This is a genomic window from Alcaligenes sp. DN25 (assembly GCF_023674485.1).
In the GTDB taxonomy this organism is placed as follows: domain Bacteria; phylum Pseudomonadota; class Gammaproteobacteria; order Burkholderiales; family Burkholderiaceae_B; genus Alcaligenes; species Alcaligenes phenolicus.
Map to the genome: position 1 here is coordinate 628,503 of NZ_CP098408.1, position 56,527 is coordinate 685,029.

A 56,527-nucleotide genomic window follows, 5' to 3' on the forward strand; every position below is an offset into this window, starting at 1 on the left:
AATGGGCGGTAGTGAGCATTTTCTTATGCTCATGCTGCAGATGCGTATTCAAACGGGTCAGCGCACTGCTTGTTTCACCTACATAGGCTCGGCGTTTGGTTCCGTCACTGAGGATATAAACCAAAGGCCAGTTACCGACCGCATAAGCGTTATTTCTTATGTCCGCCAAAGCCGCCGGTGAAAACGAATATTGGTTTATTTCTACAAGATGTGGCTGACTCATGGCTCTGGAGTAATGATCTCTATTTTTTGGTAGGTTTTGCTCAGTTATTGTCCGTTTGGCATGGCTTGTAAATCATAGCCTATTGGGTGGAAGAAGCCTTGGTATCTGTTTGTCTTGACTCAGGCAGGGGCATTTATTGCTGTGGTGGATGCTGGGGCAGTTGTTTCCCAAGCGTGCGCTGGATATGAGTCAGCCTATCAATGAGGTGTATTACCGCAATACGGCTTTGTAGGCGCGGATTTCCACGTTTGTAAGCTATCTGGGCGAGTGCCGGGAGGCGGGGTTGGGTGGGTCGAGTTAAATCGCCGTGGGTAAATTCCTGACTTTCTACATCACAATAATCATATGTTGCCAGGCTAAGGTGTCTGTAGCTTGTCTATCGGCGGTAAGCAGAAAACTAATCAGCAGTAAAAACAGGTGGTGCAGATGACGTGTGCCGGATGTTGATCAAGGGGGGGAACAGGCAGCAATGAATAATTCGAACGAACCTGTGCAGACACAGACACAGACACAGACACCCACATCAGTACCGGCAGAAGTGCAGAGGCAGGCGTCGGGTAGGCCAGGCAGCCCGCTGGAGGTCTTCTGGGCCTTCCTGAAACTCGGGCTGACTTCGTTTGGCGGCCCGATCGCGCACCTGGGTTATTTCCGTACCGAGTTCGTAGAGCGCCGTCGCTGGCTGGATGATCGCAGCTACTCCGATCTGCTTGCCCTGTGTCAGTTCTTGCCGGGCCCGGCCAGCAGCCAGGTCGGGATGGCGCTGGGGCTGGGGCGTGCCGGGTGGATGGGTTTGCTGGCAGCCTGGACCGGCTTTACCTTGCCATCGGCCATTGCATTGATTTTGTTTGCCTTGGGATTGGCGGGACAGCAGGGGATTGCAGAGTCAGCGTGGGTACATGGGCTCAAGGTTGTGGCGGTAGCAATTGTGGCCCAGGCGGTGTTTGGAATGGCTCGATCCTTATGCCCTGATCGATCCCGTGCCGCATTGGCGATAGTGGCTGCTTTGTTAAGTCTGGCCTTGCCCTCGGCCTTTGGGCAGGTTCTGGCCATTGCGGTGACAGGTTTGATCGCATGGTGGAAATTGGACTTTGCTCAAGCAGGGGTGGCTCAGGCTCATTCGTATCCGGTGTCTCGCAGGGTAGGGATGGCTGCCCTAGTGGCTTTTGTCGGGCTCTTGCTTGCTTTGCCTGTGTGGGCTGCGGCAACAGGCTCATCGATTGTTCAGTTACTGGAGGGGGTGTACCGATCCGGGGCACTGGTCTTTGGTGGGGGGCATGTTGTGTTGCCGCTCTTGCAGGCCTCTGTCGTACCGACAGGAATGGTCAGCAATGCGGACTTGATGGTGGGTTATGGGGCGGCGCAAGCAGTGCCGGGCCCCCTGTTTACCTTCGCGGCTTATATCGGGGCGATGGCTCAATGGCCTTTGCAAGGCTGGCTGGGGGGCATGGCGCTGTTGGCACTAATTTTTATCCCGGCGTTCTTGATTCTGATTGGCGTCCTGCCTTTTTGGGAAGGGCTGCGACATCGGGCTGGTGTGCGCACGGCGATGGCAGGGATTAATGCAGGGGTGGTCGGTATCCTGGGGGCCGCGCTGTATGACCCGGTATGGACCAGTGCCATTCATGACAAGGCGGATTTCGGCTTGGCCTTGCTCTTGTTTGGCTTGTTGACGGTGGGGCGTGTGCCGCCGGCGTTGGTTGTACTTTTGGCGGGGCTGGGCGCCTTTTTAATGTCGATTATTTAAGTATTTTGCTTGCCGTGCGTGATTGCCTGGCTTTAATTTTTCGGTCCGGGATGTGTGGGGGCTGATTCAAGAGGAAGCGGGTAGCTGTTTGGTGTTTTTCAAGGTGTGCGCGGGGCGCTGGCACCTTGGGAACGCCATATGCTGGGTATCAGTTGCTTGTCGCAGTTGCGGCAAGGCAAACCGACAGGAGAATGTCATGGATACCAATAAATCACGCGCGGACAAACACTTGATGGACTGGCTTCGAGACGCACATGCAATGGAAGAACAGGCTGAGACGATGCTCAACAGTATGCTCTCGCGGGTGGAGAACTACCCGGAGTTGCATCAGCGCATTCAGCAACATATCAAGGAAACTCAGACACAGCAGGGGCTGGTGCGCGAATGCATAGAGCGGCGCGGTGGGGATACGTCCTTGCTCAAAGACCTGGGCGGGAAAGTTATGGCAGCGTTTCAGGGCTTTTCCGGGATCTTTGCCTCTGATGAGGTGGTGAAAGGCACGATGTTCAGCTTTGCCTTCGAAAACCTGGAAATTGCGGCTTACAGCCAGCTCAAGGAGGCCGCTGATTTTGTGGGCGATACGGAGACGGCGATGGTGTGCCATCAAATCCTGGAGCAAGAGCGCGCGATGGCTCGTTGGCTGGAAGAGCACTCACCGGAGTTGATACGGATCTTTCTGGCTCGTGCCAATGAAGGTCACAGTCAGGCCAAACCTTAGTCCACATCCGTCCAAGGCTGTTGATTGACGGCCTTGCTTGGCAGGTTTTCAGCTTGGGGGCAGCCATGAAGGCTACTAGGCACACTGTTTGCTGGAGCCTGTCTGCGCAACCTGATCTTTGGAGAGTCAGCATGAGTCCCACACGCAAAGGCAACACCGAAGGCTCGAATCAAGCCAAAGCACCGGAGCCCAGCAGCGAATCCCAAGTGGATATTGCCGGGCGGGTGCAGGAAGACCTGAAAGAAGTAAATGAACGCGGCAAAGACAAGGAGCGAAGGCGGCCGGTAGACCATAAAGCCACGCAGTTTGATGGTTCTCCGAATCCGGAACCCGATAAGAGTCCGTATTTGTTCAAGCCACATGACGATACGCCCGCCATCTTGCCCAAGCGCCGCGGTCCGAAGAACCCGGACTAGGAAGGGGGCAAGCGCTTGATGCTACACGCTTGCCCTTTCTGCTCCTGGGCTTACCACTGCCCGAAAAATACCCCTGCTTTTTTATACGCATTGGTACCGCGCTCTACTTCTTCGTCCGTCACGGTCGTTCGGCGTTTCAGGCTTGTGAACCACTGCAGCAAGCGCTCCCGACATTCAACCCGTACGTCTTCGTGGTCTGGAGATTGGCCCAGGTCGTTGAACTGCTCAGGATCGGCATGCAGGTCATAGAGCTGCTCAGGCTCGTCCAGCCAATACACATAGCGCCAGCGGTCACTGCGCAGGGACCAGGCTCTGGCATTGGATGGTGATTTATCGCGTATCACGCGCGCCAGGCGATAGCTGTAATCCAGTTCGGAAAACACGCAGTCGCGCCAAGGTGGCTGGGTGCCATGTAGCAGGGGCAGCAAGTCTCGTCCCTCAAGTCTGTGGGAGGCCAGCGGCAGGCCCAGCCACGAGAGCATGGTAGGTAGCACATCCACGGCTTCGACCATTCTGTCATCGACTGTTCCCCGCGTAGCATTCGCCTCCGGTGACGGGTCGTAGACGATGAAAGGTACACGCTGCACGGTGTCATAGAACAGCTCTTTCTCGCCCAGCCAATGATCGCCCAGAAAATCCCCATGGTCGGCCGTGAAGATGATCAGGGTGTTGTCCATCAGGCCATTGCGGGACATGAAGTCGAACAAGCGGCCCAGGTGGTCGTCCAATTGGGTAATAAGGCCCTGGTAGGCGGGTCTGACCGTGTTGATGCAGGTTTCGCTGGCGAAACTGACGCATTCCTCTTGCTGGCGGTAGGCCTCTACGACCGGATGCGCATTGCTTAATTCGGCCTCATTGCGCACTACGGGCAGGCATTGCTCGGCGCTGTACATATCGTGGTAGGGCGCAGGAGCGATATAGGGCCAGTGTGGTTTGACGTAGCTCAGATGCAGCACCCAAGGCTCATCTCCCATGCGCTCCATGAAAGACAGGGCCTGATCCGTCATGTAGGCGGTTTCTGAATGCTTTTCCTCTACCAGGGACGGGTAGCAAGCATTGCGCATGTGCCAGCCACTGACTGGCTGCCCATCGGGCCCGTGCGCAGAGATGACAAAGTCTGTCCATGGGTCGTCGGATTCATAACCATGACGCCGCAGGTAAGCCGGGTAGCCGCTTTCTTCTCCCGGTTCGTGGTGGCCGTCGTAACGGTCTATCTCTTCAAACCCCCCTGTTTTAAGCAGGCGGGCCAGTTCGCTGCCACCATCCAGAGCCAGTCGTTCCAGCCCCTTGTGGTCGACCATGATGTGGGTCTTGCCCGCCAGCACCAGTTTATGCCCACCGGCGCGCAAGTATTCGCCCATGGTGACTTCGCCTACCGACAAGGGCACGCGGTTCCAGGTGGCTCCGTGCGTCGACGGGTAGCGACCCGTGTAGTAGCTCATGCGGGATGGGCCGCAGACGCCGGAATTGACGAAAGCGCGATCAAAGCGCACCCCTTTGGCGGCCAAAGCATCCAGATAGGGGGTACGAATATGAGGGTGGCCGTAGCAGGCCAGGTGATCAGCCCGCAGCTGATCGGCCATGATGAACAGGACGTTCTTGCGTTGTGTCATGTTGTCTGTGTTGCTGGTTTATTGCGTGACTTTGAAGCCGGAGGCCTGAATGACCGGAGCCCATTGCTGGCGGAATTGTTCAATGCGTACGCGGGTTTCTTCTGCATCGGCAGATACGGGAATCAATTCATTTTTCAGCAGTGTTTCTTGCAGCGCCGGGTCGCGGGTGACTTCTTTAATGGCCGTGCCCAGGAAGGCGACTTTGTCGGCAGGCATGGAAGCCGGGGCAAAGAAGGCGTTCCAGCCTGAGGCTTCCAGGTCCAAACCGGACTGTTTCAAGGTAGGTACATCTGGCAGGGTGGTTTCTCGTTCGCTGCCCGAGGTGGCCAGAATGCGGATGCGCTTGCCCTGGTGCTGAGACGTCAGTACATCCAGCGTATCGATAGCCAAGGGCAGTACGCCGCCGATCAAGTCTGTAATGACTGGGGCCGAACCGCGATAGCCGATGATCTCGCCCCTGGAGCCAATTTGCTGGGATAGCATCAGGCCGAAAAAGTGCGGCAGGCTGCCGGTGGCCGGGACGCCAATATTGAAGGCACCGGGATGTTCTTTGGCCCAGGCAATCAGTTGGTCCATGGTTTGAATGTCGCTGTCTGCCGACACCGCTACCCCAAAACCGTATTCAGTCACCATGGAAACGGCCTGAAAGTCGGTGTCGGGTTTGTAGGGGATGTCATTGAAAACCAGGGGAGCGACGACCATGACGGCGGGGTTGGCCAGGATCAGCACATTTTTGTCTGCCGCCGTACTTTTGACATACTGGGCGGCAATTCGGCCCCCGGCGCCGGTCTTGTTCTCGACCACAATGGGAATACCCAGTTTCTTGTGCAGACCGTCCGACACAATGCGTGCGGCCCGGTCAGACGCGCCTCCGGGCGCATAGGGCACAACGACAGTCAGGGTTTCAACGGGGCTTGCTGCGTGGGATAAACCAGTGAACAGCAGTCCTGACAGCAGACAGCTTGTTACCGTGGCGCGAAGGCGGTTCAGGGCCATGATTTGTCTCCTTTTTTTTGATTTCCATCAGTTTTTACCGCAGCTTACCAAGGGGGCTGATAGTTGTTCTAATCAAGTATCTTCAAGGTTAAAGGTCATCCCATGGTCAGCTCCCCCAAGCCTTCCCCTGCCTTGGCAAGCACTGCAGGCAGTGCGGCGCCCCTTACGCTGCCGGCCATGATGATGTTCCAGCTGTATCGAGCCTGGTCTGCCAGTAATCCGATTTTTATTCGCTTGTGCGAGGGGCGTTTCAATATCACTCGCCGTGAATGGCGCATTCTGGCGATTGCCAACATGCATCCTGCTTTGACAGGCACGGCTTTGGCCGAGGCGGCAGCATTGGATACCGCTCGTTGCTCACGAGCGGTCAGTACTTTGTGCGAGAAAGGTTTGCTAAAGCGGACGCGCGATACCAAAGACTCGCGTGTTGTGCATGTCTCGGTGACGGAATTGGGGATGCAGCGTTATGAGGAGGTTATGCCGGTTGTTGCGTCCTTGAACGAGGAGATCTTTCAGGATTTGAGTGCAGCAGAACTGTCGGCCCTGAGCAGCATGCTGGATCGGGTTACTAGCCGGGCGGCATTGATGCTGGAAAGTAACGTCGTGCAGGAGCGGGCCCGTCGGAATCGTTAAGATCAACCGTGCTGCCCGGGCACTGCTAGAGCAGTGTCAGGGCCAGAGTGGGAGGTCCATCCATGCACGCCATGCACATGCCGTCCTGCCTCGGGCACAAAAGCGAGGTTCAAGTGTTGTGATCCGCCGAGTTTGTGTACTCCTTCCACCCACCCCCCAAAGCCTTGTACAGGTCAATCAGATTGCTCAGTCGTGCCAGGCGCGTTCTGACCAGTGTTTGCTGGCTGCTATACAGGCTGCGATGTGCATCCAGAACGCTCAAGTAGTCGTCCATACCTTCCTGAAAGCGTTGCTCGGCCAGGGTTTGAGCCTCAAGGCTGGCCGTGACCGCCAGCTTCTCGGATTGGATCTGCTGGTCCAGCAGGCTTTTGCTTGCCAGCCCGTCCGCAACTTCCCGGAAAGCGACCTGAATGGTTTTTTCATACTGGGCGATTTCTATCCGTTTGCGCACATGGGCGACATCCAGATTTGCCAGCAGGGCACCGCCCTTGAAAATGGGCAGATTAATGCTGGGAAAAAAGCTCCAGGCCCGTGTACCCGAGTCGAACAGACCTTCCAGTGAAGCGCTGGCGGTTCCGATGGACCCAGTCAGGCTGATGGTAGGAAGAAAAGCAGCTCGTGCTGCGCCAATATGGGCGTTGGCGCCTCGAAGGGTTTGCTCGGCAGCCCGAATGTCGGGTCGGCGTACCAGCAGGTCGGAGGGCAGGCCGCCAGGTAGATCCGCCACAAGGATCTGATCGGGCAGCGTAACCGCCTCATCCAGCTGTCTGGATAGATCAGCGCTGAGTGCTTGTCCCAACAGCAGGACCAGAGCGTTGCGATCCAGGGCTGCCTGGCGGCTATAGGCGGCATAGCTGGATTCTGCCTGTCGCAGGGCGACTTCCGCGCGGCGCAGGTCCAGTTGGGTGGCATGGCCCAGTTCCTTTAACTGGCGACTTAATTCGTAGGAGCGCTGTTGCGTTGCCAGCGTGTCGCTGCTCAGGCGTAGTAGCTCCTGGTCGGCCCGCAACGTCAGATAGGTATTGGCCAGCTCGGTGATCAGGCTGGTTTGGGCCGCTACGCGAGTTTCATCCAGGGCCAGATAGTGGGCCAGTGCCTGTTCGTTCAGACTGCGGATGCGGCCCCATAGATCCAGCTCCCAGGCTGTGCTGACACCGCCCACCTCGTAGCGACGATTAAGCTGGCTGGTGCCAGTTGGATTTAGGTCGGCGGGAAGTCGCTCGGAGGCACCGTTGGCGGCCGCCCCCAGCTCTGGTAGCAGTTTGGCGCGTTGAATGCGATACAGCGCCTGTGCCGCTTCGACATTTAAGGCCGCTGTACGAAAGTCGCGGTTGTTTGCCAGTGAAATTTCTATCAGTTGCTGTAGTAGCGGGTCGCGGAAGAAGTCGCGCCAGCCTATTTCTGCAGCGATGACTGCAGCAGAGCTAGCCTCTTCGGTAGCAAGGGGGGAAGCGGGATACGTGGCCTCGATAGGGGCGGCCGGCCGCTCGTACTTGGGAGCCAGTGTACAGCCTGTCAGTATCAATGCCAGGGCAAGGGGGCTGAGGCGTCGAACGCGGGGTAGAGAGGGGAAAATCATGTTCATGCTTGTCCTTGGCTTCATGCGTGTTGCTGGTCGTTGCGGTCAGGGGCCCGGCGCTGTTGGCGGCGCAGTGCCAGTTTGCGCACCAGCACGTAGAACACAGGGGTCAGTAGCAGGCCGAACAGGGTGACGCCCAACATGCCGGCGAACACGGCCACCCCCATGGCGTGGCGCATTTCTGCACCTGCTCCACTGGCCAGCATCAGGGGAACCACGCCAGCGATAAAGGCCAGAGAGGTCATCAAGATGGGGCGCAGCCGTAGCCGGGCGGCCTCCAGGACGGCCGTCAATGGGTCAGCTCCCGCCTCTTCCTGCGTGCGGGCAAACTCCACAATCAGAATGGCGTTTTTGGCGGCCAGCCCGACCAGTACTACAAAACCAATCTGCGTGAAAATGTTGTTGTCGCCACCGGATAGCCAGACACCACCTATGGCCGAGAGCAGGGCCATGGGGGCGATCAGCAAGACGGCAAAGGGCAGGGACCAGCTGTTGTATTGGGCGGCCAGAATCAGGAAGGCCAGCAGGACGGCCAGAGGGAAGATGTACAGGGCGGAGTTGCCGGCCTGCTTTTCCTGATAGACCAGGTCTGTCCATTCGTAGACCATGCCTTCGGGCAGGGTTTCCCTAAGGATTTTTTCGATAGCGTCTGTGGCCTGTCCCGACGAGTAGCCAGGGGCAGGGCCGCCACTGATGTCGGCGGAAGGAAAGCCGTTGTAACGTATTACCCGGTCGGGGCCGGAGCCTTCGGTCAGGGTGACAAAGGCGTTCAAGGGAATCATGTCGCCTTTATTGCTGCGTACTTTCAGCAGACCGATGTCCTGAGCCTGGGCGCGAAATGGCGCGTCAGCCTGTGCCATGACGCGGTAAGTGCGCCCGAAGCGGTTGAAGTCGTTGACATACAGCGATCCCAGGTTGATCTGCAAGGTCTCGAATACGTCTGTCATGGAGACGCCCAGGGTCTTGGCTTTGACCCGATCAATCTCCACATCCAGTTGGGGCGCATTCGTTTGGAAACTGGCCAGCATATTGGCCAGCTCCGGGGCCTGCATGGCTTTGGCCATGATTTGCCCTTGTGCCTGCACCAGAGCTTCGAAGCCCAAACCATCTCTGTCTTCAATTTGCAGTTTGAAGCCGCCCATGGCGCCTAGTCCGGGGACAGGTGGCGGTGGGAAAATCCCTAAAAATCCGTCAGGGATCTGGCTGAACTTGCCCATCAGCTTGCCGGCGATGGCATTGGCAGAAAGCGAGGGGTCCTGACGTTCGTCAAAAGGCTTGAGCATGGCAAACATCAGAGCGGAATTGGGAACATTGACCGGCCCGTTGACGGACAGGCCTGGAAACGCGACCACACTTTCCACGCCCGGCTCGGCCAGGGCAATGTTCGACATCTGCTTGACCACCGTTTCGGTGCGGTCCAGTGAGGCTCCGCTAGGAAGCTGAGCGATGCCCACCAGAAAGTACTTGTCCTGAGCGGGCACAAAGCCGTTGGGTACTTGGTGAAAACCCAGCCAGGTCAGACCCACAAAGCCGACATACAACACCAGAACAATCGCACTGCCACGGACTGCACGGCGCACTGTCCCTACGTAAGAGCTGGCAGCGCGGTCAAAGAAACGGTTAAAGAGGCGGAAGAATCCGCCAAACAGGGTATCGATCAGCCGTGTCAGCCAATCTGGACGTGTCTTGCTGTGATGAGGTTTGAGCAGGATGGCGGCCAGCGCGGGCGATAGGGTCAAGGAGTTGATGGCCGACAAAATGGTGGAAATCACGATCGTCAGGGCGAACTGTCGATAAAACTCGCCTTGCAGTCCGGATAGAAATGCGGAGGGGATAAAGACCGCTGCCAAAACGGATGTGATGGCAATAATCGGGCCGGTTACTTCATCCATGGCTTTGAAGGCCGCTTGCTTGGGCGACTCGCCCAGCGCCATGTGCCGTTCCACGTTCTCTACCACCACAATGGCATCGTCAACCACGATGCCGATGGACAAGACCAGCCCGAACAGCGAGAGCGTGTTCAGGGAGAAACCAAATATATGCATCAAGGCGAAGGTGCCCACCAGGGACACTGGCACGGCGACCAGCGGGATGATGGAAGCACGCCAGGTTTGCAGAAACAGGACAACCACAATCACCACCAGCAAGACGGCTTCCAGCAAGGTGATGGCTACGGATTGCAAGGAGGCCCGAACGAAGACTGTCGGGTCATAGGCGATGCGGTATTCAATGTCTTGCGGAAAACCGCCTTGCAGTTCCTGCATCTTGGCGCGTACCGCATTGGAGACATCAATGGCATTGGCACCTGGGCTTTGAATAATTTGCAGGGCAGGGGCGGATTCGCCATTAAGCAAACTGCGTAGTGTGTAGCCATCGGCCCCCAAAGAGACTCGGGCTACATCGCGCAGACGGGTCACTTGTCCGTCTTCGCCCGTCTTGACCACAATCTCACCAAACTGTTCTTCCGTGGACAGACGCCCCAGAGTATTGACGGTGACTTGAAAGGCCGAGTCCGTATTGGGCTGTTGCCCCACAGAACCGGCAGCGACCTGCACGTTCTGTTCGCGCAAGGCCGCCACGATGTCGCTGGCTGTCAGCCCACGTGTTGCTACGCTGGACGGGTCCAGCCAGATGCGCATGGAGTATTCACCGGCTCCCCAAACCAGCACATCACCCACCCCAGGAAGGCGGGCCAGTTCGTCTCGTACCTGCCGGATGGCAAAGTTGGACAGATACAGCGAGTCGTAGCGTTTTTCCGGGGAGACCAGATGGACCACCATCAGCACATCTGGCGAGGTTTTCTGGGTGACAACGCCGATGCGCTGAACTTCCTCGGGCAGACGGGGCAGGGCGCGAGAAACCCGGTTCTGCACCTGGATCTGGGCCATGTCGGCATCTGTTCCCTGCTTGAAGGCGATGGTCAGGACCATCTGGCCGTCGGTCGCCATTTGGGAGTTCATGTACAGCATGTTCTCCACGCCATTGATAGCTTGTTCCAGCGGCGCGGCCACCGTGTCGGCAATGACCTCGGGATTGGCACCTGGATACTTGGCTGTTACCTGCACGGTAGGGGGCGTGACTGCCGGATATTCGCTTAGCGGCAGTTGCCAGAAGGCCATGGCACCGGCGATCAGCATCAGCAAGGACAGCACGATGGCAAAGATGGGCCGGGCGATGAAAAAGTGAGGGAACTTCATGGTTGGGCCTCCGCGGGGCGTACCGTCTCATTGCCCGCCTGCATGGGAACCATGCGAGGAGCGATGCTCATGCCGGGGCGTACCAAGCCTTTGATAATGACTTTTTCACCTGCTTGCAGACCGCTTTTAATGACACGTAAACCATCGACCATCGGTCCAGGTTCGACCACGCGGTATTGGGCTTGATTGTTCTGGTCTACAACCAGCACATATCTTTTCCCTTGATCAGTACCCAAGGCCTGATCGTCAATCAAGATAGCGGCTTGTTCTGCCCCCGTAGCCAGTCTGATGCGCGCAAACAGGCCGGGGGCCAGCATGCCGTCGGGATTGGGAATGACTGCGCGCGCCCGTACGGTCCCGGTGCTGCGATCAATCTGGTTTCCCACAAAGTCCAGTGTCCCCTGATACGGAAAGCCCTGATCTGTTGCCAGTCCAACGGAAACGGGTAGCCCGGAGGTTTTGTCATCCTTTTCGGGGCGGGTCTGGCGGATGGCTTTCAGGTAGGTGGCTTCGTCTATGTCGAAGTACGCATACAAAGGGTCTGTGGAGACGATGGTGGTCAACAGGCTGGCCTGATCAGTGGCGCCGCCATTGACCAGATTGCCTGCCGTGACCAGGACCCGGTCTACCCGACCCGAGATGGGCGAGCGGATATGGGTGTAGGACAGGTCCAGCTGCGCGGCGGCGACCGCTGCTTTGGCAACCTGGACCTGGGCTTGCTGGGCGTTGCGTATGGCCAGTGCATCATCGTATTGCTTGCGGGAAACGGCGCCGGTCTCGACCAGTTTCTGTACCCGGTTCAGATCGTCTTGCGCTTGTTTGGCCAGAACCTCGGACTGACGTAATTGCGCTGTGGCTGTATCCAGAGCCACTTGAAAGGGGCGCGGGTCTATATGAAATAAAGCCTCCCCTTTACGTACCAGACTGCCTTCCGGGACGCTGACCGCTTCGACCGCGCCGCTTACGCGCGAACGTAGTCCTACCGATTGAGGGGCGGCAAGAAATCCGGTGAAATCCGTAGAGGGAAGAATGCTGCGCTCCAGAACTTGAGCAACAGGCACGCTGGGGCCTGCGGGTGCACTGGTGGCTTCTGGTGGCGGTTCTGCTGCCTTGTCTTTATGATCGGAACCATCGCGGGCAGCGTAGGCGGTTCCGATGGCGGCGATGGCGCTTGCCGCTAAAGCAAATTTGAATGTTCGACGCATGGCTGTATCCCTTTCCTGCAGCAGGGCTTCGGCCCTTCCGAAGCGTCTGTGCAAAGTTGTTAGCCAAGGCTAGGCATTACAACGATTGGAAGGTCAAGGTTTGTCTGCACACCTTGTTGAAGGTGTTGACTCTCCAATCGTTGGAAGCTTTAGCTTGTTCACAAGGCATTGAGAAATAAGCCTTTTGTGTCGTTAAACAACAACTTTGTGTGGAGTCGCCATGTCAAATACAAGAATGAGACAGCCAGATCCCTATTGGTCAACCAGAACCGGGCGGGAACTGAGAGCAATGCGTGGCCCGTGGGGCTATACGTGAAGGGGGCAGCAATGAGCAGCAAAACAATTCTTATCCGTCAGACCGGTCAGCAGATCGCCGCTCAGGAGGGGCAAAACATTTTGCAGGCTGCCTTGCAAAGCGGCCTGGCCTATCCGCATGGCTGTCGTCTGGGACGTTGTGGGGGCTGTAAAACCCGGCTGGTTGATGGGCAAATTGACCGGCTGGAGCACTCCCGCTTTGCCCTGACCGAGGAGCAGCAGGCCCGCGGTCTGATTCTGGCCTGCAGGGCGATCCCCTTAAGTGATGTGACCGTAGACTGGATTGGCACGGATGATGTGCGGGGGCTTGCACCCTCGCGTAGCGTGACCGGCACGGTGTCCGAGTTGCGAGAACTGACGCACGATGTGCGCCTTGTGCGTATCCGTCTGGATGAGCCTGAGCCTCTGATGTTTTTTGCCGGTCAGTACGCGGATATCAAATTCGGACAGGCGCCCGTGCGCAGTTACTCCATGGCCAACCGCCCTGGTGCACCCGAGCTGGAGTTTCACATACGTCGTGTTCCCCGTGGGGTGACGTCTTCGTATGTGCACACCGTGCTTCAGCCGGGCGAGAAGCTCAGCCTGGAAGTACCTCGCGGCTCCTCCTATCTGCGCGAGGGACATGGCGGCCCTATCTTGTGCATTGCGGGAGGCACGGGCCTGGCCCCTATCAAATCGATTGTTGAAACGGCGTTGGCCTGTGGCATGAGCCAGCCCATTCATGTGTATTTTGGAGCGCGCGAACTGCGGGATTTATATGCTATTGATGACTTCCGGGCGCTGGAGCGCCAATACCCCAATCTGGCTTTTACTCCTGTCATCTCCGGGATACCGGCCACTCACTATCGCCGGGGGCTTGTCACCGATATCGTTGGCCACGATCAGCCTGATTTAAGCGGTTGGAAGGTTTATGTGGCGGGCTCGCCATCCATGGTGGATGCCACGATGGGCATGGTGCTCAAGCGCGGTTTGAAAGTGCAGGATTTGCATGTGGATGTATTTTTTACGCCATAGCGTTCTAGAGCCGGAGGCTTGGGCCACGCGGGCGCTTGACCTTCCTACCGTGGGAATCTTCACACTGTGTGTTGTCAGTGCTGGCAACACAGGCCTGGGCAGGCAGAAAAGACTGATGGGGCTTTGGACAAGGCCTGCCACCTTTTGCCATCACTGACACCCGACTTTCGAGTCCTTTCATTGAGCAAGGGGAGCAAGATGAATATTGGTGAAGCCTCCAAGGTATCCAAAGTGTCGGCCAAAATGATTCGTTATTACGAGCAGATTGGCCTTATCCCGGAAACCGAGCGCACTGCTGCGGGTTACCGGACGTATAGCCGAAAAGATGTGGAGCGCTTGCGCTTTATAAGACGTGCTCGCGATCTGGGATTTTCCATGGTAGCCATTGGTGATTTGCTGAGCCTGTGGCACGACCCGTCGCGTCAGAGTGCAGATGTAAAGCGGGTCGCGCAACAGCATCTGACTGAGCTGAGCAGCCGCATTAAAAACATGCAGGACATGGCCTTGGCGCTGGAAGCATCCATTGGTTGTTGTCCGGGTGATGAACAGCCTGACTGCTCGATTTTAAGTACGCTGGCGCAGGCAGAGGATCGTGATCCACAGCCCGATTTGCGAGCTGCTACGGTCTTGCGCCGTCCTGTTCGCCGAGGCATTCAGAGCGATGTACGCCTATAATCGGGCGCGTTCACTCAGGGGGCAAGTTTCATGCGGGACTTGGCCAGGCGAGTTCCCTGGTTGAGCGTTGAGGCGGATTCAATCCTCTACAAACCCGAAATACATCACCTTGATTACCATGCCCTCTTTACCTCCAGGCTTGACGCTGCGCCCTTTGAAAGAAACCGAACTGAATCTGTTGTGGTCTATAGACCGTAGTGAACGGATTGACGGTTTGTACGAGCTGCGCGATGGCGTCTTGCACAAGCAAGCGGCTGATATTGATTTGCAGGGTTGGCCGGAAGGTGACCCGGAGAAATATCACCCGGAACATGAGGACGCTTTTCATCGAGGCTCCTGGTTCATGGGCGTATTCAAGGGTGATAGCCTGCTGGCCGCCGTCGGCCTGGACAGCCTGCCCTTGGGACCACAGGGGGAGTGGCGTCAGTTGTTCTTTCTGCATGTCAGCCAGTCCTTGCGCGGGCAGGGGATGGGCGTATGGCTGCTGGATCAGGCCAAGAAGCAGGCTGTGAAGTGGGGCGCAAAGGCGGTCTATGCCTCGGCCACGCCTTCGGTGAATACGGTGGATTTTTATATGGCTCACGGCTTTGAAATCGCGCCAGAGCCAGACCCGCGTTTATTTGCGCTGGACCCGGAAGATATTCACCTGTTGTGCTTCGTGGCTTAAGAAATTGCTCACTTGTACGCCACTTAGCTGACTGGTGAGTCGACCGCTGGTGAGCTCACCTGAAAATACCGATGGCAGCATCTGCTTGTCATCAAATAAGGGCCTTGTCACACCACTCAGCTGCAACAAGGCCCTGTCATCAAATTCAGCTCTTCAGCTTAGAAATCCATCGTTGCTGACAACATGAAAGTCCGTGGTGCGCCCACACCCAGGCTGGTGAAGTGCGGCTTGGCCCAGTAGGCTTTGTTCGCTACGTTATTCACCGTCGCCCGCAAGGTCAGCGGACGGCCGGAGATCTTGGTGCGATAGCGTGCGCCCAGATCAAACACGGTATGGCCGGGGATGGACAGGGAGTTGTCCGCGCTCAGGTATTGCTTGGATGAGGTGGAGGCGTTGGCCATCACGGTCAGACCTTGCAAGTTGGGTACATCCCATTCCACGCCCAGCTTGGCTTGCCACTTGGGCAGGCCCGTGGCCTGGCGGCCCTCTTCAGCCGGGTTGGCGGCTTTGGTGATTTCCGGATCGGAGTAAGCCACGCCACCCATCAAGCGAACACCTTCCATGGGGGAGCCGAAAAAGCCCCATTCAATGCCCCGGTTGCGTTGCTCGCCACCAAAGGAGAACACGTTGGTAAATGGGTCGGTATAGCTGCCGGGGCGCTTGATTTCGTACAAGGCCAGGGTATGGGCAAAGTCACCCAGATCCAGCTTCAGGCCCACTTCCTTCTGCTTGGTTTTGAAGGGGGCAAAAACCTGACCTGCATTGGCGGCGGTGTTGGGAGCAATCGCGCCTTGGGACAAGCCTTCGATGTAGTTGGCGTAGACCGAGACTTGATCAGTGGCTTTCACCAGGAAAGCGACGGCGGGAGTGGTTGCGCTTTCCTTGTAGCGCTCGCCTGTACGCTGGCCGGTGGTGCCGTTAAAGCTCTCGTTGATCACTTGCTGACGGCGTGCGCCCAGTGTCACTTGTACGCGGTCCTCGGCAAAGGACAGGGTGTCAGCAAAACCGATGCTCTTCAAGCGAGTTTTAGTGGTGCTGATCAGCGGAATATTGTTCGGCAAGGAAGGCTCTGGGCCCCAGACGGGATCGTAGATATTGGTTTCCCATGCGGTGGGCAGCAAGTTGCGAAAGCCGCTCAGGTCGTAGTCTTCGTTGTACTGCGTGGCGTTGATCGCGAATTGATGGCTGACCGGGCCGGTTTGCAGCTTACCCATCAGACCCACTTCAGCGGTTTTGCGCCGCATCTCGTCGGCCACGCCGCTGAAGTTGATCCGGAAGTCGCCTGCGTTATTGATCACCTGACCAGCGCCCATATTGGATCTGAATTTGGTACGGCTGATACCGGCGGCGGCGTAAGCGGTGAATTGATCGTTCAGATCGAACTCGCCACGGATCATGGCGCCTTTATCGGTGGTGTCGTAAAAAGCCCAAGGCGGGTTCCACGACACATCGGGTTTGGGTGGTTTGGGCAGTTCTACGCCGGGATTCAAGGTCAGGCCGCGCGTCAGGCCGTAGGCGCGGTCTTTGCTGTGAAACAGGTCGGCAGACAAGCGGACACGCTCACCGCGCCAGTCCAGGCCCAAAGAGGTCTGGGTAATTTTCTTGTCCTGGTCTTTGACGGCAATTTCACCATCGCGGTAGGCTGTGTTCAGGCGTACACCAAACTGCTTGTCCTCGCCAAATCGACGGCCCAGATCCACGTGGCCACCAAAGTGCGAGTCGGACATATAGCTGCCTGTTACGCGAAACAGGGGATCGTCGCCGGCGCGTTTGGTGACCAGGTTGACGGCGCCGCCTGCCGAGCCTTTGGGCGGCATACCGTTAAGCAGGGCCGAGGGGCCTTTCAGGACCTCGACGCGCTCGTAGGCTTCGGGCGAGTTGCGGTAGTAGCCGCCCATCCCGGCCAGACCGTTGACGGTGACATCACCCACATCGGAACGGAAGCCGCGGATGGAGTAGCTTTCGTTGCTCTCGCCTGCGATGCCGCTCATGAACACGCTGGGGTCGGTTTTGGCGATCACTTCGCTGATGTCACGCGCCTGTTGATCGGCTATGTATTGCTCGGTATAGCTGATGGTGTTGAAGGGTGTTTCCATGAAGTCTTTGGTGCCCAGCAAACCGACACGTCCGCCAGTGGCAACTTGTCCACCGGCGTAGCTCTCGACGGTCTTGTCGCGCTGGCCTTTGACGGTAACGGATGGCAGGGTGACGACTCCATCGGCCTGGGCAGCCGTACTGTTTTGTGCCTGCGCAGGCGAGGCCATCAAGGCCAGCGCGCTGGCTCCCAAACCCAGTATTAATGCTATTTGCACGGCGCTGAAAGTGCGGTCCAGGGCAAAGCCGGAGCGGCTGGAACTGCCGATTTTACGTATCGAGGGCGCAAACGTCCCATTGTGGCGTGGTGTGTACATGCCAGTTTCCTTTATGTGGCGGGGTGTGTTTCTTTGCTTTGATTAAGGCAAATAGAAATTGGATTGAGTCGCGTTACTGTCTATTTGCCCGTGTAAAAACCGTTAGATCATGGTTGTTGGTAGGCTTTGATCACGTCATCAATAATCAATTTCAGCGAGGTGACACTGGCGGCAGTTACGTACCAAGCTTCGGCATTGGCAAATACCACACGGCCGTTTTGCCAGGCTTTGGTTTCACGCAGCAGCGGGTTGCTCAGGCTGTCGGCGTTCAGGGCAGGGCGACGTTCCATTACGGCGGTACGGTCGATGATGTAAATGATGTCCGGATTGGCTTGCTGGATGAACTCGCTGGAAACAGGCTGTCCGTGCAGGCCGGTTTCTACTGTCGGGCTGGCAGGCTGTACGCCCAGCGCATTGAATACAAAACCGTAGCGGGACTGCACCCCGAAGGAGCTGAACGAGCCGTTGTTATGCAGAACAATCAGGGCTTTTTCAGGACGATCCTGGGTGATTTGTTTGGCCTGGGCGACTTTGGCATCCAGTTCGGCCACTTTTTGTTGGGCCAGCTCTTCTTTCTTGAAAATCGAGCCCAGAGTCAGCAGGTGATTCTTGATGACTTCAATGTGGTTGACCTGGCTATCGCGGTAATCCACGTCAAAGTGAATGGTGGGGGCGATCTGGCTCAGTTCCTTGTAGTGATTGGCTTGCAAGGAGGTGATCAGAATCAGGTCCGGTTTGGCGGCGTACACCTGTTCCACATTCGGTTGCACAATTGCGCCGGTGTCCTGGATTTCAGGGGCATTTTTATACTTGTCCAGGAATGCCGGGATGAAGTCTTTGGGCATGCCCACCACCGGGACACCCAAGGCATCCAGAAAATCCACTTCGTTCATGTCCAGCGCCACGACGCGTTGTGGCAGTTTTTCGATGCGTGTCGAGCCCAGCTTGTGTTCGACCACAATCGGTTCATAGCGGGCACTGGCCTGCGGGCTGACGGCGGCTTGCGGTGCCGGGGTTTCCGCCGCTGCCTGGGTCTTTTTCTCGCAGCCTTGCAAGGCAAAGCTGGCGGCCACAAACAGGGCTATCAGCCCGTATCTGTGTTTGGCGATCATGCTAGTTCTCCTGATGGGGTGAAGTAATTGCACAGGCGGCCACGCTCGCTGTGCGTAATCTCGAAATCCAGGCCATAAAGTTCGGTCAGCCGTGCTTGCGTGATGACCTCTGACACCGGTCCTGCGCAGTACAGCGCACCGTTTTTCATGGCCACAATGTGATCGGAATAGTTGGCGGCAAAGTTGATGTCATGTACCACCAGAATCACGGTGCGGCCGTACTCGTCACAGAGCCGTCGCAAGGCGCGCATGATCTGAACGGCGTGCTTGATGTCCAGATTGTTCAGCGGCTCATCCAGCAGCAAATAATCGGTTTGCTGGGCAATGGTCATGGCCAGAAAAGCCATCTGTCGCTGACCGCCGCTCAACTCGTCCAGATAGGACTGGCGCAAGGGTTCCAGCGATAGAAACTGAATAGCGTCGGAGATGGCTTGTTGATCTTCATCCGTCAGCACGCCGCGGCTATAGGGGAAGCGGCCAAAGGCGACCAGTTCTTCCACGGTCAGGCGCAAATTGAAATCAGGAGATTGGCGCAAGGTGGCTACCCGGCGCGCATAGTCGGCAATACGTATATCCGTAATGTTGCGGCCGTCCAGCTGGATCTGGCCTTCGTCGGTCTCCAGCAAGCGGGCGATACTCATCAGCAAGGTGGTTTTACCGGCACCATTGGGGCCGATCAGGGAGCTGAGCTGTCCGGCGGGGAACTGTGTGCTGACCTTGGAAAGCACGGTCTTCTTCTTGTAGTGTTTGGAGAGCTGATTGATCGTAATCATGCAGTGCCTCGGGTACGAACCATCAGTCCCAGAAAGTACGCGCCACACACCAGGTTGACGAGTATCCCGACGGTCGTGCGGTAATTGAAAATGTGTTCCACCGCTATCTGTGCCAGCAAAAACATGACGATGGCGATGGCGCAGCCTAGCGGCAGCGTGATTCGGTGTCGGAAGCTGCGGGCCAGCGCATAGCTGGTGTTGGCTACAAAAATCCCCATGAAGGCAGTGGGCCCGAGCAGGCTGGTGGAAATAGCCACCAGGGCAGCAATCAGTGCCAGCTGGATGCGCACGGTACGGCGATAGTCGACACCTAAAGAAATGGCTTGTTCGCGGCCTAAAGACAGTACGTCCAGCGTGGGCAAGCTGCGCAGGCTGCCCAGGCAAATGCCACCCACCAGAAGGGCGGAAATCAGCAGTTGTAGGGGCTCGGCTCGGTTAAAGGACGCCTGGCTAAAACCCAGCAAAATGGAGAACTCGCCGGGGCTGATCTTTAGCTGCACAAACTGGGTGAAGGTGCTGATGATCATGGTCAACACCAGCCCCATCAGCAGCAGGAAATACACATTGTTCTTGCCCTGGCGAAACAGCCAGTGATGGATTGCCAGCGAGTAGGCCAGCATCAGCACAATGGACAGCACCACATTGCCATTGGCGCCCAGCATCACCAGGCTTTGTGTGCCCAGCAGCAAAATCAGCAGGGACTGGAATAGCAGGTAAACCGCTTCGTATCCCATGATGGCGGGCGTCAGAATCCGGTTGCCGGTAATGGTCTGGAAAATAATCGAGGACCAGGCAATGCAGATGCCGCCAATCACCATAGCCGCCAAGCGGTTCAGTCGTTTGGGGATGATGTAGTCGAAGTCCAGGCCGGAGCGATAGAACACAAAGCTCAGTGCCAGCACCAGCAACAGGATCCAGACCAGATGTTGCCGTTTCATCGGTTCCTCCAGAAGATCAGGAACAGAAATAGCAGGCCACCCACGCCACCTGCGGTCAGGCCAATAGGGACTTCAAAAGGGTAGATAATGAGGCGGCCCAGGATGTCGCAAGCCAGCAGCAGGCTGGCACCACCCAGCGCCACAATGGGCAAGGTGCGAGCCAGGTTGTCGCCATAGCGCAGTGCCACCAGATTGGGGATGACCAGACCGATAAAGGGAATGGCCCCTACGGTAATGACAGTGGCTGATACGGTAACCGCGACCAGTATCAAACCCAGGGCCACGGTGGCGGAATAGTTCAGGCCCAGGCTGGTGGCCATGCCTTCGCCCATGCCCAGCACAGTGAAGCGATGCGCATACAGATAGGTGAGCAACACAATGGGCAGGATCAAATAAATGATTTCGTAATTGCCCTGCACGATCTTGGAAAAGTCGCCCAGCATCCAGCCCTGCATGCTTTGCAAAATCTGATGGTGGTAGGCATAGAACTCGGCAATGGCGCTAAGCACACCCCCATACATCAAGCCAATCACCGGCACCAGCACGGTGTTCTTGAAGCGGATGCGGCGTACCACAGCGATGAAGATCAGGCTGGAGGCAAAGCAGAACAAGAGGGCAAACAGTAGTTTGCCCAGAGTGCCGCTGGTGGGGGCCAGAGTCAGGGCGATCAGAATGCCCAGCTTGGCGGCATCCAGCCCGCCCGAGGTGGCCGGTTCCACAAACTTATTGCGCACAATGTGCTGCAAGATCACCCCGCAGACAGACAGGCCTATGCCACTCAAGACCAGTGCCGCCAGACGGGGCAGGCGGCTGGCGCTCAGTGTCAGCCAGGCATCGCCTGAAAAACTCCATAATTGTGCCCAGCTGATTTGCCGTGCACCTATCAGCAAAGACAGGCTGCAGAGCATCAGAAACAACAGCACAAAAGATCTAGCTCGCATCACACACCGTTATTCTGGGCTGCGGTGGCAATACGCCATCCTTTGGCGGCATGACGCTGGTTCAGGAAGTGGGCATAACGGCCTTGGGTTTCGCGCAGTTGGGCCGGCGGGCCTTGCTCGATAATCTGGCCGTTTTCCAGCACCACGATTTGATCGGCCATGGCTACGGTAGAGAGCTGATGAGCAATCACGATCAGGGTACGCTTGCCACGCAGACGGGCCAAAGCCTGGGCAATGGCTGCCTGGTTTTCGGCATCCAGTGCGGCGGTGGCTTCGTCCACCAGCAAAATGGGGGCGTTCTTGATCAGAGCGCGCGCAATGGCGATGCGTTGACGCTCGCCCCCGGACAGGCGGGCCCCGCCTTCGCCCACCGTTGTGTTCAGACCTTCTGGCAAGCGCGCGATGATTTCGCTGACACCGGCTTGTTCTACCGCTTCCATCAGTTCGGCCTCGGTTGCATCCGGTTTTCCCAGGCGTATGTTCTCGGCAATGCTGCCTGCGAACAGATAGTCGTCCTGAAAAATCTGGCTGATTTGCGTGGTCAGTACGGGGCTGCCGATCTGGCGTACATCCACGCCTCCTATGGAGACACTGCCCTGGCTGACATCAAAGAAGCGGGCAATCAGACGAGCCAGTGTGGTTTTGCCTGAGCCGGATTCCCCGATCAAGGCCACCATGCTGCCCGGCGCGATGTTCAGGCTGATGCCATTCAGTACATCGGGCTTGTCGGCGGCATAGCGGAAATGCACATTGTTCAGCACAATCGAGCCGTCGCTTGGAGTTTGGGGTGAAGCGGGCTCGGGCAGGGGCTGAACGGCAAACAGTTCTTGAATCGCATCAAGTTGGCCGCGTGCACCGCGCAGCACTTCACCGTAGCTGGCCACTTCCAGCAAGGAGTCGATATAGCGTGCGCTCAGCAGCAAGGACACGATGACGGCGATGACTTCTGCACTGCTCAGGCCCAGACCCGTATGGCTGTTTAGCCAAAGCGTGGCGGCAATCAGCAAGGCCGCAAAGGCTGCTTGTACGGCCCAGGCATTGAGTACCGCCGAGGCCGTGGATTGCCAGATCAGTTTCTTGCCCGCCTGGTGTTGGCGTTCAATCGCTTCTTCCAGCAGACGGGTGCCACCGCCTTCGCCATTGAAGGCACGCAGCACGGATTGGGCTTGGGCAAACTCCACCACGCGCTGGCTGGCATGGGCGAAGTGGGCCTGGAAGGCATCATCAGCCTTGCGTCCCAAGTGGGCGGTCAGTGCCAGAACACCCGCCAGCAAAGGCAACGCGATCAGGGCAATCAAACCCAGCGGCCAATGCAGAATGAACAGCGCCACGACCAGCACAAGCGGCGTCACAACTCCGGCGATCAGCGGGGTGAAGACGTGTGCAGGTAATTGGGCCACCGACATCATGCCTTGAGTGACGATGTGCCCCAGCCGCGCGGTGTTTTGAGCGGAGAACCAGCCTACGGGCAGTTGAGCGATATGTTCGCCCAGACGATGCCGGCCACCTTGCAGGATGGCGGCCCCAACATTTACACCAGCCTGCTCCACATGGCGGCGCCAAGCCCAGCAGACGGCCACGCCAAGCAGCAGGACCAGCAACCAGCCGCCTGCTTGTTTGGGTTCGCCATTGAGCAGATGAGTGAAAACGGGGACCAAGGTAGTCATGGTCAGGCCGCACAGCAGGCCGTATAAAACAGCCATCCAGCCATAGCGGCGGAAAATGGGGGCATCCGTACCCAGCAACTGAATCAGGGTCTTTAGCATGATGTGTCCTTGGAACGGTTGTCGTAGCCACCCAGGGTCCAGAGCCGTGCGTAACGGCCTTGTTCAGCCAGCAGGCTGGTGTGACTGCCTTGCTCCACAATCGCGCCGTCTTCCAGCACCAGAATGCGATCCGCGTGCATGATGGTGTCCAGGCGGTGAGCAATGACCAGCAAGGTGCGGCCTTGGGCAAAGCGTGACAGAGCATCTTGAATAGCCACTTCATTGCTGGCATCGGCAGCGGCGGTGGCTTCGTCCAGCACCAGAATGGGTGGGTTCAGCAGGACAGCGCGCGCAATGCTGACGCGCTGACGCTCGCCGCCCGAGAGTTGGGCGTCTTCACCCACGACAGAGTCGTAGCCACGAGGCAGGGTCAAGATACGGTCGTGAATATTGGCGGCGCGAGCGGCATCTTCAATCTCTTGCCGACTGGCCGAGGGGCGGCCCAGCGCAATGTTCTCGCGCACGCTGGCATTGATCAGGCGCACCTCTTGCAGCACAAAGCCAATGTGGCGGTAAAGTTCGGTGGATTCGATTTGGCGCAGATCGGCACCGCCCAGGGTGATGCGGCCTTCGCTGGGGTCAAAAAAGCGCAGCAGCAGGCGGGCGATGGTGGATTTTCCAGAACCGGAAGAGCCCACAATCGCGGTGACTGTGCCCGGTTCCAGGGTGAAGCTGATATTGCTGAGTGCCTGATGGCCTTCGCCGTAGGCATAGCTGACGTTTTCGACTCGCACTTCGTGATTTGCCGGGACTTGTTGCTGATCAGTGCTCAGCGGTTCCAGTACGGGTGTTTTCATCAAAGCTTGTACGCGCTGTGCCGCACCCGTTGCGCCACCCAGATCGTGCAGCAGGGTATGCAACAAGAGCAGGGGGGCGCAAATGCCGGGAGCCACCAGGGCGAAGGGCAGAATGTCTACCGGGGCAATCCAGTTCAAATAGCTGAAGAGGGCACCGAAGATCAGCACGACACCTAGAACCGTGACTGGAGCGATCATGGCATGGGCGTGAGCCATGCGGGCCACCAAAGGGCGGGCAAAGTTCAGAAAGGCGTTGGCAAAGCCATCCACGGCCTTGCTATAGCCGCCATGTGCCTGCCCATTGGAACCAAAGGCCTTGACCACGGGAATGCCGCTGACAAATTCCACGGTGGCACTATTCAAGCGGCCCAGCTTTTCGACAAAGCCCTGCATGTTCGCGCTGCTGGCTTTCATGGCGTGGCGCAGGAACAGGAAAAAACCGGGGAAGGGCAGTAGAGCCACGATGGCCATACGCCAGTCCATGACGAACAGGTACAGCACCGAGATCGCAATGGCACCGACGGCGCGGCCGACCGAGGTGTAAAAGTGTGCGGTCAGGCTGTGCAGGGTGGCGATGTCATCCTGCATGGCTTGTTTCACTTCGCCTGAAGCCTGGCCGGTAAACCAGCCTAGCGGCACCTTGGCTAACCTCTGGGCGGCACTCAGACGCAGACCGCGTGTCAGCTGATTGTCGGCCAGGTGGGCCAGCAGCTCGCCTGCCGAGATCAGGGCCAGGCCTGCAAACATGCTGATGATGCTCAATAGCACCGTCCAGCCTATATCGCCTTGCAGCTCTCCAGACAGGGTATTGCCCAAAGTCAGCTTGGCGATATGGGCGATTCCGGCCAAAGGCACCAGGGTCAGCATTGAACCCAAGGCCGCCAGAACGGCGGCAACAATCAGACGTGAGCGTATGGAGCTGAGGGTCTGGCTGATGGGGCCAGGCTCTTTACGCACGTCCGTAGCAGTTTCACGAGTGGTCATGAGCGGTGGTAAGTATCTAAAAAGCCGGAGAATTCGGCTCTTCAATATAAGGTATTGAGAATCATTATCGATAATGTAATCTAAATTTTGAATTAGTGGAACCTATTAAACTAAATAGGAAAGGCGGCAGAATATTTTTGTGTTCTGTTTGTCACAATGCACAAAAAAACAGGCCCACCAAGTCGAGCTTGGGGGCCTGCTGGTTTGCATGAAGGACGGTTTATTGAAGGGGCGGACCGCGCTGCAAGCAAGGGAATGGCTTGCAGCCCGTGAGTGCCTTCAAGAAAAAGGGGGCTAGTCGTGTTTGCCGCCGCAGCACACACTCCACCATTTGCGGCGCGAGGTGTGGCCGATGCCAGGGTTGAAGGTGTTGGTCGGGTCCAGCTCGCGATAGAAACCGGCCAGGGCAGGTTTGGCGATATACAGGTGGCCAACATTATGCTCGGCCGGGTATTCGGCACGGCGTTCATCCAGCAACTTCCACATGCGGTGTTCCATATCCAGAGGAACCACGCCTTTTTTGACGATGTAGTCCTGGTGGAATACGTGGCACAGGAAGTGACCGTAATAGAGCTTGTGGACGATGTCTTTTTCCATATCGTCCGGCAGTTGCTCCACCCATTCCTTGTCATTACGGCGCAAGGCAATGTCCAGCGCCACAATATCTTCCACGCTGTCGGGGTGCGCCTCGCGGTAGCGGATGGCGGCACCGGCAATGGCAAAGCGGTGCAGAAAGGCTTTGCGACCTTCTTCGGCATCGCACTCGAAATAGGCACCTTGCTGGCTGCCTTCAAATTGCTGGCTCAGAAAATCGCGCGTGGCCTGCGCGGTGTCGTTGGAGACGCGCAGCAACAGGTGATGCTCGAAGCGGTCGCGCCATTCACGCATGCGCGGCGGCAGGTGGCTGGGCAGGCGGTTCATGATGGCCTGGATCACGCGATCAGTGACGCCGCGCCAGCCAAAGCGCTCAAAAAAGCCATCCACACGGCTTTTCATGGCAAAGGCGGATGGCACTTTGGCGGTACCAAAACGGTCGATCAGCAAGAAGGTGTCTTTGCCGTATTGCTCGCCAATATCGTAGGCGGTGCGATGGATGTACTCGCCCGCAATGGGCAGGCGGGGCAGTTCCGTCAGCAGATGGCGGCGCACAGCCGTGAGCTCGTCCGGGTCATTGGTGCCAATGTAGAAAACAGTACTGGCTTCTTTGGGAAAGGTATCCAGACGCACGGCAAAAATGCACAGCTTGCCGGCCGAGCCGGAGGCTTCGTACAGGCGTGAAGGGTCGGCATTGAAACGGGCCGGGGTCTGGGCATCCACATCGCGCACATCGTCGGCGTAGCGTGGGTCGCTGGCCTTGCGTTCCGGATCGTTGATGATATCCGCAACACTGTATTTGCCTTGCTCCAGGCGGCTCAGAATTTCTTCCGGGGTATCTCCCAGATTGATGCCCAGGTGATTGACCAGTTGCAGGGTACCATCGTCCAGCACTTGCGCGTACAGCGTCAATTCCGTGTAGGCCGGGCCGCGTCGTACCAGCGCACCGCCTGAGTTATTGCAAACACCGCCCAGCACAGAGGCGCCGATACATGAGGAGCCAATCACCGAGTGGGGCTCACGCTCCAGCGGGGCCAGGGTCTGTTCCAGACGGTCCAGCGTGGCACCGGGCAGGCAGACAACTTGCTGGCCATCGTTGATGACTTGTATGCCTTGCAGACGCATGGTGTTCATCAGCACGATGTCGCGGTCGTAGTCGTCCCCGTCGGGGGTGGAGCCGCCCGTCAGGCCGGTGTTGGCTGCCTGCATGATCACGATGCAATCGGCAGCGACAGCGGCTTGCAGGCTGCGCCATTGTTCCAGCAGCGTTCCGGGCCGCACAACGGCCAATACCTTGCCTTCACCCGTGCGATGGCCCTTGCGGTAACGACGCGTACTGCGGTCGTCCGTCAGGACGTGAGGGTTGCCGACAATAGAGCGCAGTTGCTGCAACAAATCCGCAGCGCTGGTGGAAACTGACATGGTCAAGACTCCTGTACAAGCAGGTCAGAGGTGATCTGGGAAATGCTGCTGACACTGGTCAGTGTCATGGCGACCCGAATTTCTTTTTCAATCAGGCCCAGCAGGTGGTCCACGCCGGATTGCCCGGCGGCGGCCAAGGCATAGATGTAGGCGCGGCCCAGCATGGCAGCGTCGGCACCCAGCGCAATCATGCGCACCACGTCCAGGCCACTGCGGATACCCGAATCTGCCAGAATCTTGATCTGGCCTTTGACGGCATCGGCAATGGCAGGCAGCGCGCGTGCCGAGGACAAGACGCCGTCAAGCTGACGGCCGCCGTGATTCGAGACGATGATGCCATCGGCACCAAAGCGCACGGCATCGCGGGCGTCATCGGGGTCCAGAATGCCTTTGATCAGCATGGGGCCTTTCCAGAATTCGCGTATCCACTCCAGATCCTTCCAGGAAATCGAGGGGTCAAAGTTCGCGCCCAGATAACCCATATAGTCTTCCAGACCCGTAGGCTTGCCCAGGTAGCGCGAGATATTGCCCAGATCGTGCGGGCGACCCAGCAGACCAACATCCCAGGCCCAGCGCGGGTGCATGACAGCCTGTGCATAGCGACGCAGGGCGGCGTTCGGGCCGCTCATGCCCGAATGCGCATCGCGGTAACGAGCGCCGGGTACGGGCATGTCCACGGTAAAGACCAGGGTGCTGCAGCCAGCAGCTTGCGCGCGTTCCAGTGCATTGCGCATGAAGCCACGGTCCTTCAACACATACAGCTGAAACCACATGGGCCGCTTCAGGCGCGGGGCAACTTCCTCGATCGGGCAGACTGACACGCTCGACATGGTGAAGGGAATGCCATGTGCATCGGCTGCCTGGGCAGCCTGGACTTCACCTCGACGCGCGTACATGCCTGTCAGACCTACCGGGGACAGGGCCACCGGAATGGACAGTTTTTCACCAAACAGCTCAATGCTGGTATCGAGCTGGCTCATGTCCTTCAGGACACGCTGGCGCAGGGCGACATTGGCCAGATCGTCCACATTGCGGCGCAGCGTGTGCTCGGCGTAGGCACCGCCGTCAATGTAGTGGAACAGGAAAGGAGGCAGTCGTTTTTGGGCGGCACGCCGGTAGTCGGTCGAGGAGGAAATAATCATGGCAGAGTCGGGTCGGATAAGACGGAAGGAGGGGTTTGCAGGCGCGCGGCACGTTCGCGGCGTGCAAGGTCTTCGTCAGCCTGAAGAAGGGTGTTGCGTACGTAGCCCAGGTGTTCGTTCACAACGTGGCGTGCTTGAGCGGGATCGCCATCGACAATGGCTTTGACCAGGGCTTCGTGTTGCGCCGTCAGATTGACAATGGTCTCGGGGGAGTCATGCACGAACATGATGATGTCCCGGTTTTGCGTCACGCTGCTGAGCACCAGATCAAACAGGCCCCGCATGACCTGAACCAGCACCAGATTGTGCGAGGCTTCGGCCACGGCCAGGTGAAACTGGGCATCGGCGCGGGCGGACTGCACGGTATCGCCGCTTTGCTGGTAGCGAATCATTTGCTCGAAGCATTGCAGGATCTTGTCCTTGTCTTCGGGCGAGGCACGCAGGGCTGCGTGCCAGGTGGTACTGCTCTCCAGAGCAATGCGCGCTTCCAGCACGTCGTAACGGTACTGGGGATCAGACAGCATCAGGGCGGCCAGCGGGTCTACCGAGCGCTGGGTCCATTGGGGCGTTTGGGAGGCCAGGTAAGTGCCTGAACCTACCTGACTGCGCAAAATGCCCTGGCTGTTCAGTTGCTGAATAGCCTCGCGCAGCGATGCACGCGACACATTCAATTGAGCTGCCAACGTACGCTCGGCAGGCAGTCTTTGCCCGGCCTTGAAATCGCTGGATTGAATCAGCGCCAGCAATTGTTGGGCAACGTGATCAGAGAGGCGCATAGTTCTTGAGATACCGGAAAAATAAATCTGCAAGGCACGCGTATACGCGCCTTGCAGATGAAGGATGAGGGCGGGCTCTTAGGGAATCATCCAAGGTAACACATAGGCTTGCAGGGTAGTCAGCAGGCCAATCAGAACCGCAAAGATCAAGCTGTGTTTCACGGTAAAGCGGAACAGATCGGATTCTTTGCCGGCCAGACCCACTGCCGCGCAGGCAATGGCGATCGACTGGGGCGAGATCATCTTGCCGGTCACACCACCTGTGGTGTTGGCGGCCACCATCAGCACTTCAGGCAGACCCAGCTGCTGTGCCGTGGTTGCCTGCAAGGCACCAAACAAGGCGTTGGCAGAGGTGTCGGAACCAGTCAGGAACACACCAATCCAGCCCAGGAATGGCGAGAAGAAGGTGAAGGCTTTGCCGGTGTGAGCCAAGGCCAGCGCCAAAGTTGCGGACAGGCCGGAGTAGTTGGCGATAAAGGCAAAGGCCAGCACCATGCCAATCGAGTAGATCGGTACAGCCAGTTCCTTGAAGGTTTCGCCCAAGGTTTCCACCGCTTTTGCGGGTTTCATGCGCAAAAAGAGGATAGTCAGCAAGGCGGCAATCAGAATGGCGGTGCCGGTGGCAGAGAGCCAGTTAAAGGAGTAGACCGCGCCATACGGAGTGGCCGAGGCCACGACGGGTGGGGCCTTGTCGACCAGATTGTGCAGGAAGGGCACAGGAATATTCACGATGGTCGACGCCAGCGGGCCATTGGCAGCAAACAAGGCTTTGAAAGGCTGCACACTCCAGATCGTGACCATGGCGGTCAGGATGATGAAGGGCGACCATGCTTTGATGATGCGGCCAGTGCTCAGCACGGTAGGGGCTTGATTGGCCAGATTGTCCTGGGCAGGCGAGCCTTCTTGTGTTTCAAAACGGAAGATACGTTTGGGTTGCCACACTTTCAGGAACAGGGTCAGCACAACCAGGGAAACCAGAGCCGAGGTAATGTCCGGCAGCTCGGGGCCAATGTAGTTGGCGGTCAGGAACTGCACCAGCGCGAAGGAGCCGCCACCGACCAGCACGGCAGGCCAGGTTTCCTTGATACCGCGCCAGCCGTCCATGATGGCCATCAGCCAGAACAGCACGAGCACCGTCATAAAAGGCAGTTGGCGACCAGCCATCTGGCCGATTTCAAAGGGATCAATACCCGATACCTGACCGGCCACGATGATAGGAATACCCATGGCACCGAACGCCACCGGGGCGGTATTGGCAATCAGACACAGACCGGCCGCGTACAAGGGGCGGAAACCCAGGCCAGCCAGCAAGGCGGCAGTAATGGCAACGGGCGCACCAAAACCGGCTGCCCCTTCCAGGAAGGCGCCAAAGCAAAAGCCCACCAGGATCAGTTGCAGGCGCTGGTCAGGCGTGACGGACAGGATGGAGGCGCGAATGATGTCGAACTGACCGGTCTTGACCGAAATCTTGTACAGAAAAACGGCGGCCACAATGATCCAGGCGATCGGCCACAGCCCATAGAAAAAGCCATACACCACCGAGGCCAGCGCAGTGGAAACCGGCATGCGATAGAAAAACAGGGCAACGCCCAGGGCCAGCAAGACGGTAATCGTCCCTGCCATATACCCCTTCATGCGCAACTTGGTCAGGGCCAGGAAAAAAAAGATGATCGGAATAAGGGCGATCAGTGCCGACAGCCAGATATTGCCGGTGGGATCGTATTGCTGCAGCCACGCTTGTTGCATGTTGTTCTATCTCCGCAGGAGCAAATGGGAGGCGCTTGTATCGCAAGCGAGCCTGAAGGTCGTTAAATTGGTCTGACCATTTCTTGAGATCGTCAAGAACAGAGCGCATTGTATAGAAAGGATTATTTTATTGAATCTAAGTGTTTACCCTAACGATTCAAGAATAAACAATTTTTTATCCAATTAATTGGTCATACCAATTTTGGTCAAAAACCAGAAATAAGAGGTGGAACGGGCAGGGGCTGTCACACGGTTTTCAGGCGTGAAAGTCTCTGTTCCTGACTATTTTTGCCAGGATGGGGCGGGAGGAATCGGGTTACGCTGTTGCTCGTTCAGGTCGATGTCTTGCGACTTCATCAGCGGGAACACTCGCTTTGCAAAAAATGATATTGAGAATCATTATCGTGGATGTAAACTAGGCTTCTAATTAGTAGAGTTTCATAAATTAAATAAGAGGCAGTGGCAGGTACTAGCACGCTGCTGCCATCAAAAGGGTCAACATAGATATGCCAACCCCTCAGGCGCCCGCGCCACGCGGACGTCCTCCCACCATCACCCGAGCACGGATTGCCGACGCTGGCATTCAGATTGGCCTGCCCAACATCACCTTTGTGGGGGTAGCGGCCGCTTTGGGTGTCAGCCAGATGGCGCTGTACAAGCATGTGGGCAATCTGGAAGGGCTTAAACAACTGGTGGCCGAAGAAATTTTCAGCCGCTGGCAAGTGCCTCGGGCCACGATTCCGGTTCAAGACAGCCTGGAGGACTATCTGCAGCTGTTCAGTGCGGCGACACAGGCTTTTGTGAAAGCCAATCCGGGCATCACGCCCTATGTGATACGCAGGCTGGTGGCGACTCCTTCCATGCTGGACAAGATCCGGGAGCATCAAGAGCACATTGCCCAGGCTTATGGCGTGTCCTTCGAGCGCTCGCGTTACTTGATGGGAACGGTGGCCTTTCATTGCCTGGCGGTTGCCGATACGGTCTATGCCGTGGCTGGCCGGGAGCCACGTGCAGCCGTGGAACGGGTCGTGGAGGAGGTCGAGATGGAGGGCATATTGCAATTGGGTATGACAGCCCTGATTCAAGGAGCTTTAGCAATGAGTGAGCAAGACATTTCTCCTGACTTTTCCACCCAATTTCTGGATACATCCGCTTTGCCGATAGCAAGGGTGCGCGATTTCCCCTTGACCCTGGAGCTGGCCACGCAATGGCTGGACGATATGGAAACTTTGATCAAGGCCGAAAAAGAGTTCGTTCTGGTCTACGAAAGCCTGCCCGATCCTTCCACTCCCGGCGACCCGGAAGGGCGCAAGAAAGCGGTGTTGTGGTTAAAGGCACATCGTGAAGGCTTCGGTCGTTATTGCCGCGGGATTGTGATGATGTGCGATGACCCTGCCAATCTGCCTGCCCTGCAGGAGATGGTGGGGCCTTTGGAAAAGGTTTATCGGGTACCTGGGGGTGTGGCCTCCAGCCCCGACGAGCTGCGCGCTTTCATCCAGCAGTGGGTGACGGCAAGTTAGGACATAACTGACAGTAGTCCATCGCCTGATAGCGCTTTGCTTCAGGTTTCAAAGCCGCTGCGTCTCCGGGTTGAGAGGCAGCGGCTTTGTTATGGACAATCTTTCGCTGAACTGTACGTGTTTTCCCGTCTAGTATCGGTTTTCCTTTGGCATGACAATAAAACATTGTCATAACAATAAGCAGTGGTCACAGGAGCAAGTACGTGAAAGATCCACATTGTCATTCCAGTAGCATCCTGGTGGAGCGCCCGGCTAAGGTCGCTTTTGAAATCATGTCCGATGGCATCTTGCAAGGTCAGTGGGCCTGGGGCAGTGCGAATCGCAGCGAAGTGGAACCGGGCCTGTTCAGGGGGACCTCGGTCTTTAGCGGCCAGGAAACCTATGTGCGCCTGAATGTGGACGCAGACCGCTTTCAGGTGGATTACGAGGTGGGCGCCAGCAAGGAGGCGATGCAGTTTCGTAATATGTCGCGCGTTATTCCAGGCGAGGTGCTCAAGCTGGGCGCAGACAAATGTGTAGTGAGCTTGCTGACCTGGCGTTTGGCTACACAAAGCGATGCGGCATGGGAGCAGATTTCCTGTGTCCATGAGGCCGAGATGTTTCTGATCAAGGGCCTGCTGGAACGCGAATAAGAAGACGGCTTACTGGCAGGGGAACCAACGATTTTCTGTTGATACCGCAGGTGGAACACAACACGTAGGGAGAGCCAGCAGCAGAGCGTCATCAACAGGGATGAGATAAAAAAGTGAGTACAAAACCACTGTATGAGCAGCTTGCTGACAAGCTGACCCGCTATATCCAGGACGGTCGCTTGAAGCCCGGCGACCGCTTGCCTACAGAGGCCGAGCTAGGGGGGATGTTCGGCGTCAGCCGCATCACCGTGCGTCAGGGCCTGGCGATCTTGACGCGCAATGGCTTGATCGAGCGTTTTCCCAGCCGAGGCTCCTTTGTGCTGGAACGCAAGAACACCGGCTCCTGGGAGCTGAGTTCCATCAATGACCTGGTGCAGTTGGGCAAAGACACCACCACTCAGATTGCCAGTTGGGGGCTGGTCACCCCTCCGGCAGATATTGCTGAGTTTTTCGCTTCCGATGAGCCGGTTTATAAGCTGCAAGCGGTGCGCTACAGGTCAGCGGTGCCCCTTTATTTTGCTGAGAACTACTTGCTACGCTCGATAGGAGAACGTATCGAGCAACAGGCTCTGGAAACACACACCATGGTGGAGATGCTGACTGGCGTGCTGAATGTGCCCATCAAGCATGCGCAAGAAGAGATCAGCATGGCCAATGCGTCGGCAGACATGGCCAAGCAGCTCTGGATCAAGGAGAACCAGGCCGTGATTGTGCAGCGTATTGATCTGTTCAATACCGATAACAAACCGGTGCAAAGCGGCAAGGGCTGGTGGCGCAGCGAGCATTTCAAGCGACGCTTCAAACTGAACTACGACTAAGCCCGCGGCCTGGCACCTGGCCAGACCTTGCCGGCAGCCGGTTTACACAGGCAAGCGTTGCCCCTTGGCCTTGATGCAAGACAGCACGATCTGCGAATGGATCTTGGTGACGCCGCGCAGCGTGTTGAGCTTGTGAATGACAAAATTGGAAAAAGTCTCGAAGTTGCGCGTGCGTATGTGCAGCATGTAGTTTGCCTGCCCGGTCACGATGTAGGCATGGAGCACTTCATCCATGGTGGCCAGTGCCTTGCTCAGGTACTGATGCTCGCTCTCGTTGAGCTGCCCGATATTCACTTCCACAAAGGCTTCAATGGCAAAGCCCAGTTTGCCTGCGCTCAAGTTGGCGCTGTAGTTTTCGATGAAGCCTTCCTGCTCCAGAATCTTTACGCGCCGGTGGCAGGAGGAGGGCGAAAGGGCTACCAGGTCAGCTAGTTCCTGGTTACTGAGCCTGCCGTTGTCCTGTAAAAGACGCAGAATTTTCAGGTCTGTCTCATCTAGTCTCATATTTTAGAATTTTCTATGAAAAAGGTTTTTAAAAACCGAATTTTCTTCCAGTATTAATCATAATCTTCATCGCTTTGGAATAATTTACCAGAGGCTCGGTGCTAGACTAAATAGCTTAAAAAGCAGAATCGAGGAGCATGAATATGATTACCTTGCAGCAATGCGAGCAGTGGGATCAGGCCGATGAACTGGCTGCCTTCAAAGCCAAGTTCGACCTGCCACCCAACACGATTTATCTGGACGGGAATTCGCTGGGCGCCATGCCCCGACACGCCATGGAGCGCGCCCAGGAAGTTATTGCTCAGGAATGGCGTACCGACCTGATCAATAGCTGGAACAAGGCAGGCTGGTGGACCTTGCCCGTGCGTCTGGGCGACCAGATGTCGCCCCTGATCGGTGCCGGTCAAGGTGAAACCATCGTCAGCGACAGCACCTCGGTCAATCTGTTCAAGGTGCTGGCTGCCGCCGTCAATTTGCAAAAAGAGCGCCATCCGGAAAAGAAAGTGATCCTGGCCGAGCGTGATTCCTTCCCTACGGATCTTTACATCATTGAAGGGTTTAACGCCTTCTTTGGCAAAGACTATAGGCTTGAATTGATTGATGACCCGGCAGACCTGCAAACAGCCGTCAATGATGAAACCGCTGTGGTGGTGCTGTCCCATGTGAATTACCGCACGGGTTACTTGCACGATATGCAGGCGACCAACCGCCTGGTGCATGAACACAATGGCCTGTTGATCTGGGATTTGTGCCACTCCGTGGGTGCCTTGCCTATCGAGCTGAAAGACAGCGAGTCCGACTTTGCCATTGGCTGCACCTACAAGTACCTGAACGCCGGTCCGGGTGCTCCGGCCCTGCTGTGGGTGAACCCCAAGCTGATGGGCCAGATCAGCCAGCCCTTGTCCGGCTGGTGGGGCCACAAGCACCCTTTTGCCATGAGCCCGTCATATGAAGCCGCCAACGGTATCGAGCGTTTCTTGTGCGGTACTCAGCCCATTGTTTCCTTGAGCCTGGTGGCTTGCGGTGTGGACGTGTTCCTGCAAACCGACCTGCAGGCGGTGCGCCGTAAATCCCTGGCGCTGACGGACTTGTTCATCGCGTTGGTGGAACAGGAATGTGCGGAATTTGGCCTGCGTCTGGTGACTCCACGCGATCACCACTACCGTGGCAGCCATGTCAGTTTTGCCCATGAGCAAGGCTATGCCGTGGTGCAGGCCCTGATCGCCCGTGGTGTGATTGGGGACTACCGCGAGCCTGAAGTGATGCGCTTTGGTGTTACGCCCTTGTATCTGTCTTTTGTGGATATTTGGCAGGCTGTGCAGCATATCAAGGCGGTACTGACCGATAAGGAATGGGACAAGCCCGCCTATAAAACACGCTCCAAGGTGACCTGATCAGGCTGATATAAAAAATAAGCATAAAGGAGGAGACATGAGCCGATTTGAGCAAATTCAATCGCGCGAAGCCGGGCTGCATAAAAAACTGAGTGCCCGCCAAATGAGCATGATTGCGATCGGGGGCGCCATCGGTACCGGCTTGTTCCTGGGCAGCAAATTTGCCATTGGCTTTGCTGGTCCCGGCGTTGTACTGAGTTATGTGATTGGCGGCTTCATTGCTCTGGTCCTGATGGGCTGCCTGGCCGAGATGACGGTGGAACACCCCACATCGGGCTCTTTTGGAGCCTATGCGGAGTTCTATATTCATCCGCTGGCCGGGTTCCTGGTGCGCTACAGCTATTGGGCCTGCATTGTTCTGGCCGTGGGCACCGAGGTGACGGCGGTGGCGGACTATATGAAGTTCTGGTTCCCGGACGTCTCACCCTGGATCTGGATCGCCTTTTTCTCGGCCGTGCTGATTGCCGTCAATGCCTACAGCGTCAAGGCTTTTGGCTCGGTGGAGTATTGGTTTGCCCTGATCAAGGTGTTTGCCATTATTGCGTTCATCGTGCTGGCCATTGGCATGTTGACGGGCTATTACAAGCCCGCACAGGTACAGGAAAACCTGTTTGGCCAGGGTGGCTTCATGCCCAATGGCTGGTATGGGGTGTGGGTAGGGGTGATCATTTCCATCTTCAGCTATCTGAGTATCGAGATGATTGCCGTGGCGGCGGGCGAGGCAGAAAACCCCGAGCAAGCCGTGCGCCAGGCCTTCAAGGCCACCATCTGGCGCTTGATCATTTTCTACCTGCTGTCCTTGTCGCTTATCGTGATGCTGGTGCCTTGGCAGGTGCTGGTAGCGGAAGGCACAACCAGTCCTTTCATTACGGTGATGCAGTCCGTCGGCATTCCCTATGCAGACAGTATCCTGAACTTCATTGTGATTATTGCGGCCTTGTCGGCCATGAACAGCATGCTCTATATCTCGACCCGCATGATGTTCAGCCTGTCGCGTGCCGGTGATGCGCCCGCTGCGCTGGGCAAGGTGGCGCGCAATGGTGTGCCCTTGAATGCCCTGGCTTTATCGGCCAGCGGTGTGGCCGTGGCCGCAGTGGTGTATGCCAACAATCCGGAAACCGCCTTTCCGGTGATGATCGCCCTGTCCATGTTTGGCGCCTTGTTCACATGGGGCATGATCTTCCTGACTCATTTGTTCTTCCGCCGCCGCGTGGCCCGGGACGGTGTGCAGCTACGTTTCCGTATGCCGGCCTATCCCATCGGCACCTTGCTGGGCTTGATTGGCATTGTCGCGATTTTGGTGACCACCTGGTTCATCAATATCTTTCACTACACCTTGCTGTTTGGTGTGCCGTTCCTGCTCGCCTTGGTTGTTATTTACTTTGTACGAGGCGCTCGTAAGGCTGCCTGAGTGATCTGACTTTCTGGCCCTGTTTGAACAAGCCCCTGCCTTGGCAGGGGCTTTTTTTTGCAGCGTGCGTTTCAAGAAGCTCGTCCCGTCGGATAACAGCGGGAGCGTAGTGATGTTGAGGCGTGTGTGTCTGAACAGGTAAGGATGTGGTGTGGGGCCGGTTTGATCCTTGTCAGCCTTGCGGTTTGTGGAGAATCGGCTCAATAAAAATATGTATTATTTGAGACTGTTATGTATCATTTGGTATTGTTATTGCTCAATAAGGCCACTGTCAGTCGTTCTGGGTCGCTGTGCTTTGTTGGGGGCGGCCAGGGCTGCGAGTGCTTGGGAGGAAAACTGTGAACCGTCATGGAAAGCGCATGACTCATCCGCGTGAGTTGCGTCAATCGAATCGCGAAGCCTTGCTGGGCCCCGGCGCGGATGCCGCTTTTAGCAGCTTGGCGGCGCCCGAGATTCGGCAGCGCGTGCTGCTGGCCCATTGGGTGGCCCATAGCCGGGACAAGACCCAGCAGTACTTGGGTTTCCCCTTGGGCCGCATCATGCTGCAGCGCTGGATGCACAGCAAAGCTGGCAGCCGTCGGATCGAGGCGTTTGGCCTGCCGCGTCACATCGTCCATGAAACCTTGGGGGAGCAGGCCTTAACCCTGCATGTGAACCCGCGCGAGCTGATCCGCATGGCCATTCAGGCGCCTCGCAAAGAGGAAAAACGGCCGTCCTCCCTGGCCTTTATCTGGGAGGGAAGCTGGGACCAGCGACGTGAAGATTTGCGCGTCGGAACGCGTTACTCCCTGATCAGCGATCTGGATGAAAACCGGCACCAGCTGGAACAAACGGCGCGTTTCAAAAAGCTGATGAAGCGTATTGAACAGGGCAATCCTTGGGAGTCGTATCAGCAAGGTGTATTTCTGGATACGCCGGAGAAGATTATTGAGTACCTGCGTATTTACCTGGGTTTTCTGGATGAGATGGCTCGTGATGGCTTTGATCCCAGGCGCGGCAAAGATGCCTTGGGAGTGGTGATCTCCCGTGATGGCCGTATTCTGAAAATTAATCGTGGTCTGCACCGATTGGCCATGGCCCAGAGGCTGGGCCTGCCTAGCGTACCCGTGCAGGTACGCCATGTGCATCGCTTCTGGTGGGATCGGGTCACTGCCGGGGCCACGGGCGAACTGGCCTTGCACCGGATGCAGCAAGCCTTGCGCCGCTGCGTGCCGGAGACCCGGCCCGGCCCTTTGGATCTGGATCCGGATACCTTGCTGACAGATGCTTTCTGGCCGGCTCCGCGTGCCGGTCTGAGCGTTTAAAAAATCACCCGCATAGTCATTATTCCATGGGTGAAATACGGTTTCTCAATGAATGACGTTACACTAGCGCACGCTCCACCCAGGTAGCGTGCCTGTTCGTTTTCCTGCTCTCCAGTGGTGCCAAACAAGAAGACCGATTCGCAGCGATCTGGCAATAGCCCGTGCCCGATCCAGTCCTGTATTACCTAGGGGAAGAATTATGACTGCAGCAAAGCCTCGGCCTCGCGAGGAATTGCTATTGCGCCTTGTAAGCGCTTTGGCCGACCAGCCGCGGGCGTCCATGGGGCAATTGGCCGGTCTGGTAGGCTTGAGTCGCGCAACCCTGTGCCGCTACTTCCCGTCTCGTGAAGCCATGATGATGGAGATCTTCCAGGAAGGGGTAAATAGTGCGGAGCAGGCTATTGAGCGCGCCCGCTTGTGCGAGGGAAGTCCACAAGAAGTCATTCAACGACTAATCCAGGAACTGCTGCCTATTGTGGATCTGTACATGTACGTTGAGCGCCAGTTGCAGGTAGAGGAGTATTCCACGGCTCGCACTGAAGCGGTACGACAGGCGTTGATTGAGCAGTTCCAACAGTGGCAGGAAAGCGGGGACTTGCGGCGCGATCTGGCGGCCAGTTGGTTATGCGAGTCCTTGTTTGCCTTGCTGGGCAAGGCCGCCAGGCTGATTCGAGCTGGCCGTCTGGCCCGCCATGACGCACCCCACAATGTGTTTGTCCTGCTGTGGAGCGGCATCGTTCATCCCTGATCGGGCCGGAAAACCAGGCCTTGTGCTTTCATGCCTGTGCGGATTACGCTGCTTGCTGGTGCAGCGCACACATACGGAGGTAATGGCATGAAGCAGGCAATAGCAGCTTTCTCTTTGGGTTTGTCCCTGCTGGCGGGGGCAGGTGGCGCACAGGCCGCTTTGGACGTGGGCACACCCGCGCCGGACTTTACCGTGCAGGCCGCTCTGGCCGGTAAAACCTTTGAATTCAATTTGGATGAGGCCTTAAAGAAGGGGCCGGTCGTCCTGTATTTTTACCCGGCAGCGTTTACTCAGGGTTGTACTGTCGAAGCGCATACTTTTGCGCAAGCCATTGACGAATACAGCCACTTTGGCGCCACTGTAATTGGTTTGTCTTCAGACAATATCGATACCCTGAAGGATTTTTCCACCGGACCTTGCGGCAGCAAGTTCGCGGTGGGGGCGGACACCACAGGCCAGGTCATCAAGGCTTATGACGCAGGACTGGGAACGCATACCGAACGGGCTGCCCGCATGTCTTATGTGATCTCGCCCGAAGGCAAGATTGTGTACGAATACACGGCTATGGATCCCGATGAGCATGTCAGCAAAACCTTGCAGGCCGTGCGCGATCTGGCGGCGCAGCAAGGGACAAAATAAACGCTTGGCTTGAGGCTTGGTCGGGGGAAAGCAAGCCGCGCAGGATACGGGGCTTGCTTTTTTTTGGCTTATTTTTGCAGGCGCTTGAGCATGTATGGCACGCTCAAAAACAGAATGGCAGCAATATAAAAACCCACTGCAACTGGACTTTCCAGCAGTACCAGAAAATTTCCCTGTCCGGCCGCCAGGGCCGTTCGCAACTGATTTTCTGCCAAGGGCACCAGAATCAGACCGATCAGCAAAGGGGCAATGGGAAAGCCGTAGACTCGCATGATGTAGCTGACCACGCCCAGGCCGGCCATCATGGCCAGTTCAAAGGTGGAGCCGGACACGCCCCAGATGCCGATCATGGCAAAGACCAGAATTCCGGCGTAAAGCTGCGGTTTGGGAATATAAAGCAGACGCACCCACAGGCCGACTAGCGGCAGGTTCAGCACTAGCAGCATGGCATTGCCGACATACAGCGAGGCAATCAGGCCCCAGACCAGTTCGGGGTTGCTGGAAAACAGAAAAGGGCCGGGCTGCAGACCGTAGTTTTGAAAGGCAACCAGCAAAATGGCGGCGGTGGCGGATGTGGGCAAGCCCAGCGTTAGCAAGGGCACCAGAATTCCGGCTGCGGCGGCATTATTGGCCGCTTCGGGACCGGCAACGCCTTCGATTGCACCGTGTCCAAACTCGTCCTTGTTTTTGGACAGGTTTTTTTCCAGGGAATAGGACAGCATGGTGGGCAGCTCAGAGCCTCCGCCAGGAATCGCTCCCATCGGGAAACCAATGACCGTGCCACGCAACCAGGGCTTCCATGAGCGTGCCCATTCATTGCGTGTCATGAAAGCTTTGCCACTGATGGGGATGATCTGCTCGTCGTTGTGACGAAAGCGGCTGGCCACGTACAGAATTTCTCCCACCGCAAAGACCGAGACCAGCACCACCGTCAGCTCAACACCATCGAGCAGGTCGGGCAGCCCGAAAGTCATGCGAGCCTGCCCGGTCATGGCATCGATGCCGATCACGCCCAAAGCCAGGCCCAGAAACAAGGAAATAAAACCACGGACGCGGGAAGCTCCCATCACCACAGCGACCGAGGTAAATGCCATGATGGTCAGGGCAAAGTAGTCCGCCGGTGTGAAAATAAAGGCCAGTTCGGCCACGGCCGGGGCGGCGAAGGTCAACGCCAGCGTGGCGATGGTGCCAGCAATAAAAGAGCCAATGGCGGCCGTGGCCAAGGCGGCCGCGCCTCGCCCACGGCGTGCCATCTTGTTGCCTTCCAGCGCGGTCATCATGGAGCCCGCTTCACCGGGGGTATTGATCAAAATGGCGGTGGTCGAACCTCCGTACATGGCGCCGTACAGCACACCGGCGAACATGATGAAGGCTGAGACCGGCCCCACGGAAACCGTGACTGGCAGCAGCAGGGCAATGGTCAGTGCCGGGCCAATGCCGGGCAGAATGCCGATGGCCGTACCCAGCACCGAACCGATCAAGGCCCACATCAGGTTCATGGGCTGCAGAGCCACCTCAAAGCCGTGCAAGAGCAAAGAAAGCGTATTCATTACAGCCCCGCCACAGGAAGAAAGCCGCCCAGTTGCAAACCCAGGCGGCCAAACAGAAACCAGCAGGCGCTGCCCAGTACCAAGCCGGAGAGCAGATCCAGCAGCACGCGACGTGAACCTAGGGCACGTGCCACCAGCATGAAACACACTGAGGCCGTGAGTGGCAGGCCCAACGGCTCCATCATCAGGCTGGGCAGCACGGCAGCCAGCAGGACGGTCAGGAAGGGCCCCTTGTCCATGCCTGGATCCTGGGCCAGCTCTTCCTTGTCGAAGGCGGTGCCACGATGCATTTGCAGCAGGAACAAAATGCCCAGAACAACCAGTCCCACGCCGACCAGCGCAACGAACAGGCCTGGGCCGATCGCGGCATATTGTGCGCTGAGAGTCAGGGACATGGAGGCGTAGAGACAGACGGCACCCGCCAGGATGACCGCCAGCCCCAGCCACCAGGGCTGACGCGAAGTTACACTCATGTGTGTTCCCCGACTTGCTTTACTGGATCAAGCCTGCGTCTTGCAGGATGGTCGTGGTGCGCTCGGTTTCTGCCTTGATGAAGTCACCGAATTTGTCGCCGGCCAGAAAGTACGGTTCCCAGCCCAAGCGTTCCTGCGTTGCTTTCCATTGTGGTGCTTCGCTGAGTTTGGTGAAGTGGTCAATCCACAGCTGATAGTTTTCTTCAGGCATGTCCACCGAGCCCAGAATGCCCCGCCAGTTGGCAATCTCCACCTTGTAGCCAGCTTCTGTGAAGGTAGGCACTTGCTCCAGGCCTTTCATCCGTTTGTCCGAGGAGATGGCCAGAATACGGATGCGGCCGCTGTCGGCAAATTGCTGAAACTCGGACGCCCCCGAGATTCCGGCCTTCAGGGTCCCGTTGACGATCCCTGTCACTGTATCGGCCCCGCCGGCTTGCGGGATGTAGTTCAGGGCTTTGACGGGCACCTGGCCTTGCTGTGCCAGCAAGGCCAGAGCAATGTGATCCGTTCCACCGGCAGAGCCACCGCCCACGGGCATGGCCCCAGGGTTGGCTTTCATCGCTTGTACAAAATCGTCCAGGTTTTTGTAGGGGGAGTCGGCTTTGACCGCCAGCACAACGTATTCCGCTGTCAAACGCGCAACAGGTCGAAACTTGCTTAAATCGATGGGGGATTTGTTCATGGCAATCGAGCCGACTGTGATCGCACCGAATACAGCCAGTGCATCGGGTTTGCCCTTTTGCGAGCGCTGGAAGTCGGCCAGACCGATGGTGCCGCCGGCACCGCCTTTATTGCTAAAGCTGACCGTGCCGGTGTAGATGCCCGCCTCATTCATGGCCTGCATGGATTGGCGGCCTGTGGAGTCCCAGCCTCCGCCTGGGTTGGCAGGCAGCATCATGCTGAGCTGGGCTTGCGCAGTGACTGTAGCCCCCAGCAAGGTAGCGGCCAGCAAGGGACGCAGAAAGCGATGAAGTTTCATGTCATGTCTCCTGAATAAGTGCGCCTGTAGACGCCTGGTTTTTTTAGTTGTTCGGCGTTGATATTACCCTATGCGTAATGCAGAGCTACCTTATGTGCAGGATGGACGATGGAGTCGGCCTGCTCGAGTGGCGCATGCGTTTGATGGCTGATGGTAGGCAGAGTATGTTCATATGAACATTTGGGCGTCATAAAACTTTCATCTGAGCGTCACCGACACGTAACTTCGCGTTCCTACACTGCCGGGTATTCAAACGAAACCCATACGCCGTGTTATGAACCTATCTGTCAGGCAAAGCATTATTGTGGATCTGCTGGCCGCCCAAGGGGCGGTGTCAGTGGATGGCTTGGCCGCGCATTTCGGGGTGACGCCGCAGACTATCCGGCGCGACCTGAACCACTTGTATGAAGCCGATCTGGTGCGCCGCCGCCATGGTGGTGCCGAGCTGAACGTGGTCGAGCGTAATGTGCCTTTCCAAACGCGCCGCATTACCCATTTGCAAGCCAAGGCCCGTATCGGGCGAGCCGTTGCCACATTGATTCCTCCCGGTGCCAGCCTGCTGCTGGGTTTTGGCACCACCCCCGAGCAAGTGGCCCTGGCGCTGGCCGACCATCGCGATCTGACCGTGGTCACCAACAACATCAGTGCCGCTCTGGCCCTGTCTCACAATATGAGCCACCGCGTGGTACTGACGGGTGGTGAACTGCGTCAGCCCAACCCCGAAATTCTGGGCCCCGGCGCCGAACGCCTGTTCAACAGCTTCAAGGCGGACTTTGGCGTGTCCGGGGTAGGGGGCTTTGACTCGGACGGTGCTTTGCTGGACTTTGATATGGCCGAGTCCGATTGCCACAAAGCCCTGCGCGGCAATTGCCGTGTGCGGATTCTGGTGCTGGATCACACCAAATTTGGCCGTCGTGCCCCTGTGCGCAGTGGCTCTTTGGATGATGTGGATATTCTGGTCAGCGACCAGCCTATTCCCGAGCCTTACCGCGAGCAAATTCCTGCGCGTGTTCAGATCGTGATTGCTGACGAGGTGCAGGCATGAGTCGCGCAGCTATCGAGTTGCAAGGCATAGGCAAAGCCTGGGGCGAACAGGCCGTGCTCAAACAAATGGATCTGTCCATTCAGGAAGGTAAATTTACCGCCTTGTTGGGGCCTTCGGGCTGCGGTAAGTCCACCTTGCTGCGCATTATTGCCGGGCTGGAAACCCCCGATCAGGGTCGGCTTTTGATCAATGGGCAGGACGCCACCTATCTGGAGCCCGCCAAGCGTGGCTTGAGCATGGTGTTCCAATCCTACGCCCTGTTCCCGCATCTGAATGTGGCCGACAACATCTTGTTCGGCCTGCAAGTACGCCGTGCCGATCGTCAGCAGCAAAAAGAGCGTCTGCGTGAAGCCCTGGCGCTGACCAATCTGGAAGGTCTGGAAGAGCGCAAGCCCGGCCAGTTGTCGGGCGGGCAGCGGCAGCGTGTAGCCCTGGCGCGCAGCATTGTGTCGGGCCATCGTATCTGCCTGATGGACGAGCCGCTGTCGAACCTGGATGCCAAGCTGCGTCACACCGTGCGCCATGAAATCCGTGCTCTACAGCAACGCTTGGGTTTGACCGTGGTGTACGTCACCCACGATCAGACCGAAGCCATGGGCATGGCCGATCACGTGGTGCTGCTTAACGCTGGACACATCGAGCAGCAGGGCAGTGCCCAGGACCTGTACGGGCAGCCCAATAGCGTCTTTACCGCCGGCTTTATCGGCAGCCCACCCATGATGATGATTCACAGTGACCAAGTGCCCTTGGAGTTGTGGCCCTCGCGCCGTCAGTACGACCAGCCGCATCGTGTGCTGGTGGGCGTGCGCCCGGAGAACCTGAACTTGCACGAAGCGGGCGAGCAGTATGTGGCTGCCACCGTGGTGCACCAGGAGTTTCAGGGGGCCGATGCCTATGTGTATGTGCAGCTTGATGATGGCCACACCCTGATCGTGCGCGCGCCGCACAGCCGCAGCGTCGAGGCGGGTGCTCGCTGTGGCTTGAGCTGGGACCCTGTTCACGCTTTTTACTTTAACCAGGACAGCGGGGCTCGCCTGCCGTCTGCGGATGCTCTGACTGCTGCTCCTTTCGCTGTTCCTCCTGCTGTTCTTCCCTAAACGTACTGCGAGTCTACCCATGTTGAAGAATTGTTTGCTTGCCACCTCCAGCGCCCTGTTGATGGGCCTGGGCGCCAATGCCCATAGCGCGGTGGAATTGACCATGTATTACCCCATTGCCGTAGGAGGTCCGCTGACCGATGTGGTCGATGGAATGATCAAGGACTACCAGGCCCAAAACCCGGAGGTCACCGTTAAAGCCGTCTACTCCGGTAACTACGATGAAACCCGAGTACGTGCCTTGTCGGCCCTGCGTGCGGGCGAGCCGGTGCAGCTTTCTGTACTGGGCGCACTGGATACGCATGATCTGGTGGAACAAGGTCTGGTCGAAGCCTTTAGCGATGTGGCTCAGGACACCCCCAGCCAGGATTGGCTGAAAAGCTTTTATCCTGCCTTGATGGCTAACGGCACCTTGGAAGGCAAGGTCTGGGGCATTCCGTTCCAGCGCTCCACCATTGTCATGTTCTACAACAAGGACATGTTCCGTGAAGCGGGCCTGAATCCGGATCAAGCTCCCAAGACCTGGGACGAGCTGGTGCAAACCGCCCAGAAACTGACTAATGACCAGCATCACGGCTTGATGATTCCGTCGACGGGCTACCCCTACTGGATGTTCCAGGCCATGGCCTTGCAAAATGGCCGTCAGTTGATGAATGAAGAAGGCACACAGGTCTACTTCAATGACCCCAAGTCGGTGGAGGCGCTACAGTTCTTCCACGACCTGGCCTACAAGCACAAAGTCAGCCCCACTGGCACCATTGAATGGGGCACGCTGCGCCAGGCTTTTGTCCAAGGCAAGACCGCCATGATGTGGCACACCACGGGCAACCTGACGGCCGTCAAGAATGAAGCCAAGTTCGACTTTGGTGTTGCCATGCTGCCCGCCAAGGAAAAAGCCGCGTCGCCTACCGGCGGTGGCAACTTCTACCTGTTCAAGGGCGCGAACGAGGAACAGAAGAAAGCGGCTCTGGATTTTGTGCGCTGGATGACGGCCCCTGAGCGTGCCGCCAAGTGGTCCATGGCTACGGGCTATGTCGGTGTCAGCCCTGCCGCCTACGAAACGCCTGCTCTGGTCGAGTACGCCAAAACGTTCCCGCAGGCTGTGGTCGCCCGCGATCAGTTGGCCGTAGCTTCGCCCGAGTTTGCCACTTACGAGACAGCACGTGTACGCGAGCTGCTGTCCAACGCCGTGCAAGCCGTGCTGACTAATGCCAAGACGCCCAAGGCCGCTTTGGATGAAGCCCAGGCTGCTGCAGAACGTCTGCTGCGTCCTTTCAACTAAGCAGGTGCAGGAATGGCTGAACCATTGCGTGTGCTGCGTAAAGAGTGGGTATTTGCGTACCTCTTGTTGACGCCGCTGTTTGTGCTGCTAAGCGTGTTTGCCTTTATCCCGGCGCTGCACACGTTCTGGTCCAGCCTGTTGAGTAAAGGCACGGCGCGTCGTCCGGCCCAGTTTGTGGGCATGGACAACTACGATGCCATGCTGGCTGACCCGACGTTCTGGCTGGTTCTGAAGAACAATCTTTGGTATGCCGCCATTGTGATTCCGGTGTCCATGGCCCTGGCCTTGCTGATGGCCTTGTGGGCCAACCGGGCCATGAGCATGCGGGCCTGGGTGCGTTGTGCCTACTTCACGCCCACCATGCTGCCCATGATTGCCGCCGCCAATCTATGGCTGTTTTTCTACACACCGGATCTGGGTTTACTGGATCAGATTGCCAAGCTGTTTGGCGCCGGGGCCACCAACTGGCTGGGCCAGCCGCAAACCGCCCTGGGCGCGGTCATGGTGGTGACGATCTGGAAAGAGGCCGGTTTTTTCATGATCTTTTATCTGGCTGCCTTGCAAACCATCCCGCCCGAGCTGCGCGATGCCGCTCGTCTGGAAGGCGCGACCCGTTGGCAGTATGGCCGCCGTGTGCTTTTACCCTTGCTGGCACCCACGACCCTGTTCATTTTGATCAACGCGCTGATCAACTCGGTCAAGCTGGTTGATCACCTGTTTATCTTGACCAAGGGCGGCCCCAATAATGCCTCCAAGCTGATGCTGTACTGGATCTGGGAAACCGCTTTTGCCTATATGGATACGCCTAGTGCCGCCGTGCTGACGGTTGTGCTCCTGTTGGGGCTGGGTGCTGTCGCCATCTTTCAATTTCGCTACGCTGAACGACGCGTGCACTACCAGTGATGAACATGGACACTGTTTTGACCGCCCCAGGCCGCCCGCTGCGTTTGCCTTCACTGGATACAGTAGGGGCGCACGCTTTGGCCCTGCTGTGGATTGCCCCCTTGTTGTATGCCTGCTGGGCTGCGTTTCGCGACCCGTCCGCCGCCTTGAGTTTTGACTGGAGCGCAGGCTGGACCTTTAGTAATTTTGCAGCGGCCTGGGACCGTGCGCCCTGGTTGCGCTACATCTTCAACACCACCGTGCTGGTGCTGACCATTCTGCTCGGACAGTTTGTGCTGTGCACCCTGGCCGCTTATGCCTTTGCCCGCTTTCGTTTCTTTGGCAGCCAGTTTCTCTTCATGCTGCTGCTTTTACAGTTGTTCATCCTGCCCGAAGTACTGATTGTGGAGAATTACCGCATGGTGGCCTTGCTGGGTTGGACGGACACGGTCTGGGGCATGGGTGTGCCCTATATGGCCAGTGCCTTTGGCGTGTTCTTGTTGCGCCAGGCTTTCAAGCAAGTGCCGCGTGAACTGGAGGATGCGGCGCGACTGGAAGGATGCAGCCGCCTGGGTGTGCTCTGGCGAGTGTACGTGCCGTTGGTCAAGCCTGTGTACCTGGCTTATGCCCTGGTGTCGGTGTCTACGCACTGGAACAATTTTCTATGGCCCTTGGTGATCAGCAGCTCTGACCATACCCGTCCTTTGACCGTAGGTTTATCCCTGTTTGGCGCACCGGAAAGCGGGGTCAGTATCTCCCTGATCAGTGCCGCCACATTAATGACTATCTTGCCGCTTTTGTTGGGCTTTTTGCTGTTTCAAAAGCAGTTCATGCAGGCCTTTTTACGCGCCGGCATTCGTTAAGGAATTCTGATGAAGATCATCCAGTTTTCGGACCTGCACATTACCCCGCCCGATGGCCTGTTGTTTGGCTCGGACCCTCTGGATCGTTTGCGTAGTTGTGTGCAGCACGTCAATCGTCATCATGCCGATGCAGACTTGTGCGTGTTGACGGGCGACCTGACCCACGCCGGTCATCCACGCGCATACGAGCGGCTGTGTGAAGGCTTGCAGGATTTGATTCCGCCTGTACGTTTGATGATGGGCAACCACGACAGCCGCAGCGCTTTTCACAGCGTGTTTCCGCAGGCCACGACCGATTTACCCGGCTTTGTACAGCATGCCGAGACCTTGGGCGATTGGCGCCTGATCTACCTGGATACCTTGGAGGACGGCTATACCAACGGCTTTTTGTGTACGCGGCGTCTGCAATGGTTGCAGCAGGAGCTGGCCGCGCATAGCGGGCCGGTAATGCTGTTTTCGCACCATCCTTTACCTGCCTTGCAGTATCCGTCCATGGATTGGCTGCGTATGAGTAATGCGTCGGATTTATTGCCTTTGCTCAAGGCTCATCCCGCGCCCGTGCATTTGTTCTCCGGTCACGTGCATCGCTGCGCCAGCGGTGTGTGGAACGGCCTGCATTTTGTGACGGTCAATGGCACCAACCATCAGCACGAACTGGATCTGGAGCGCGAGGGGGCCGCAACATCGACTTTCGAGCCTGCCAGTTACGCGCTTATCTTGCCCAACGCAGATGGTTTGACGGTGCATTTTCAGCCCTTTGGCTACGAGGAATTGCGCTTTCCGTATACGGGGGATTTGAGTGCCCTGAAGTGCGTGTAAGCCTTCCGGGTTCAGCAACGCTGGCACAAGGCTGAAGTGATCAGCAAACCCGCAGTGGCCCCCGAGGCCTGGATTATTTTCTAGGTTACGGGGGCTGTTTGCCTGGTAGCCGCTTTCACGTGATTAGAAGGAATAACGCAGGTTCAGCATGGCATTACGCGGTGCGCCGTAATAGCCGGTGTAGAAGGTCTGATCCAGCGCACTCAGGTACTTGCGGTTGAACAGATTGTTGACGTTCAAGGTGGCCGTCAATTGCTTGCTGAAGTCGTAGCGGCCCATCAGGTTGACGACGGCGTAGCTGCTTTGTTCTCCGGTGACAGTCTTGCCCAAATCCCACGGTGTGGCGGTGAAATGGATCTGGCTTTGCCAGTTCACACCACCCCCAATCGTCAGGCGATTCCAGTTGCCGGGCAGGCGGTAGGCGGTCCACAGCTTGGCCATATGGCGTGGCACCAGGGTTTTGATGCGCTCGCCCTGGGCGTCTTTGGTCTGGCTGTAGGTGTAGCTAAAGGCCATGTTCCAGCCATCGAGCAGCTCGCCCGTCACTTCCATATCCAGGCCCTGGGTCTTGGCGCCTTTGACCGCCGTGTAGGCCGCTTCGCGCTCGGTACCCGGCACGATAAAGCCACTGTCGGCCACGGCCAGATTGTCCTGGCGGATTTCGTACAGCGCAATGCTGCTGTTCACGCGGCCGTCCAGCATTTCGCTTTTCAGGCCGATTTCGTAGTTATCGCCTTTGCGCGGGTCCAGAAAGTTGCCGCTACGGTCGCGATAGCTTTGTGGCTTGAAGATGCTGGTGTAGCTGGCATAGATCGAATGCTCTTCATTCAGGTCGTACACAATGCCGGCATATGGGGTGAAGACATTGTCTTCGTGCATGGTTTTCAGGCTGTTAAAGCGCTGCATACCAGGGTCAGGATAGCTTTGGGAAAGACTGTAGCGGTAATTGCTGAGGCGGCCCCCCAAAATGACAGCCAGCTTGTCGCTGGGTTTAAGGCGTAGCGCCGAATACCCACCGTACTGTTTGACGGTCAGATCATAGTCAAACAGCTTTTCTCCAGTTGTATGGGGTAAGGCCGGGTTGTTGTTCCAGTCGTGGAGATTGATGGAGGTGCCTTCGATATCGTCGTCCATGGTGTCATGGCGATTCTTGTAGCGTGACGAATTAAAGCCGACGATCAGTTCGTGGTCCTGTCCAAATAGTTGAAAAGGGCCTTTTGCGTGAATATCAAAACTGGTTTGATACTGTGTGGCATTTGAAACACCTCCGTAAAGCTGCACGCCGTCGCCCGTTTCACGGTTGGGATAGCCCCAGGAAGCATCCGCGCTTTTTCCGCTTCGACGGGCCTTCAGGTAATTCAGGGACATGGCCAGTGACCAGTCTGCCCCCAGTTGCTGGTCCAGTTTCACAAAGGTGTTGTGAGACTCCAGTGTATTGGTGTTCCAACGAGCCCCTGCATTGGTGGAAATATCAAAATCGGTCTGTTCGCCGGTGTCGTAGAACAAAGGAAAGCCGGAGCCAGAGGAGCCGCGCGGATCATTTTTTTGATAATCCATCCCCAAGGTGACAAGCGTGGTGTCCGTAATGTCGGCCTCAAGTATGCCGTAGACCACATCTTTTTTAGTTGTGAAGTAGTCCATATAGCTGTTGCCTTCCTGATGGGCTCCAACCAGACGGCCGCGCAGGCTGCCGTTCTCGTTAATCGGGCCACCAAGGTCTACTTGAGCGCGCATCTGATCCCATGACCCGTAGCTCACTTCGGCATGGCCCTGAAAATCGGCTGTCGGACGTTTACGGACCATATTGACGACGCCAGCTGGGTCGCCTGCGCCGGTCAATAGACCAGAGGCACCACGCAGCACTTCCACCCGGTCATAAATCGCCATATCTGCCAGCCCCTGAGGAATGTTCTGGCTGACGATATCGGACAGCGTGGACAGGCCGTCCAGCTGATAGTTGTCGATAGCATAGCCACGCGAGTAGATGGTGTAGCGGTCGCTGCCTATGTGCTGGATGGAAATACCGGGCGCTTGTTGCAGCACGCTGCCGATATTGTCCAGCGACTGGTCTTCAATGCGCTGGCGCGTCATGACGCTGACGGTTTGCGGCGTTTCACGCAGCGTCATGTTCAGCCTGGTGGCCGTGGTAGTAGCGCCATGGCTGGCATAGGTCTGGCTGCCTTCCGTCACGGGCAGGCGACGGCCCACGACGCGCACCGGGTCCAGCATGGTGGCGTCCGTATTGGGGCGCGACAGGGTGATGGTGTTGTTCTCGCGCCGGTATTCCAGGCCAGAGCCTTGCAGCAGGCTGCGCAGCGCGTCTTCCGGGCGCATGCGGCCCTGAATCGGTGTCGTGCTCAGACCTTGCACTAGCGAAGGCGAGAAAAGCACCTGCAGCTGGGTCTGTTCGGCCAGTTTCAGCAGCGCTTCGGACAAGGGCTGGGCGGGAATGTGGATAGGGACAGGATTGTCTTGGGCCAGGGCAGGGGTGCTGGCACTGGCCACCACTAAAGCGAGCAGGACGGGGCGCAGGCGGGGTAGGAAAGTGGTTCGGTTCACGGTGCAGATTCAGGGTAGGGGCGGGCAGGGCGACGCCCGGATTCAGAGATATTCATCAAACGCGATGTTGAGGAACGCTGAATCTAAATACGAGTCAGTCTTACTAGGCCCCTCAGCCTGAATTGGTTTATTTGAAACTAATTGTAATTACGAGCCGCTGCTCAGCAGGACACTGCCATCGTCTTGTGTCTTGGCCTGCAGTGGCAGGATCTGTTGCAGGGCTTGAGGCACCGCACTTTGTTCATCCAGCAGGAAGGACGCGGTGACACGCTGCTGGCCGATTCTGCCGTCAGCAATGCGGATGGGATGCTCGCGATAGCGGTTGATTTCAGCAACGACTTCGAACAAGGACAGGTCCCGCACAATCAGGCGTCCTTGCCGCCAGGCGGTGGCAGCGGCCACATCGACCTCGGGTTGAATACTGAGCCCATCCTGAACGGAAACGGTGGCGCCAGAGCCAGCGGCCAGATACCGGGTCTGGCGGTTCCACCAGCGGCCGCTGGACACTTCCACACTACCGCTTTCGACCAGCACTTTGACTTGCTCGGCATCACGACGAACCGTAAAGCTGGTGCCGGTAACGCGTACCACCGTATTGCCTGCTTTGACGATGAAAGGGCGCTGCGGGCTGGATGCTATCGCGCACATCACTTCGCCCTGAATCAGGTCCAGATGACGGCTGTCTTCATAAAACCGCAGCTCGGCTTGGGTGGCGGTATTCAGCTCCAGGCTGGAGCCGTCCGGCAGAGGAACCCAGCGGCGCTCGCCCACACGTGTTTGCAGGCTAGCGGCGTACACAGCCTGGGGGCCGAGTAGTAGGCCTGCCAAACCGGCAGAGCCCGCGACAGCGACCAGGGCGCCGGTATTACGGATCAGTTTGCGGCGGCGCAGATCGGGCCGCTGGGGCACTTTGCCGCCATACAGCAGCTTGACCAAATCCTTGTCCAGCGTGCTGGCCAGGGAGCTTAACTGCTCCACCGCCATAAATTCGCGCTCGTTTTCCGGGTCAGCCTGCAACCACTCCTCCAGCGCTTGCTCGTCAGCCGGGCTGAAGCGGCCCGAATGCAGGCGGGCCGACCATTGGGCGGCGGCCTCGGCAGGGGAGGTGGCATCACTGGGGTAGAAAGGGGATTCAGAACTCATCGCGCAGGCGCTCGCGGATAAACTGGCTGGCCAGCGCAATATAACGCTCCACGCTGGCAATGGACAGTTTCAGATGACGGGCAATTTCAGGCTGGGTCCAGCCTTCGATGCGATTCAAGACAAAAGCCCTTCGGTGATTCAAAGGCAAGGCTTCCAGGGCCGCAACCAGGGCGTGGCGCACTTGCTCCGCACTGGCGTGGGCATCGGCACCGTCGGTGATAGGGTGAGCGTCTTCATGCAGCTCGTCCCAGGCCAGGTGCTGGAAGCGGCTGTTGCGACGCCACAGATCAATGGCCCGATGGCGCGCGGACTTGTACAGAAAGTTGCGGGCATGGGCCGCTGTCAGTGTTTTCTGATCTTTTCGAAGCAGGGCCTCTACCGCATCATGGGCGACGTCTTCCGCGTCCGCGGCACCGCCAAAGCGGCGCAGGCAGGACTGCATGAACTCGCCATAATAGGCCAGCCAGCTTTTGCGGGAGAGGTCCGAATTGGACATGGGGGCAGGGAGCTTGAATGACAAAAAGCAAATTATTGCAAATAGTTCTCATTAACTCAATGGCGCTTTATTCAGGCCCTATCGGGGCGTGAGGCCAGCTTGCAACGTCGATCCGGAACTTGCACCGAAAAATCGTCATGTCCGGCGAAAAGCTTTGTTGTTTCATACAAGATCGTTATACTTGCGAACTATCAGGGGGAGTAGCTTACTTTCCGGCGCATCGTCATCACGGCAATCTGTGTTTTTTGCACACGTTCCCGGTGCCCGGGCAACCTTAGGGTTGCAAGCAAGACCTTGCCATTAAAGGGCAAGGTGTATCCTCTAAAAACGATATGGCCTGTGCCCTTAATGGATCAGGCCATTTTTGTTTTGTACACGAGTCGTCATTTTCTCGTTGTACAGTCATGCAAGATGGTCGTCAGCTTTTAATCAAACAATATGAAAAGGCGGTCTTACACATGATGGAGTTTTTGCAAACAATGAGTTGGGCGGCAGTATTTCAGATCATCCTGATCGATATATTGCTGGGGGGCGATAACGCCGTGGTTATCGCTTTGGCTTGCCGTAACTTGCCTGCCAAACAACGTGTCAAAGGTATTTTGTGGGGTACGGCCGGTGCCATTGGCCTGCGCGTCGTCCTGATTGCCTTTGCCCTGACCTTGCTGGCCGTGCCTTACCTGAAAGTGGTCGGTGCCTTGTTGCTGGTCTGGATTGGTGTGAAACTGCTGATCCCTGAAGATGAAGGCCACGGTAATGTGGAAGGCAGTGCCACCCTGTGGAAAGCTGTTAAAACCATCATCATTGCCGACTTTGTGATGAGCTTGGACAACGTGATCGCCATTGCCGGTGCGGCGCAAACCGCCGATCCGGATCATCAGATCGGTCTGGTTGTCTTTGGTCTGGTCGTAAGTGTGCCTATCATTATCTGGGGCAGCACCCTGGTTCTGAAGCTGATCGATCGCTTCCCTATCGTGGTGACCTTAGGCGCCGCGCTGCTGGGCTGGATTGCCGGTGGCATGATCGTGACCGACGTGAAGTTCATCGAGTTCTTTGGTGAGGCCTCCACCAGCACCAAGCTGATTGCTGAAGTGGTGGGTGCCTTGCTGATCGTTGCCCTGGGTCATGGCATTGCCGCGGCCAAGCGCAAGAAAGCTGCCCAGGCCTGAAATTGAAACAGCAGGTGTAGAACCGGTGCCGGGGGCTTCGCTTCCGGCATGGTTCTGGGTTAAGCTCAAACGATTTTCTAAAAAAAGGAGTACACCATGGCACAAGCCTCCGCACGCCACATTCTGGTCAGCACCGAAGAGAAAGCGAACGAACTGAAAGCCGCTATCGAAGGTGGTTCTGACTTTGCTCAGGTGGCCAAGGAAAATTCCAGCTGCCCATCGGCCCGCATGGGCGGTGAGCTGGGAACATTTGGCCGTGGCCAAATGGTGCCCGAGTTCGATCAGGTTGTGTTCAGCGCCCCCGTTGGCGTTGTGCAAGGCCCCGTCAAGACTCAGTTCGGCTACCACCTGGTAGAAGTGACTGCACGTCAGGACTGATACGATCAGGCCAATAAAAAACCCGCTACGGCGGGTTTTTTTGCGCATGCTGATCTGGTGACTGGTGACTGGTGACTGGTGACTGGTGACTGGTGACTGGTGACTGGTGACTGGTGGTTAGGTGTAGGGCCGGGCGGTGGCTGCTTACAGAAACTAAAGCTTTGATTATCAGGGCTTATACATAAAAAGCCTGGACATTTTCCTGCAAGCTGCGCAGTATGCCAGCCATACCGGCTAACGGCCTTGTCGCCGTATTGTTCGCTTACCGTGAGCGAACCAGCCCATTCTTATAAAGAAATCCGATGAAACGCACCGATATGGAAAAACTCAGCGCCGTCAAACTGCTGAGCAATGTAAAAAAAGCGGGTACGCCACAACGCTTTGCAGGTGACTCCGCCGTGGCCGATCGGCGCGAACAACGTCGTCTGGATCAGGCTGCTGGCCTGGTGTCCTTCCCCGTCAAGCTGACCCAGCCAGTTATTGATGCCGTGCGCGCTCGTGCTACCGAGCAAGGCGTCTCGACCAATGAGGTCATTGATCGGCTGCTGGCTCAAACTCTGGGCCTGTAACCCATGCAGATTTGGGTCGATGCGGACGCTTGTCCCGTAGTCATCAAAGAGATTCTGTACCGCGCCGGGCAGCGCTGGAGTCGCCATGTGATCCTGGTGGCGAATCAGATGCTGCGCACCCCGCCATCGCCCTGGTTGAGGGCGGTGCAGGTGGCACGGGGCTTTGACGTGGCGGACGACTACATCGTCCAGCACGCCAGCGTGGGAGATCTGGTGATTACCGCCGATATCCCTCTGGCTGCCCAGGTGCTGGAGCGTAAAGCGCTGGTCCTGACACCCAGGGGCGAACGCCTGGACGCCAACAGCATAGGCGAGCGCCTGGCCATGCGCGACATGATGGAAGAGCTGCGTAGCACTGGCGTGGATATCGGAGGCCCGGCCCCCTTTAGCCAGGCCGACCGGCGTGAGTTTGCCAACGCATTGGACCGCCTGATGATGAGCCTGCAAACGGCTGCGAGATCGTAAACAGACTTGCCATCCCCCCGGCCCTTGTGTGAGTCTGTCGCTGGATTGAAATTTTTAGAGTGAAGTACGTAATGACAGACTCAAAACGCCCCTTGATGAATTTGACTGGCCTGAACGAGGCCGTCGCCCAGTTCGCCCGCGAGCGTGAGTGGGACCAGTTCCATAGCCCCAAAAATCTGGCCATGGCCCTGACCAACGAAGTGGGCGAGCTGATCGAAATCTTCCAATGGCTGACAGAAGACCAGTCCCGCGAAGCAGGCAAAGACCCGAAAACTGCTGAAGCCGTGCGCGATGAACTGGCTGACGTGCAAATCTACCTGAGCCGTCTGGCCTTCGTTCTGGGTGTGGATATGAATGAGGCTGTTACCAACAAGCTGGTAAAAAACGCCCGGAAATACCCCGCTGACAAAGTGCGGGGGACGAACAAGAAATATACGGAGTTGTAAAAGGGGCTAGGGATTACAGCTCCCCCAGCATTTCCTCTATAAACCGTTCCATCCGCGCGTGTCGCTCACGCGCGATTGCTTGCCCCCGTTCTGTCTGAAAACCCTCGGCCAATTTGAATAATTTGGCCGGGAAGTGATCCAGCGCGTAGCGCTTGTCATCCAGAGGACGAGTCTCTGCTTTTGGGTCTTCCGGCTCATACAAGCTGGAGCCCATTCGCCCCGCTGTATAGAAGCAGCGAGCTATCCCTAAAGCGCCAATGGCATCCAGCCGGTCTGCATCCTGCAAGATGCGGGCCTCCAGACTGACGGGCGGGATGTTTGCTGAAAAGCTGTGGCTTTGAATTGCTTGGCCCACGGCTTCACAGTCCTGCTCTGACCATCCCAGCCTGGTCAGAATGTGTCGTGCCTGCTCCGCCGACAGGGTGGAAGCACGAGAGCGCAATGGCGAATTCTTCTCTACCGCCACGCAGTCGTGCAGCACCGTTGCTGCCAGCAAAATCCGCAGATCCCCACCTTCTTTTTCCTGAATCGCACAGACGTTCTTCCAGACGCGCTGCAAGTGCGTTTGGTCGTGGGAGCCGTCGTTGTGACTGGTGCTGCTGTGGGGCAGGAGTTGGGTGGCAAGCTCTTCAAAGGGATGAAACAGGCTGGACATGGCTATGGTTTGCTGTAGATGGTGCCACAGCATAACGCGAAGCAGCAGGGGCAGGACAGGCTCAAGAAAAAGGACTGCCAGTGGCAGCCCTGAAGGTGAATTGCAGTTTTTAAAGTTAGAAGTTGCTCAGCCCCAGATCACTGACCGAGTCGGCCCAATAGTTCAGCTGCTGATCCACATAGACCGTGAACTCGGCTGGGCTGTTGGTGACCAGGGTCGCGCCGTTCCCTTCCCAGATTTCCTTGATCTTGTCGGTATTCAAGGCACGATGGATGCTGTCTGCCACGTTTTGC

52 protein-coding genes (2 of these 52 only partly in view) are annotated in these 56,527 nt (G+C 57.3%); 26 read left to right on the top strand and 26 right to left on the bottom strand.

Annotated features, from left to right (window positions below; all coding sequences use genetic code 11):
* Positions 1 to 223 carry the start of a DNA/RNA helicase domain-containing protein gene (locus NBV64_RS02875; RefSeq protein WP_250756656.1) on the bottom strand. The gene continues 1,964 nt to the left of window position 1, outside the view, so the window shows 223 of its 2,187 coding nt (coding positions 1-223); its start codon is at positions 221 to 223; the stop codon falls past the left edge of the window.
* Between the two features lie 469 nt (positions 224 to 692).
* Between NBV64_RS02875 and chrA the strand changes: the two genes are divergently transcribed.
* The 3 genes from chrA (at position 693) to NBV64_RS02890 (ending at position 3,101) form a co-directional block, all read left to right on the top strand.
* Positions 693 to 1,967, top strand: coding sequence for a chromate efflux transporter (gene chrA / locus NBV64_RS02880; RefSeq protein ID WP_250756657.1), 1,275 nt, complete (start codon positions 693 to 695; stop codon positions 1,965 to 1,967).
* 196 nt (positions 1,968 to 2,163) lie between these two features.
* Entirely contained in the window at positions 2,164 to 2,685 is a 522-nt protein-coding gene (locus NBV64_RS02885) for a ferritin-like domain-containing protein (protein ID WP_009463738.1), read from the top strand.
* A 131-nt stretch (positions 2,686 to 2,816) separates the two neighbouring features.
* Entirely contained in the window at positions 2,817 to 3,101 is a 285-nt protein-coding gene (locus NBV64_RS02890) for a hypothetical protein (RefSeq protein WP_035271398.1), read from the top strand.
* A 50-nt stretch (positions 3,102 to 3,151) separates the two neighbouring features.
* On the opposite strand, the gene NBV64_RS02895 is transcribed toward NBV64_RS02890, so the two are convergent.
* Positions 3,152 to 4,714, bottom strand: a complete 1,563-nt coding sequence (locus NBV64_RS02895; RefSeq protein ID WP_250756658.1) for a sulfatase-like hydrolase/transferase — start codon at positions 4,712 to 4,714, stop codon at positions 3,152 to 3,154.
* Positions 4,715 to 4,732: 18 nt separating this feature from the next.
* Positions 4,733 to 5,710, bottom strand: coding sequence for a tripartite tricarboxylate transporter substrate-binding protein (locus NBV64_RS02900; RefSeq protein WP_250756659.1), 978 nt, complete (start codon positions 5,708 to 5,710; stop codon positions 4,733 to 4,735).
* Positions 5,711 to 5,812: 102 nt separating this feature from the next.
* On the opposite strand from NBV64_RS02900, the gene NBV64_RS02905 reads away from it, so the two are divergent.
* Positions 5,813 to 6,343, top strand: a complete 531-nt coding sequence (locus tag NBV64_RS02905; protein ID WP_009463746.1) for a MarR family winged helix-turn-helix transcriptional regulator — start codon at positions 5,813 to 5,815, stop codon at positions 6,341 to 6,343.
* Between the two features lie 109 nt (positions 6,344 to 6,452).
* Here the strand turns inward: NBV64_RS02905 and NBV64_RS02910 are convergent, their stop codons facing one another.
* The 3 genes from NBV64_RS02910 to NBV64_RS02920 are packed head-to-tail and all read right to left on the bottom strand — an operon-like array spanning position 6,453 to position 12,324.
* Positions 6,453 to 7,928 (bottom strand): efflux transporter outer membrane subunit, encoded by a 1,476-nt coding sequence (locus tag NBV64_RS02910; RefSeq protein ID WP_274984790.1) that lies wholly within the window; start codon positions 7,926 to 7,928, stop codon positions 6,453 to 6,455.
* 14 nt (positions 7,929 to 7,942) lie between these two features.
* Positions 7,943 to 11,119 carry an efflux RND transporter permease subunit gene (locus NBV64_RS02915; RefSeq protein WP_250756660.1) on the bottom strand — a complete coding sequence of 1,059 codons (3,177 nt, stop codon included), beginning with the start codon at positions 11,117 to 11,119 and terminating at the stop codon, positions 7,943 to 7,945.
* Positions 11,116 to 12,324, bottom strand: coding sequence for an efflux RND transporter periplasmic adaptor subunit (locus NBV64_RS02920; RefSeq protein WP_250756661.1), 1,209 nt, complete (start codon positions 12,322 to 12,324; stop codon positions 11,116 to 11,118). Before NBV64_RS02920 ends, NBV64_RS02915 begins: the two co-directional genes overlap by 4 nt.
* Positions 12,325 to 12,651: 327 nt before the next feature.
* On the opposite strand from NBV64_RS02920, the gene NBV64_RS02925 reads away from it, so the two are divergent.
* The 3 genes from NBV64_RS02925 to NBV64_RS02935 all read left to right on the top strand — a co-directional run bounded on the left by NBV64_RS02925 (position 12,652) and on the right by NBV64_RS02935 (position 14,995).
* The gene (locus NBV64_RS02925) at positions 12,652 to 13,653 is read left to right on the top strand and encodes a 2Fe-2S iron-sulfur cluster-binding protein (RefSeq protein WP_250756662.1); all 1,002 of its coding nucleotides are present in this window, start codon (positions 12,652 to 12,654) and stop codon (positions 13,651 to 13,653) included.
* A 198-nt stretch (positions 13,654 to 13,851) separates the two neighbouring features.
* On the top strand, positions 13,852 to 14,328 hold the full coding sequence (gene cueR, locus NBV64_RS02930; protein WP_009463760.1) for a Cu(I)-responsive transcriptional regulator: 477 nt from the start codon (positions 13,852 to 13,854) through the stop codon (positions 14,326 to 14,328).
* Between the two features lie 118 nt (positions 14,329 to 14,446).
* Entirely contained in the window at positions 14,447 to 14,995 is a 549-nt protein-coding gene (locus NBV64_RS02935) for a GNAT family N-acetyltransferase (protein WP_250756663.1), read from the top strand.
* A 158-nt stretch (positions 14,996 to 15,153) separates the two neighbouring features.
* Here NBV64_RS02935 and NBV64_RS02940 read toward each other — a convergent pair whose 3' ends face one another.
* From NBV64_RS02940 to lldP, 11 genes are all read right to left on the bottom strand, one after another.
* Positions 15,154 to 17,406 carry a TonB-dependent receptor gene (locus tag NBV64_RS02940; RefSeq protein ID WP_250756664.1) on the bottom strand — a complete coding sequence of 751 codons (2,253 nt, stop codon included), beginning with the start codon at positions 17,404 to 17,406 and terminating at the stop codon, positions 15,154 to 15,156.
* Between the two features lie 107 nt (positions 17,407 to 17,513).
* Positions 17,514 to 18,518 carry a siderophore ABC transporter substrate-binding protein gene (locus NBV64_RS02945; RefSeq protein WP_250756665.1) on the bottom strand — a complete coding sequence of 335 codons (1,005 nt, stop codon included), beginning with the start codon at positions 18,516 to 18,518 and terminating at the stop codon, positions 17,514 to 17,516.
* Complete coding sequence (locus NBV64_RS02950) at positions 18,515 to 19,291, bottom strand: iron ABC transporter ATP-binding protein (protein WP_250756666.1); 777 nt, start codon at positions 19,289 to 19,291, stop codon at positions 18,515 to 18,517. The genes NBV64_RS02945 and NBV64_RS02950 overlap by 4 nt, the downstream gene beginning before the upstream one ends.
* Entirely contained in the window at positions 19,288 to 20,229 is a 942-nt protein-coding gene (locus NBV64_RS02955; RefSeq protein ID WP_250756667.1) for an iron chelate uptake ABC transporter family permease subunit, read from the bottom strand. Before NBV64_RS02955 ends, NBV64_RS02950 begins: the two co-directional genes overlap by 4 nt.
* Entirely contained in the window at positions 20,226 to 21,170 is a 945-nt protein-coding gene (locus NBV64_RS02960) for an ABC transporter permease (RefSeq protein WP_137430755.1), read from the bottom strand. The genes NBV64_RS02955 and NBV64_RS02960 overlap by 4 nt, the downstream gene beginning before the upstream one ends.
* Positions 21,170 to 22,936, bottom strand: coding sequence for an ABC transporter ATP-binding protein (locus NBV64_RS02965; protein ID WP_250756668.1), 1,767 nt, complete (start codon positions 22,934 to 22,936; stop codon positions 21,170 to 21,172). Before NBV64_RS02965 ends, NBV64_RS02960 begins: the two co-directional genes overlap by 1 nt.
* A complete protein-coding gene (locus NBV64_RS02970) occupies positions 22,930 to 24,717 on the bottom strand; it encodes an ABC transporter ATP-binding protein (protein WP_250756669.1) in 1,788 nt (595 codons plus the stop codon). The genes NBV64_RS02965 and NBV64_RS02970 overlap by 7 nt, the downstream gene beginning before the upstream one ends.
* 294 nt (positions 24,718 to 25,011) lie before the next feature.
* A complete protein-coding gene (dld, locus tag NBV64_RS02975) occupies positions 25,012 to 26,733 on the bottom strand; it encodes a D-lactate dehydrogenase (RefSeq protein WP_009462558.1) in 1,722 nt (573 codons plus the stop codon).
* 2 nt (positions 26,734 to 26,735) lie between these two features.
* Positions 26,736 to 27,875, bottom strand: a complete 1,140-nt coding sequence (gene lldD, locus NBV64_RS02980) for an FMN-dependent L-lactate dehydrogenase LldD (protein WP_026484948.1) — start codon at positions 27,873 to 27,875, stop codon at positions 26,736 to 26,738.
* Positions 27,872 to 28,651 carry a transcriptional regulator LldR gene (gene lldR, locus NBV64_RS02985; RefSeq protein ID WP_009462556.1) on the bottom strand — a complete coding sequence of 260 codons (780 nt, stop codon included), beginning with the start codon at positions 28,649 to 28,651 and terminating at the stop codon, positions 27,872 to 27,874. The genes lldD and lldR overlap by 4 nt, the downstream gene beginning before the upstream one ends.
* A gap of 78 nt (positions 28,652 to 28,729) precedes the next feature.
* Positions 28,730 to 30,397 carry an L-lactate permease gene (lldP, locus tag NBV64_RS02990; RefSeq protein ID WP_250756670.1) on the bottom strand — a complete coding sequence of 556 codons (1,668 nt, stop codon included), beginning with the start codon at positions 30,395 to 30,397 and terminating at the stop codon, positions 28,730 to 28,732.
* A gap of 506 nt (positions 30,398 to 30,903) precedes the next feature.
* Between lldP and NBV64_RS02995 the strand changes: the two genes are divergently transcribed.
* The 3 genes from NBV64_RS02995 (at position 30,904) to NBV64_RS03005 (ending at position 33,367) form a co-directional block, all read left to right on the top strand.
* The gene (locus NBV64_RS02995) at positions 30,904 to 31,917 is read left to right on the top strand and encodes a TetR/AcrR family transcriptional regulator (RefSeq protein WP_250756671.1); all 1,014 of its coding nucleotides are present in this window, start codon (positions 30,904 to 30,906) and stop codon (positions 31,915 to 31,917) included.
* A gap of 203 nt (positions 31,918 to 32,120) precedes the next feature.
* Positions 32,121 to 32,549 carry a hypothetical protein gene (locus NBV64_RS03000; protein ID WP_009462554.1) on the top strand — a complete coding sequence of 143 codons (429 nt, stop codon included), beginning with the start codon at positions 32,121 to 32,123 and terminating at the stop codon, positions 32,547 to 32,549.
* A 113-nt stretch (positions 32,550 to 32,662) separates the two neighbouring features.
* Positions 32,663 to 33,367: a GntR family transcriptional regulator gene (locus NBV64_RS03005; RefSeq protein ID WP_009462553.1), complete on the top strand. Its 705-nt coding sequence runs from the start codon at positions 32,663 to 32,665 to the stop codon at positions 33,365 to 33,367.
* Positions 33,368 to 33,409: 42 nt separating this feature from the next.
* Here NBV64_RS03005 and NBV64_RS03010 read toward each other — a convergent pair whose 3' ends face one another.
* On the bottom strand, positions 33,410 to 33,871 hold the full coding sequence (locus NBV64_RS03010; RefSeq protein WP_021447021.1) for an Lrp/AsnC family transcriptional regulator: 462 nt from the start codon (positions 33,869 to 33,871) through the stop codon (positions 33,410 to 33,412).
* A gap of 143 nt (positions 33,872 to 34,014) precedes the next feature.
* Between NBV64_RS03010 and kynU the strand changes: the two genes are divergently transcribed.
* The 5 genes from kynU (at position 34,015) to NBV64_RS03035 (ending at position 39,367) form a co-directional block, all read left to right on the top strand.
* Entirely contained in the window at positions 34,015 to 35,265 is a 1,251-nt protein-coding gene (gene kynU, locus NBV64_RS03015) for a kynureninase (protein WP_009463162.1), read from the top strand.
* Between the two features lie 37 nt (positions 35,266 to 35,302).
* Entirely contained in the window at positions 35,303 to 36,676 is a 1,374-nt protein-coding gene (locus NBV64_RS03020; protein ID WP_250756672.1) for an amino acid permease, read from the top strand.
* Between the two features lie 359 nt (positions 36,677 to 37,035).
* Positions 37,036 to 37,980 (top strand): hypothetical protein, encoded by a 945-nt coding sequence (locus NBV64_RS03025; protein ID WP_009463164.1) that lies wholly within the window; start codon positions 37,036 to 37,038, stop codon positions 37,978 to 37,980.
* A 238-nt stretch (positions 37,981 to 38,218) separates the two neighbouring features.
* Positions 38,219 to 38,728, top strand: a complete 510-nt coding sequence (locus NBV64_RS03030; protein ID WP_152978317.1) for a TetR/AcrR family transcriptional regulator — start codon at positions 38,219 to 38,221, stop codon at positions 38,726 to 38,728.
* 87 nt (positions 38,729 to 38,815) lie between these two features.
* On the top strand, positions 38,816 to 39,367 hold the full coding sequence (locus NBV64_RS03035) for a peroxiredoxin (RefSeq protein WP_250756673.1): 552 nt from the start codon (positions 38,816 to 38,818) through the stop codon (positions 39,365 to 39,367).
* Positions 39,368 to 39,435: 68 nt separating this feature from the next.
* Here NBV64_RS03035 and NBV64_RS03040 read toward each other — a convergent pair whose 3' ends face one another.
* Genes NBV64_RS03040 through NBV64_RS03050 form a run of 3 tightly spaced genes read right to left on the bottom strand, consistent with a single transcriptional unit; the run spans position 39,436 to position 42,369 of the window.
* A complete protein-coding gene (locus NBV64_RS03040) occupies positions 39,436 to 40,917 on the bottom strand; it encodes a tripartite tricarboxylate transporter permease (RefSeq protein WP_250756674.1) in 1,482 nt (493 codons plus the stop codon).
* Positions 40,917 to 41,390, bottom strand: coding sequence for a tripartite tricarboxylate transporter TctB family protein (locus tag NBV64_RS03045; RefSeq protein ID WP_009463172.1), 474 nt, complete (start codon positions 41,388 to 41,390; stop codon positions 40,917 to 40,919). Before NBV64_RS03045 ends, NBV64_RS03040 begins: the two co-directional genes overlap by 1 nt.
* 19 nt (positions 41,391 to 41,409) lie before the next feature.
* Complete coding sequence (locus NBV64_RS03050; RefSeq protein ID WP_009463174.1) at positions 41,410 to 42,369, bottom strand: Bug family tripartite tricarboxylate transporter substrate binding protein; 960 nt, start codon at positions 42,367 to 42,369, stop codon at positions 41,410 to 41,412.
* A 274-nt stretch (positions 42,370 to 42,643) separates the two neighbouring features.
* On the opposite strand from NBV64_RS03050, the gene NBV64_RS03055 reads away from it, so the two are divergent.
* Genes NBV64_RS03055 through NBV64_RS03080 form a run of 6 tightly spaced genes read left to right on the top strand, consistent with a single transcriptional unit; the run spans position 42,644 to position 48,357 of the window.
* A complete protein-coding gene (locus tag NBV64_RS03055; protein WP_009463176.1) occupies positions 42,644 to 43,414 on the top strand; it encodes a DeoR/GlpR family DNA-binding transcription regulator in 771 nt (256 codons plus the stop codon).
* Complete coding sequence (locus NBV64_RS03060; RefSeq protein WP_250756675.1) at positions 43,411 to 44,511, top strand: ABC transporter ATP-binding protein; 1,101 nt, start codon at positions 43,411 to 43,413, stop codon at positions 44,509 to 44,511. Before NBV64_RS03055 ends, NBV64_RS03060 begins: the two co-directional genes overlap by 4 nt.
* A 19-nt stretch (positions 44,512 to 44,530) precedes the next feature.
* Positions 44,531 to 45,793 carry an ABC transporter substrate-binding protein gene (locus tag NBV64_RS03065; protein WP_250756676.1) on the top strand — a complete coding sequence of 421 codons (1,263 nt, stop codon included), beginning with the start codon at positions 44,531 to 44,533 and terminating at the stop codon, positions 45,791 to 45,793.
* Between the two features lie 12 nt (positions 45,794 to 45,805).
* Complete coding sequence (locus NBV64_RS03070; RefSeq protein WP_009463182.1) at positions 45,806 to 46,696, top strand: carbohydrate ABC transporter permease; 891 nt, start codon at positions 45,806 to 45,808, stop codon at positions 46,694 to 46,696.
* Positions 46,696 to 47,538, top strand: a complete 843-nt coding sequence (locus tag NBV64_RS03075; protein ID WP_203145138.1) for a carbohydrate ABC transporter permease — start codon at positions 46,696 to 46,698, stop codon at positions 47,536 to 47,538. The genes NBV64_RS03070 and NBV64_RS03075 overlap by 1 nt, the downstream gene beginning before the upstream one ends.
* Before the next feature lie 9 nt (positions 47,539 to 47,547).
* Positions 47,548 to 48,357, top strand: a complete 810-nt coding sequence (locus NBV64_RS03080; RefSeq protein WP_009463186.1) for a phosphodiesterase — start codon at positions 47,548 to 47,550, stop codon at positions 48,355 to 48,357.
* A gap of 123 nt (positions 48,358 to 48,480) precedes the next feature.
* On the opposite strand, the gene NBV64_RS03085 is transcribed toward NBV64_RS03080, so the two are convergent.
* From NBV64_RS03085 to NBV64_RS03095, 3 genes are all read right to left on the bottom strand, one after another.
* Positions 48,481 to 50,916, bottom strand: a complete 2,436-nt coding sequence (locus NBV64_RS03085; protein WP_250756677.1) for a TonB-dependent siderophore receptor — start codon at positions 50,914 to 50,916, stop codon at positions 48,481 to 48,483.
* 147 nt (positions 50,917 to 51,063) lie between these two features.
* Positions 51,064 to 52,059 carry a FecR family protein gene (locus tag NBV64_RS03090; protein WP_250756678.1) on the bottom strand — a complete coding sequence of 332 codons (996 nt, stop codon included), beginning with the start codon at positions 52,057 to 52,059 and terminating at the stop codon, positions 51,064 to 51,066.
* Positions 52,049 to 52,555, bottom strand: coding sequence for an RNA polymerase sigma factor (locus NBV64_RS03095; RefSeq protein WP_226348074.1), 507 nt, complete (start codon positions 52,553 to 52,555; stop codon positions 52,049 to 52,051). Before NBV64_RS03095 ends, NBV64_RS03090 begins: the two co-directional genes overlap by 11 nt.
* 458 nt (positions 52,556 to 53,013) lie before the next feature.
* Here NBV64_RS03095 and NBV64_RS03100 point away from each other — a divergent pair, with 458 nt between their 5' ends.
* The 5 genes from NBV64_RS03100 to NBV64_RS03120 all read left to right on the top strand — a co-directional run bounded on the left by NBV64_RS03100 (position 53,014) and on the right by NBV64_RS03120 (position 55,579).
* Complete coding sequence (locus NBV64_RS03100; RefSeq protein WP_009463194.1) at positions 53,014 to 53,721, top strand: TerC family protein; 708 nt, start codon at positions 53,014 to 53,016, stop codon at positions 53,719 to 53,721.
* 96 nt (positions 53,722 to 53,817) lie between these two features.
* On the top strand, positions 53,818 to 54,099 hold the full coding sequence (locus NBV64_RS03105) for a peptidylprolyl isomerase (protein WP_009463196.1): 282 nt from the start codon (positions 53,818 to 53,820) through the stop codon (positions 54,097 to 54,099).
* A 302-nt stretch (positions 54,100 to 54,401) separates the two neighbouring features.
* Positions 54,402 to 54,668, top strand: coding sequence for a hypothetical protein (locus NBV64_RS03110; RefSeq protein ID WP_009463198.1), 267 nt, complete (start codon positions 54,402 to 54,404; stop codon positions 54,666 to 54,668).
* Positions 54,669 to 54,671: 3 nt separating this feature from the next.
* Positions 54,672 to 55,133 carry a YaiI/YqxD family protein gene (locus tag NBV64_RS03115; RefSeq protein ID WP_009463200.1) on the top strand — a complete coding sequence of 154 codons (462 nt, stop codon included), beginning with the start codon at positions 54,672 to 54,674 and terminating at the stop codon, positions 55,131 to 55,133.
* A gap of 71 nt (positions 55,134 to 55,204) precedes the next feature.
* On the top strand, positions 55,205 to 55,579 hold the full coding sequence (locus NBV64_RS03120) for a nucleotide pyrophosphohydrolase (protein ID WP_009463202.1): 375 nt from the start codon (positions 55,205 to 55,207) through the stop codon (positions 55,577 to 55,579).
* Between the two features lie 13 nt (positions 55,580 to 55,592).
* On the opposite strand, the gene NBV64_RS03125 is transcribed toward NBV64_RS03120, so the two are convergent.
* Positions 55,593 to 56,234 (bottom strand): HD domain-containing protein, encoded by a 642-nt coding sequence (locus tag NBV64_RS03125; protein WP_250756679.1) that lies wholly within the window; start codon positions 56,232 to 56,234, stop codon positions 55,593 to 55,595.
* 115 nt (positions 56,235 to 56,349) lie between these two features.
* Positions 56,350 to 56,527, bottom strand: the 3' end of a protein-coding gene (locus tag NBV64_RS03130; RefSeq protein ID WP_250756680.1) for a Bug family tripartite tricarboxylate transporter substrate binding protein. It continues 797 nt past the right edge of the window; the window shows 178 of its 975 coding nt (coding positions 798-975); its start codon lies beyond the right edge, outside the window; the stop codon is at positions 56,350 to 56,352.

Excerpts from the sequence above, each read along its gene's own strand:
- chrA (WP_250756657.1), top strand. The coding sequence starts at position 693 with ATGAATAATTCGAACGAACCTGTGCAGACACAGACACAGACACAGACA.
- NBV64_RS02885 (WP_009463738.1), top strand. The coding sequence starts at position 2,164 with ATGGATACCAATAAATCACGCGCGGACAAACACTTGATGGACTGGCTT.
- NBV64_RS02890 (WP_035271398.1), top strand. The coding sequence starts at position 2,817 with ATGAGTCCCACACGCAAAGGCAACACCGAAGGCTCGAATCAAGCCAAA.
- NBV64_RS02895 (WP_250756658.1), bottom strand. The coding sequence starts at position 4,714 with ATGACACAACGCAAGAACGTCCTGTTCATCATGGCCGATCAGCTGCGG.
- NBV64_RS02900 (WP_250756659.1), bottom strand. The coding sequence starts at position 5,710 with ATGGCCCTGAACCGCCTTCGCGCCACGGTAACAAGCTGTCTGCTGTCA.
- NBV64_RS02905 (WP_009463746.1), top strand. The coding sequence starts at position 5,813 with ATGGTCAGCTCCCCCAAGCCTTCCCCTGCCTTGGCAAGCACTGCAGGC.
- NBV64_RS02910 (WP_274984790.1), bottom strand. The coding sequence starts at position 7,928 with ATGAACATGATTTTCCCCTCTCTACCCCGCGTTCGACGCCTCAGCCCC.
- NBV64_RS02915 (WP_250756660.1), bottom strand. The coding sequence starts at position 11,119 with ATGAAGTTCCCTCACTTTTTCATCGCCCGGCCCATCTTTGCCATCGTG.
- NBV64_RS02920 (WP_250756661.1), bottom strand. The coding sequence starts at position 12,324 with ATGCGTCGAACATTCAAATTTGCTTTAGCGGCAAGCGCCATCGCCGCC.
- NBV64_RS02925 (WP_250756662.1), top strand. The coding sequence starts at position 12,652 with ATGAGCAGCAAAACAATTCTTATCCGTCAGACCGGTCAGCAGATCGCC.
- cueR (WP_009463760.1), top strand. The coding sequence starts at position 13,852 with ATGAATATTGGTGAAGCCTCCAAGGTATCCAAAGTGTCGGCCAAAATG.
- NBV64_RS02935 (WP_250756663.1), top strand. The coding sequence starts at position 14,447 with ATGCCCTCTTTACCTCCAGGCTTGACGCTGCGCCCTTTGAAAGAAACC.
- NBV64_RS02940 (WP_250756664.1), bottom strand. The coding sequence starts at position 17,406 with ATGTACACACCACGCCACAATGGGACGTTTGCGCCCTCGATACGTAAA.
- NBV64_RS02945 (WP_250756665.1), bottom strand. The coding sequence starts at position 18,518 with ATGATCGCCAAACACAGATACGGGCTGATAGCCCTGTTTGTGGCCGCC.
- NBV64_RS02950 (WP_250756666.1), bottom strand. The coding sequence starts at position 19,291 with ATGATTACGATCAATCAGCTCTCCAAACACTACAAGAAGAAGACCGTG.
- NBV64_RS02955 (WP_250756667.1), bottom strand. The coding sequence starts at position 20,229 with ATGAAACGGCAACATCTGGTCTGGATCCTGTTGCTGGTGCTGGCACTG.
- NBV64_RS02960 (WP_137430755.1), bottom strand. The coding sequence starts at position 21,170 with ATGCGAGCTAGATCTTTTGTGCTGTTGTTTCTGATGCTCTGCAGCCTG.
- NBV64_RS02965 (WP_250756668.1), bottom strand. The coding sequence starts at position 22,936 with ATGCTAAAGACCCTGATTCAGTTGCTGGGTACGGATGCCCCCATTTTC.
- NBV64_RS02970 (WP_250756669.1), bottom strand. The coding sequence starts at position 24,717 with ATGACCACTCGTGAAACTGCTACGGACGTGCGTAAAGAGCCTGGCCCC.
- dld (WP_009462558.1), bottom strand. The coding sequence starts at position 26,733 with ATGTCAGTTTCCACCAGCGCTGCGGATTTGTTGCAGCAACTGCGCTCT.
- lldD (WP_026484948.1), bottom strand. The coding sequence starts at position 27,875 with ATGATTATTTCCTCCTCGACCGACTACCGGCGTGCCGCCCAAAAACGA.
- lldR (WP_009462556.1), bottom strand. The coding sequence starts at position 28,651 with ATGCGCCTCTCTGATCACGTTGCCCAACAATTGCTGGCGCTGATTCAA.
- lldP (WP_250756670.1), bottom strand. The coding sequence starts at position 30,397 with ATGCAACAAGCGTGGCTGCAGCAATACGATCCCACCGGCAATATCTGG.
- NBV64_RS02995 (WP_250756671.1), top strand. The coding sequence starts at position 30,904 with ATGCCAACCCCTCAGGCGCCCGCGCCACGCGGACGTCCTCCCACCATC.
- NBV64_RS03010 (WP_021447021.1), bottom strand. The coding sequence starts at position 33,871 with ATGAGACTAGATGAGACAGACCTGAAAATTCTGCGTCTTTTACAGGAC.
- kynU (WP_009463162.1), top strand. The coding sequence starts at position 34,015 with ATGATTACCTTGCAGCAATGCGAGCAGTGGGATCAGGCCGATGAACTG.
- NBV64_RS03020 (WP_250756672.1), top strand. The coding sequence starts at position 35,303 with ATGAGCCGATTTGAGCAAATTCAATCGCGCGAAGCCGGGCTGCATAAA.
- NBV64_RS03025 (WP_009463164.1), top strand. The coding sequence starts at position 37,036 with ATGACTCATCCGCGTGAGTTGCGTCAATCGAATCGCGAAGCCTTGCTG.
- NBV64_RS03035 (WP_250756673.1), top strand. The coding sequence starts at position 38,816 with ATGAAGCAGGCAATAGCAGCTTTCTCTTTGGGTTTGTCCCTGCTGGCG.
- NBV64_RS03040 (WP_250756674.1), bottom strand. The coding sequence starts at position 40,917 with ATGAATACGCTTTCTTTGCTCTTGCACGGCTTTGAGGTGGCTCTGCAG.
- NBV64_RS03045 (WP_009463172.1), bottom strand. The coding sequence starts at position 41,390 with ATGAGTGTAACTTCGCGTCAGCCCTGGTGGCTGGGGCTGGCGGTCATC.
- NBV64_RS03050 (WP_009463174.1), bottom strand. The coding sequence starts at position 42,369 with ATGAAACTTCATCGCTTTCTGCGTCCCTTGCTGGCCGCTACCTTGCTG.
- NBV64_RS03055 (WP_009463176.1), top strand. The coding sequence starts at position 42,644 with ATGAACCTATCTGTCAGGCAAAGCATTATTGTGGATCTGCTGGCCGCC.
- NBV64_RS03060 (WP_250756675.1), top strand. The coding sequence starts at position 43,411 with ATGAGTCGCGCAGCTATCGAGTTGCAAGGCATAGGCAAAGCCTGGGGC.
- NBV64_RS03065 (WP_250756676.1), top strand. The coding sequence starts at position 44,531 with ATGTTGAAGAATTGTTTGCTTGCCACCTCCAGCGCCCTGTTGATGGGC.
- NBV64_RS03070 (WP_009463182.1), top strand. The coding sequence starts at position 45,806 with ATGGCTGAACCATTGCGTGTGCTGCGTAAAGAGTGGGTATTTGCGTAC.
- NBV64_RS03075 (WP_203145138.1), top strand. The coding sequence starts at position 46,696 with ATGAACATGGACACTGTTTTGACCGCCCCAGGCCGCCCGCTGCGTTTG.
- NBV64_RS03080 (WP_009463186.1), top strand. The coding sequence starts at position 47,548 with ATGAAGATCATCCAGTTTTCGGACCTGCACATTACCCCGCCCGATGGC.
- NBV64_RS03090 (WP_250756678.1), bottom strand. The coding sequence starts at position 52,059 with ATGAGTTCTGAATCCCCTTTCTACCCCAGTGATGCCACCTCCCCTGCC.
- NBV64_RS03095 (WP_226348074.1), bottom strand. The coding sequence starts at position 52,555 with ATGTCCAATTCGGACCTCTCCCGCAAAAGCTGGCTGGCCTATTATGGC.
- NBV64_RS03100 (WP_009463194.1), top strand. The coding sequence starts at position 53,014 with ATGATGGAGTTTTTGCAAACAATGAGTTGGGCGGCAGTATTTCAGATC.
- NBV64_RS03105 (WP_009463196.1), top strand. The coding sequence starts at position 53,818 with ATGGCACAAGCCTCCGCACGCCACATTCTGGTCAGCACCGAAGAGAAA.
- NBV64_RS03110 (WP_009463198.1), top strand. The coding sequence starts at position 54,402 with ATGAAACGCACCGATATGGAAAAACTCAGCGCCGTCAAACTGCTGAGC.
- NBV64_RS03115 (WP_009463200.1), top strand. The coding sequence starts at position 54,672 with ATGCAGATTTGGGTCGATGCGGACGCTTGTCCCGTAGTCATCAAAGAG.
- NBV64_RS03120 (WP_009463202.1), top strand. The coding sequence starts at position 55,205 with ATGACAGACTCAAAACGCCCCTTGATGAATTTGACTGGCCTGAACGAG.
- NBV64_RS03125 (WP_250756679.1), bottom strand. The coding sequence starts at position 56,234 with ATGTCCAGCCTGTTTCATCCCTTTGAAGAGCTTGCCACCCAACTCCTG.